Source organism: Ornithinimicrobium avium (assembly GCF_003351765.1).
Lineage (GTDB): Bacteria > Actinomycetota > Actinomycetes > Actinomycetales > Dermatophilaceae > Ornithinicoccus > Ornithinicoccus avius.
In genome coordinates this window covers 793446-850080 of sequence record NZ_CP031229.1, presented here as the reverse complement: position 1 = coordinate 850080, position 56635 = coordinate 793446, and the positions used below count along the sequence as shown (strand labels likewise).

General features: G+C 73.4%; 51 protein-coding genes (2 of these 51 only partly in view). 28 read left to right on the top strand and 23 right to left on the bottom strand.

The window, feature by feature from the left end; translation table 11 throughout:
- The 7 genes from DV701_RS04015 to DV701_RS03985 form a co-directional block, all read right to left on the bottom strand.
- Positions 1–119, bottom strand: the beginning of a protein-coding gene (locus DV701_RS04015) for an aminopeptidase P family protein (protein ID WP_114927167.1). Its footprint begins 1126 nt before the window's first position; only the first 119 of its 1245 coding nucleotides appear in the window; it begins with the start codon at positions 117–119; the stop codon falls past the left edge of the window.
- A gap of 185 nt (positions 120–304) precedes the next feature.
- Positions 305–1336, bottom strand: a complete 1032-nt coding sequence (gene ctlX / locus DV701_RS04010; protein WP_114927166.1) for a citrulline utilization hydrolase CtlX — start codon at positions 1334–1336, stop codon at positions 305–307.
- Positions 1337–1405: 69 nt separating this feature from the next.
- Positions 1406–2692 carry a T3SS (YopN, CesT) and YbjN peptide-binding chaperone 1 gene (locus DV701_RS04005; RefSeq protein ID WP_114927165.1) on the bottom strand — a complete coding sequence of 429 codons (1287 nt, stop codon included), beginning with the start codon at positions 2690–2692 and terminating at the stop codon, positions 1406–1408.
- A gap of 90 nt (positions 2693–2782) precedes the next feature.
- Positions 2783–3718, bottom strand: a complete 936-nt coding sequence (locus DV701_RS04000; protein WP_114927164.1) for an aldo/keto reductase — start codon at positions 3716–3718, stop codon at positions 2783–2785.
- 75 nt (positions 3719–3793) lie between these two features.
- Positions 3794–5578: a DUF5671 domain-containing protein gene (locus tag DV701_RS18105; protein ID WP_162802776.1), complete on the bottom strand. Its 1785-nt coding sequence runs from the start codon at positions 5576–5578 to the stop codon at positions 3794–3796.
- Positions 5578–6069, bottom strand: coding sequence for an Rv0361 family membrane protein (locus tag DV701_RS03990; protein ID WP_162802775.1), 492 nt, complete (start codon positions 6067–6069; stop codon positions 5578–5580). The genes DV701_RS18105 and DV701_RS03990 overlap by 1 nt, the downstream gene beginning before the upstream one ends.
- A gap of 57 nt (positions 6070–6126) precedes the next feature.
- A complete protein-coding gene (locus DV701_RS03985) occupies positions 6127–8598 on the bottom strand; it encodes a DNA gyrase/topoisomerase IV subunit A (RefSeq protein ID WP_114927162.1) in 2472 nt (823 codons plus the stop codon).
- Positions 8599–8693: 95 nt separating this feature from the next.
- Here DV701_RS03985 and DV701_RS03980 point away from each other — a divergent pair, with 95 nt between their 5' ends.
- From DV701_RS03980 to DV701_RS03970, 3 genes are all read left to right on the top strand, one after another.
- Positions 8694–9251 (top strand): DUF1697 domain-containing protein, encoded by a 558-nt coding sequence (locus DV701_RS03980; RefSeq protein ID WP_114927161.1) that lies wholly within the window; start codon positions 8694–8696, stop codon positions 9249–9251.
- Between the two features lie 195 nt (positions 9252–9446).
- A complete protein-coding gene (locus tag DV701_RS03975) occupies positions 9447–9785 on the top strand; it encodes a PadR family transcriptional regulator (RefSeq protein ID WP_114927160.1) in 339 nt (112 codons plus the stop codon).
- Positions 9785–10429: a DUF1700 domain-containing protein gene (locus tag DV701_RS03970; protein WP_114927159.1), complete on the top strand. Its 645-nt coding sequence runs from the start codon at positions 9785–9787 to the stop codon at positions 10427–10429. Before DV701_RS03975 ends, DV701_RS03970 begins: the two co-directional genes overlap by 1 nt.
- 72 nt (positions 10430–10501) lie before the next feature.
- Here DV701_RS03970 and DV701_RS03965 read toward each other — a convergent pair whose 3' ends face one another.
- Positions 10502–12268: a cell wall-binding repeat-containing protein gene (locus DV701_RS03965; RefSeq protein ID WP_114927158.1), complete on the bottom strand. Its 1767-nt coding sequence runs from the start codon at positions 12266–12268 to the stop codon at positions 10502–10504.
- Between the two features lie 105 nt (positions 12269–12373).
- Between DV701_RS03965 and lhpI the strand changes: the two genes are divergently transcribed.
- Positions 12374–13315: a bifunctional Delta(1)-pyrroline-2-carboxylate/Delta(1)-piperideine-2-carboxylate reductase gene (lhpI, locus tag DV701_RS03960; RefSeq protein ID WP_114927157.1), complete on the top strand. Its 942-nt coding sequence runs from the start codon at positions 12374–12376 to the stop codon at positions 13313–13315.
- 4 nt (positions 13316–13319) lie between these two features.
- Positions 13320–15197: a helix-turn-helix domain-containing protein gene (locus DV701_RS03955; RefSeq protein WP_202863625.1), complete on the top strand. Its 1878-nt coding sequence runs from the start codon at positions 13320–13322 to the stop codon at positions 15195–15197.
- 55 nt (positions 15198–15252) lie between these two features.
- On the opposite strand, the gene DV701_RS03950 is transcribed toward DV701_RS03955, so the two are convergent.
- The 5 genes from DV701_RS03950 to DV701_RS03930 all read right to left on the bottom strand — a co-directional run bounded on the left by DV701_RS03950 (position 15253) and on the right by DV701_RS03930 (position 20085).
- The gene (locus tag DV701_RS03950) at positions 15253–16329 is read right to left on the bottom strand and encodes a branched-chain amino acid ABC transporter permease (RefSeq protein ID WP_114927156.1); all 1077 of its coding nucleotides are present in this window, start codon (positions 16327–16329) and stop codon (positions 15253–15255) included.
- Positions 16326–17195, bottom strand: coding sequence for a branched-chain amino acid ABC transporter permease (locus tag DV701_RS03945; protein WP_114927155.1), 870 nt, complete (start codon positions 17193–17195; stop codon positions 16326–16328). Before DV701_RS03945 ends, DV701_RS03950 begins: the two co-directional genes overlap by 4 nt.
- A gap of 83 nt (positions 17196–17278) precedes the next feature.
- Positions 17279–18526: an ABC transporter substrate-binding protein gene (locus DV701_RS03940; protein WP_114927154.1), complete on the bottom strand. Its 1248-nt coding sequence runs from the start codon at positions 18524–18526 to the stop codon at positions 17279–17281.
- 82 nt (positions 18527–18608) lie between these two features.
- Complete coding sequence (locus tag DV701_RS03935) at positions 18609–19304, bottom strand: ABC transporter ATP-binding protein (protein WP_114927153.1); 696 nt, start codon at positions 19302–19304, stop codon at positions 18609–18611.
- On the bottom strand, positions 19297–20085 hold the full coding sequence (locus DV701_RS03930; RefSeq protein WP_114927152.1) for an ABC transporter ATP-binding protein: 789 nt from the start codon (positions 20083–20085) through the stop codon (positions 19297–19299). Before DV701_RS03930 ends, DV701_RS03935 begins: the two co-directional genes overlap by 8 nt.
- A gap of 170 nt (positions 20086–20255) precedes the next feature.
- Between DV701_RS03930 and DV701_RS03925 the strand changes: the two genes are divergently transcribed.
- A complete protein-coding gene (locus DV701_RS03925) occupies positions 20256–20993 on the top strand; it encodes a 3-hydroxybutyrate dehydrogenase (RefSeq protein ID WP_114930730.1) in 738 nt (245 codons plus the stop codon).
- 22 nt (positions 20994–21015) lie between these two features.
- Here DV701_RS03925 and DV701_RS03920 read toward each other — a convergent pair whose 3' ends face one another.
- Positions 21016–22287, bottom strand: a complete 1272-nt coding sequence (locus tag DV701_RS03920; RefSeq protein WP_114927151.1) for an amidohydrolase — start codon at positions 22285–22287, stop codon at positions 21016–21018.
- A gap of 94 nt (positions 22288–22381) precedes the next feature.
- Between DV701_RS03920 and DV701_RS03915 the strand changes: the two genes are divergently transcribed.
- Both DV701_RS03915 and DV701_RS03910 read left to right on the top strand, forming a co-directional pair.
- Positions 22382–23335, top strand: a complete 954-nt coding sequence (locus DV701_RS03915) for a PfkB family carbohydrate kinase (protein WP_228255211.1) — start codon at positions 22382–22384, stop codon at positions 23333–23335.
- Between the two features lie 123 nt (positions 23336–23458).
- Entirely contained in the window at positions 23459–23698 is a 240-nt protein-coding gene (locus DV701_RS03910) for a hypothetical protein (RefSeq protein WP_228255210.1), read from the top strand.
- Here DV701_RS03910 and DV701_RS03905 read toward each other — a convergent pair.
- Entirely contained in the window at positions 23687–24322 is a 636-nt protein-coding gene (locus tag DV701_RS03905; protein WP_114930728.1) for a nitroreductase family protein, read from the bottom strand. The genes DV701_RS03910 and DV701_RS03905 overlap by 12 nt on opposite strands.
- Positions 24323–24400: 78 nt before the next feature.
- Here DV701_RS03905 and DV701_RS03900 point away from each other — a divergent pair, with 78 nt between their 5' ends.
- From DV701_RS03900 to DV701_RS03885, 4 genes are all read left to right on the top strand, one after another.
- On the top strand, positions 24401–27067 hold the full coding sequence (locus DV701_RS03900; RefSeq protein WP_114930725.1) for a bifunctional acetate--CoA ligase family protein/GNAT family N-acetyltransferase: 2667 nt from the start codon (positions 24401–24403) through the stop codon (positions 27065–27067).
- A 26-nt stretch (positions 27068–27093) separates the two neighbouring features.
- A complete protein-coding gene (locus tag DV701_RS03895) occupies positions 27094–27672 on the top strand; it encodes a DUF5998 family protein (RefSeq protein WP_114930723.1) in 579 nt (192 codons plus the stop codon).
- Between the two features lies 1 nt (position 27673).
- Positions 27674–28858, top strand: coding sequence for an alkaline phosphatase family protein (locus DV701_RS03890; protein ID WP_114927149.1), 1185 nt, complete (start codon positions 27674–27676; stop codon positions 28856–28858).
- An 84-nt stretch (positions 28859–28942) separates the two neighbouring features.
- Entirely contained in the window at positions 28943–29674 is a 732-nt protein-coding gene (locus DV701_RS03885; RefSeq protein WP_114927148.1) for a thymidine kinase, read from the top strand.
- Positions 29675–29706: 32 nt separating this feature from the next.
- Here the strand turns inward: DV701_RS03885 and sepH are convergent, their stop codons facing one another.
- On the bottom strand, positions 29707–31266 hold the full coding sequence (sepH, locus tag DV701_RS03880; protein ID WP_114927147.1) for a septation protein SepH: 1560 nt from the start codon (positions 31264–31266) through the stop codon (positions 29707–29709).
- Between the two features lie 88 nt (positions 31267–31354).
- On the opposite strand from sepH, the gene DV701_RS03875 reads away from it, so the two are divergent.
- The 11 genes from DV701_RS03875 (at position 31355) to DV701_RS03825 (ending at position 43303) form a co-directional block, all read left to right on the top strand.
- The gene (locus tag DV701_RS03875) at positions 31355–32026 is read left to right on the top strand and encodes a trimeric intracellular cation channel family protein (protein WP_114927146.1); all 672 of its coding nucleotides are present in this window, start codon (positions 31355–31357) and stop codon (positions 32024–32026) included.
- The gene (locus DV701_RS03870; RefSeq protein ID WP_324616616.1) at positions 32023–33276 is read left to right on the top strand and encodes a ferrochelatase; all 1254 of its coding nucleotides are present in this window, start codon (positions 32023–32025) and stop codon (positions 33274–33276) included. The genes DV701_RS03875 and DV701_RS03870 overlap by 4 nt, the downstream gene beginning before the upstream one ends.
- A gap of 59 nt (positions 33277–33335) precedes the next feature.
- Positions 33336–34196, top strand: coding sequence for an inositol monophosphatase family protein (locus tag DV701_RS03865; protein WP_114930720.1), 861 nt, complete (start codon positions 33336–33338; stop codon positions 34194–34196).
- 203 nt (positions 34197–34399) lie between these two features.
- Complete coding sequence (locus DV701_RS03860; protein ID WP_114927145.1) at positions 34400–34699, top strand: DUF4193 domain-containing protein; 300 nt, start codon at positions 34400–34402, stop codon at positions 34697–34699.
- A 76-nt stretch (positions 34700–34775) separates the two neighbouring features.
- Positions 34776–35273: a dUTP diphosphatase gene (gene dut, locus DV701_RS03855; protein WP_114927144.1), complete on the top strand. Its 498-nt coding sequence runs from the start codon at positions 34776–34778 to the stop codon at positions 35271–35273.
- Between the two features lie 7 nt (positions 35274–35280).
- Entirely contained in the window at positions 35281–36162 is an 882-nt protein-coding gene (locus DV701_RS03850; RefSeq protein WP_162802774.1) for a DUF3710 domain-containing protein, read from the top strand.
- The gene (locus tag DV701_RS03845; RefSeq protein WP_114927142.1) at positions 36159–36848 is read left to right on the top strand and encodes a DUF3159 domain-containing protein; all 690 of its coding nucleotides are present in this window, start codon (positions 36159–36161) and stop codon (positions 36846–36848) included. Before DV701_RS03850 ends, DV701_RS03845 begins: the two co-directional genes overlap by 4 nt.
- Positions 36841–38187, top strand: coding sequence for a class I SAM-dependent RNA methyltransferase (locus DV701_RS03840; RefSeq protein WP_114927141.1), 1347 nt, complete (start codon positions 36841–36843; stop codon positions 38185–38187). Before DV701_RS03845 ends, DV701_RS03840 begins: the two co-directional genes overlap by 8 nt.
- A gap of 193 nt (positions 38188–38380) precedes the next feature.
- Positions 38381–41203: an aconitate hydratase gene (locus tag DV701_RS03835; protein WP_114927140.1), complete on the top strand. Its 2823-nt coding sequence runs from the start codon at positions 38381–38383 to the stop codon at positions 41201–41203.
- 115 nt (positions 41204–41318) lie between these two features.
- On the top strand, positions 41319–42356 hold the full coding sequence (locus DV701_RS03830; protein ID WP_202863624.1) for a lactonase family protein: 1038 nt from the start codon (positions 41319–41321) through the stop codon (positions 42354–42356).
- Positions 42357–42421: 65 nt separating this feature from the next.
- The gene (locus DV701_RS03825; RefSeq protein WP_228255209.1) at positions 42422–43303 is read left to right on the top strand and encodes a VOC family protein; all 882 of its coding nucleotides are present in this window, start codon (positions 42422–42424) and stop codon (positions 43301–43303) included.
- Between the two features lie 41 nt (positions 43304–43344).
- Here DV701_RS03825 and DV701_RS03820 read toward each other — a convergent pair whose 3' ends face one another.
- The 5 genes from DV701_RS03820 to DV701_RS03800 are packed head-to-tail and all read right to left on the bottom strand — an operon-like array spanning position 43345 to position 47558.
- Positions 43345–43644 carry a DUF2218 domain-containing protein gene (locus DV701_RS03820; protein WP_114927138.1) on the bottom strand — a complete coding sequence of 100 codons (300 nt, stop codon included), beginning with the start codon at positions 43642–43644 and terminating at the stop codon, positions 43345–43347.
- Complete coding sequence (locus DV701_RS03815; protein ID WP_114927137.1) at positions 43641–44552, bottom strand: iron ABC transporter ATP-binding protein; 912 nt, start codon at positions 44550–44552, stop codon at positions 43641–43643. The genes DV701_RS03820 and DV701_RS03815 overlap by 4 nt, the downstream gene beginning before the upstream one ends.
- A complete protein-coding gene (locus DV701_RS03810) occupies positions 44549–45568 on the bottom strand; it encodes an iron chelate uptake ABC transporter family permease subunit (protein WP_114927136.1) in 1020 nt (339 codons plus the stop codon). The genes DV701_RS03815 and DV701_RS03810 overlap by 4 nt, the downstream gene beginning before the upstream one ends.
- Positions 45565–46596, bottom strand: a complete 1032-nt coding sequence (locus DV701_RS03805; protein WP_202863623.1) for an ABC transporter permease — start codon at positions 46594–46596, stop codon at positions 45565–45567. The genes DV701_RS03810 and DV701_RS03805 overlap by 4 nt, the downstream gene beginning before the upstream one ends.
- Positions 46593–47558 carry a siderophore ABC transporter substrate-binding protein gene (locus tag DV701_RS03800; RefSeq protein WP_162802773.1) on the bottom strand — a complete coding sequence of 322 codons (966 nt, stop codon included), beginning with the start codon at positions 47556–47558 and terminating at the stop codon, positions 46593–46595. The genes DV701_RS03805 and DV701_RS03800 overlap by 4 nt, the downstream gene beginning before the upstream one ends.
- Before the next feature lie 108 nt (positions 47559–47666).
- Here DV701_RS03800 and DV701_RS03795 point away from each other — a divergent pair, with 108 nt between their 5' ends.
- The 5 genes from DV701_RS03795 (at position 47667) to DV701_RS19200 (ending at position 54484) form a co-directional block, all read left to right on the top strand.
- On the top strand, positions 47667–49322 hold the full coding sequence (locus DV701_RS03795; protein WP_114927134.1) for an ABC1 kinase family protein: 1656 nt from the start codon (positions 47667–47669) through the stop codon (positions 49320–49322).
- 105 nt (positions 49323–49427) lie between these two features.
- Entirely contained in the window at positions 49428–49787 is a 360-nt protein-coding gene (locus tag DV701_RS03790) for a hypothetical protein (protein WP_114927133.1), read from the top strand.
- 91 nt (positions 49788–49878) lie between these two features.
- Positions 49879–51762, top strand: coding sequence for a 1-deoxy-D-xylulose-5-phosphate synthase (gene dxs / locus DV701_RS03785; RefSeq protein ID WP_114927132.1), 1884 nt, complete (start codon positions 49879–49881; stop codon positions 51760–51762).
- A gap of 10 nt (positions 51763–51772) precedes the next feature.
- Positions 51773–52699 carry a diacylglycerol/lipid kinase family protein gene (locus DV701_RS03780; protein WP_114927131.1) on the top strand — a complete coding sequence of 309 codons (927 nt, stop codon included), beginning with the start codon at positions 51773–51775 and terminating at the stop codon, positions 52697–52699.
- Positions 52700–52792: 93 nt separating this feature from the next.
- Complete coding sequence (locus DV701_RS19200) at positions 52793–54484, top strand: OsmC family peroxiredoxin (protein ID WP_324616614.1); 1692 nt, start codon at positions 52793–52795, stop codon at positions 54482–54484.
- 233 nt (positions 54485–54717) lie between these two features.
- Here the strand turns inward: DV701_RS19200 and DV701_RS19080 are convergent, their stop codons facing one another.
- Entirely contained in the window at positions 54718–56364 is a 1647-nt protein-coding gene (locus DV701_RS19080; protein ID WP_162802772.1) for an HNH endonuclease, read from the bottom strand.
- A gap of 170 nt (positions 56365–56534) precedes the next feature.
- Positions 56535–56635 carry the final stretch of a tripartite tricarboxylate transporter permease gene (locus DV701_RS03765; protein ID WP_114927129.1) on the bottom strand. It continues 1405 nt past the right edge of the window, so only the last 101 of its 1506 coding nucleotides appear in the window; the start codon falls outside the window, past its right edge — the gene reads right to left on this strand; it ends in the stop codon at positions 56535–56537.

Here is a 56635-nt window from a genome sequence, read left to right as displayed (position 1 = left end):
AGACCGGACAGGCGGCGCTCGAACTCGGCGTCGGAGAAGGTCAGCTGCTGCTTCTCGCCGTTGTGCAGGACCTTGAGGCGCTCGAGCTCGGTGACCGAGGAGACGGGGTTGGTGGTCATGGGAAGACCCTTTCGACGACGGTGGCGGAGTTGCTAAAAGGACAACTGCGTTGCAACCATAGCGACGACCCGCGCACCCGTCAAGGGTTCTGACCAGTTCCCTCCGAAACCGGTCGGTACCGGCCCCGGACGCAGCGCGCCGCCGTCCGCGCGGGTGCGCGGACGGCGGCGTGGTGCAGGTGGTGCTAGGCCGGGCGCTGGTCGGCCAGGTCCTGGCCGTCGGCGGTGCGCGGCGACTCGTCGATCGCCTCCGCGGTCGCCGTCGGCTCGGGGACGCGATCCGTCCGCGGGTCGAGGTGGATCCCCGCGATCATGCACCGCACCGACCCGCCGGCGAGCTCGATGGTGGGGATGTCGACCGCGACGATCTCGCAGGAGGCCTCGATGGCCTCCACCTGGTCCGGGCGCAGGCTGCGGCGGGCCCGTCCGGACATCGCCATGACGTAACGCTTGCGCCCCTCCGGGGTCCGTCCGCGCAGCTCGACGGCGTTGCCGGCGAACTCGCGCACCTGCTGCTCGGTCAGCTCCACCACCCTGCGGCCGTTGATCGAGAGCCGCTGGCGCACCTGCTCGCGGCGCGCCTCGTCCCGGATCAGCTCCAGAGCCACGAGGGCCACGTCGGTGCCGACGCAGGCCATGACGTTGGTGTGGTAGACGGGCACGCCCTCGGAGTCGACAGCCTCGAAGGCCATCGGCTCGTAGTTGAAGTCGGTGCAGAAGCGCTCGAGCACGTGCGTGTCGGCCCGGTGGCTCACGGCGGTGTACGCGACCCGCGAGACGTGGTCGAGGACCATCGCACCGGTGCCCTCCAGGAAGATGCCGTCCGGCTCCAGCCCGGAGTAGTCGACGATCGCCTGCACCCGGTAGGTGGACTTGAGCATCTCCAGGACGTCGGTGCGGCGCTCGTGCCGCCGGTTGGAGGCGTACATCGGATAGACCGCCACGTAGCCGCCCGCGTGCGTCGACAGCCAGTTGTTGGGGAAGACGCTGTCGGGGCGGGTGTGGTCGTCGTCGGCGAAGACGTGGACGGTGACGCCGACGTCGCGCAGCGCCTGGGCCACCGCGTCCATCTCCGCCAGCGCCCGCTGCGAGGTGTCCTGCACCGACTGCCCCTCCGGCACCTCGGACTGGAAGGCGTTGTCGGCTGCGGTGGCCGGGTTGGGGACGAAGCTCCGGGCACGGACCAGGATGACTCGGGACGGGGCCTGTGCACTCACGACTCGGAATCTAGGCCATCGCCCTCGCCGTCGCGCAACCGGGACGGGCCGGGCCTGCGGGCCCCTCCCTCAGCGGTCCTCTGCCCCGTCGCCACCCTCCTCGGGGCCGAAGGTGACCACGTGCCGCAGCGCGGCCCGCAGGTCGCGCACGGTCGAGCGCCAGGCGCGCATCTCCTGGGTGGCCGCACGGACCTCGTCGGGGTCGCCGGCGGTGCGTGCCGTGCCGACCGACGTGCGCCAGCTGATGGTCTGCTCCTCGGCGACCCGGATCAGCCGGAGCAGGAGGGCGGGGTCGTGGTGGCAGACCTCGGCGACGGCCGCCGGATCCAGCGGGGGCGCCCCGTCGGCGGACATGTCCAGCACCGTGCGCAGCTCGGGCGGCAGGTCGCCCTCCGTGCCCCGGGCTGACGTCGGGGGCCCGCCCTGGACGGCGGCCTCCAGCTCCTCCGTGCCGGGAGGCCGCAGCGACCCGGCGCCGGAGACGAGGTCGATCCAGCGTCGCCCGCCGACGCGCACCGCGAGGTCCTCGTCCAGCCGGTCGATGTCGCGGCCCATCATCTGCACCATGCCGAAGAGGTGCCGGGGCACGAACGGCAGGCAGGGGATGGAGACGCTCGCCACGACCTGGCGACCCACGAGGTGGAACTTGGCGAACACCGAAGAGCGGTTGAGGATGGCCACCTCCCGGCGCGCCGCGGTCAGGTCGCCGATGTCCTGGACCGGGATCGAGAAGATCGTCACCACCGGCTGGGCGTCGGCGGTGCGGACGTAGACGAGCGCGCTGCCGAAGAGGATCGGCACGTCGCCGTCCGCATCGTGCCGCGGCGGGTGGCCGAGGAGCACGTGCAGCGTGGTGTCGACCAGCTCGCGCAGCTGCTGCGGCGTGCGGACGGGGACCGCGGTGTCCACGTCCAGCTGGGGCACCGGGGTCGGCTCCTGCTCGTCCTCGGCCGGCGGCCGCGGGGTCAGCACGCCCGCGTCGAGGAACGCAGGGTGGGGCACGCCGACCACCTCGCGCAGGGTGTCGGTGACGATCGCGGCCAGCAGGTGGGCGTGCGAGCGCGGCATCTCCGTCACGTATGTGGTGCGCCCCGGGTCGACGGACCACCCCAGGGCGGTCATGTGCCGGGACCGGTCGTCCTCGGGCCAGGTCGACCCGTCGGCGGCCCGCAGCTCGGCGTGCAGGGTCTCGTCCTCGCCCGTGGGCGCCACCTCCAGGACCGGGGAGCTGGAGGGGTCACCGCCGAAGGGCATGACCGACAGCGGTTCGCGTGTCACGGCGAGGTGGTCGGCGAGCTGGCTCTGGAAACCGGCCCACCCGATCTCGGTCGCCCGGTCCAGGTCGAACTCCTCCATGCCGCCAACCTAGTACGCCCGCGCCTCTGCGTGCCGGTGCCGGCCCGGCCCACCCGGACGCCGCCTGCCGCTGCGGTCCCCGCGGCGTCCTCAGAAGCCCGCAGACACCTCGTCCAGCCGGGCCAGGTCCGCCCCGGCGAGCCGCAGGCCCGGCGCGGCCATCAGCGCGTCGAGCTGCTCCGGCCGCGACACCGACGCGATCGGGGCGGTGACGCCCCGGGCGAGCAACCAGGCGAGCGCGACGGTGGCCGGCTCCACGCCATACCCCTGGGCGACGTCCACGAGCGCGTCGACGACGCGCAGGCCCCCCGCCTCGAGGTAGCGGCGGGCGGCACCCCCGCGTGGGGCGCCCTCGAGGTCGGCCTCGGTACGGTACTTGCCGGTGAGGAAGCCGGACGCCAGGGCCGGGTAGCTGAAGACCATGGGCCCGAAGTCGGCGACGACCGGCTCGTAGTCGCGCTCGTAGCCCTCCCGCGAGACGAGGGTGTAGCGGGGCTGGATCGCGACGGGCACGGTCAGCCCCTCCCGGCGGGCGGTCTCGAACCACTCGCGCATCCGCTCCGGGGAGTAGTTGGACAGCCCGACCGAGCGTGCCCGGCCGCTGCGCACGAGCTCGTGGAAGGTGCGGACCTGGTCGAGGACCGGCACCTCCTCGTCGTCGTAGTGGGCGTAGTAGAGGTCGACGTGGTCGGTCCCGAGGCGATCGAGAGACTCGTCCAGCGCGGCGACCACGTTGTCGTGGGCCAGCCCCTCGCGGCCGGGTCTGCGGGCGACCTTGGTGGCCAGCAGCACCCTGTCGCGGGCGTCGCGCGAGGCCAGCCAGCGCCCGATGAGCCTCTCGGACTGCCCGCCCGTGCCGTCCACCCACGAGGCGTAGGAGTCGGCGGTGTCCACCAGCGTCCCGCCGAGCTCGACGAACCGGTCCAGCACCGCGGACGTCCCGTCCTCGTCGGCGGTCCAGCCGAAGGCGTTGCCACCGAGGTTGACCGGGAAGATCGGCAGGTCGCTGCCGGGCAGGGTGGGCATCGGGGTTCCTCTCCGGGTATGGGGTGCACCCGCGGTCGGGTGCGGACGCACCGCCCGAGGCTACGCGAGGGCGGGTCAGCGCTCGACCGGGACCACCTGCAGCCCCTGGGGGCCGTCGATCACGAGCAGGTCCCCGGGCGGGGCGGCCGCCACCGCGGCCTCCAGCTCCTCGACCGGCCTGGGCCCCGGCGTGACGTCGGTGCGGCGCACGAGCTGGACGGCGGTGCCGGTGCGGCGCCCGAGCTCGTCGGCGACCTGCGGGTCGGCGACCCCGACGAGCAGGAGCCAGCGCGCGGGCTGCTCCGGGCCGATGCCGGCGCGTGCCGGCAGCAGGGCGAGGCCGTCCTCGCGGTCGGCGCGGAAGACCGTCCAGTGGTAGGCCGACAGCAGCGAGGTGGTCGCCAGGATCCCGACGGGGAAGCGGATCCTGCGCATCGTCTCCAGGTCGATCCCGGTGCCCAGCGCGTCCTCGAGGAAGAGGTAGACGAGGACGAGCAGCGCGACGACCGCGGCCACGCCCATGACGCCGAAGAGGACGAGCAGGTAGGTGCGCCGGGTGGGCGAGGCCAGCTCCTCGACCGCGACGGCGGCCCGCTCGCGCTGCGCCTGGCGCCAGTGCCACCACCACACCGGCAGACCCACGGCCAGGAGCACGAGGGCGGCCAGGAGGGCGTTGAGGGCGCTGCCGCCGACGACGAGGTCGGATCCGGCCGCGACCGCCTCCACGAGGGTGACCAGGATCATGACCAGACCGGCGGCGGCAGCGAGCAGGCCGACGGCGGCGAGCAGGTACTCGTAGACGCGGCGCACCTCGGTGCGGGTGCGGCTCAGTCCGGCGGAGAGCACCTCGCGGTGGTGCCACCAGACCAGGAGGCCGACGAGCGTCGCCGCCAGCAGACCGGGGGCGGCCTGGAAGTGCTCCTGGAGCGTCGCGGCGCGGTGGTCGCCGACGAGCCGGACCAGCACGTCCCAGCCCAGGATGCTGGCTGCCACGACGGCCATGAGCAGGCCGCCGGCGACCCCCGCGAGCAGGACGAGCGCGAGCCAGCCGGTGCCGCGCGGGCCTCGGCGCGTGCCGAGCAGCCAGTAGGCGGTCCACGCCGCCGCCCCGACGACCAGGACGGCGGCGCCGTCGAGAAGGGCGTTGACGGTGGGGTCGACGAGCGAGCCGCCGGTGAGTCCGAGGATCTCGCGCAGGGACGCCGCGAGCACCAGGACGGCGCCGACGACGGAGGTGATCAGCCCGACGAGCGTTCCCAGCAGCCGCTCGGGTCGCAGGTGCCCGGCCGGCGTGAGGTCGTGGCGCCACCACCGGTGGCCCGCCCAGACCAGCGTCCAGACCAGCGCGGTGGCCAGCTGCCCGCCCCGGTAGTCCTGCGTGCCTGCAGCAGCACCCAGGGTCCCTCGCCAGGCGACCATCGCCACGACGAGCGAGACCAGCCCCACGAGCGTGAGGTAGACGGCCCAGCCGGGGGAGCCGGCCTCGCCGGGGTCCCGGCGCAGACGCCGGTCGGTCCACAGGGCGAGCGCGCCCCACAGCGGCAGGGCGATGAGGGTGAAGGTCAGCTGCAGCGCCAGCTGCGCGTCGTCGCGCACCATCGTGGAGCCCGGTTCGAGCAGCCGGCCGACGAGGCCCGAGACGCCTGCGGCGGCCGCTACGAGCAGGCCGAGGAGCAGCAGGTACTGGAAGAAGCGCCGGACCGCGTGCCCGGCCGTGGAGGCACCGGCGGGACGCCCCGCGCTCGTTCCCCCGGCCCCGCCGCCGCGGCGGACCAGCCGCACGAGCAGGAGAATGCCGCCGACCATCAAAGCTAGGACGACCAGGGGCAGGAGCAGCCAGAGCAGTCCGAGCCCGCCCATCAGCCCTCCTCGGGCGTGGAGGGGCAGACGTACATCGGCCACGGCTCGCCGGTGATCACCCAGCGGTCGCCGTCGCGCACCAGCTGGAAGCGCTCGTCGGACTCCCAGCCGTCCGCGCCGAAGGGCCCGTCGGTGTAGACGAAGGCGATGCGCACGCTGGCCCGGTCACCCTCGACGCGGCTGTCCCGCAGCACCATCCGCGCGCCCGGGTCCCCGTAGCCCTGGTGCAGGTCCTCGACGGTGCACGCACCGGCCGGGTCGAGCAGCTCCGCGGCCGCCTCGAGGTCGCCGTCGTGCACCAGGCTCAGGTAGTCCTGCACGGTGGCCTCCGGCGACCCCGGGGGCAGGTCCGGCCCGGGCCGGGTCGCGGCCAGGACCCCGGCCACGACGGCGAGCACCACCAGCACGGCCACGGCGACCGCCAGGACGGTCCCCGCGCGTCCCACTCGTCGCTGACCCTGCTGCCCGGGCTCCCCCGCCTGTCCCATCATGACCACATGGTCCCACCCCGGGGACCCGGACCGCGGGACTGCGCCGTCCTTCGCGTGTCAGCCGACCGCCGCTATCGGCGCGGCCGCGGGCACCCCCGAGCCGTCGCGTTTGTCGTTGGTCTCCGGCAGGTCGACGGCGACCCCGTTGGCGGAGGCGGCCAGCGGGGGAGCGGCGCCGGCCCAGCCGAGGGTGAGGGTGTCCTCGCCGCGCAGGAAGCGGTGGCAGCGCACGCCGCCGGTGGCCCGTCCCTTCGCGGGATAGGCCCACATGTCCGTGACCTTCACCGACCCGGTCCCGGTGCCGGGCAGCGCCCCGGCCGGGCCGGCGACCGTGACCACCACGTTCTCGGCGGCGGGGTCGAATGCCTGGAAGCCCACCACCCGGGCACCGGCGCCGAGCCTGATGCCGGTCATGCCGCCGCCGGAGCGGCCCTGCGGCCGGACCAGGGAGGCGGAGAAGTGCAGCAGCTGGGCGTCCGAGGTGATGAAGACGAGCGACTCCTCGGCGCTGCCCAGCTCGACCGCGCCGACCACGCTGTCCCCGTCCTTGAGGGCGATCACCTCGAAGGAGTCCCTGTTGCCCGGGTAGTCCGGGTTGACCCGCTTGACCACGCCGTGCCGGGTGCCCAGCGCCAGCCCCGGGCCCTCGCCGGAGAGCGAGCACAGCGCCAGCACGGTCTCGTCCGGGGGCAGGTCGACGAAGACCGACAGCGGCGCCCCGCCGGACAGGGACGGCGCGCCCGCGGTCGGCGGCAGGCTCGGCAGCTCGACGACGGAGAGCCGGACCACGCGCCCGGCCGAGGTGACCAGACCCACCTGCCCCCGTGTCGTGGCGCGCACCCGCGACACGACCACGTCGTGCTTGGCGCGCCGGCCCCCGGCCTCCAGCGGCTCGTCGGTGCCGGTGCGTGCGAGCAGCCCGGTCGAGGACAGCAGCACCCAGCAGGGGTCGTCCGGCACCTCCAGGACCGGGGCGGCCCCCGGTCCCGTGCCCGCGGTGGCGGCGGACGACATACCCGAGGCGCCGTCGGACTCGAGCAGCACGGTGCGCCGGGGCGTCCCGTGCTCCCTGGCGACCTCGGCGAGCTCGTCGGAGACGAGGCGCAGCAGCAGCTGCGGGTCGTCGAGCAGCGCCTGGAGGCTCTCGATCGCGCGCTGGAGCTCGTCGCGCTCGGACTCCAGCTCGATCCGGGAGAACTTCGTCAGCCGGCGCAGCTGCAGCTCCAGGATGTAGTCGGCCTGCACCTCGGAGAGGTCGAACACCTGGATCAGCCGCTGCCTGGCCGTCTTTGTGTCCTCAGAGGAGCGGATCAGCTGGATGACCTCGTCGATGTCGAGGATCGCGACCAGCATGCCCTCGACCAGGTGCAGCCGGTCCTTGCGCCTGCCCAGCCGGTGCTCGGTGCGCCGCCGCACGACCTCGGTGCGGAAGTCGACGAAGACCTGCAGCAGCTCCTTGAGGCCCAGCGTGCGCGGCTGGCCCTCGACAAGCGCGACGTTGTTGATCGAGAAGGACTCCTCCAGCGGCGTCAGCTTGTAGAGCTGCTCGAGCACCGCCTCGGGGTTGAAGCCGGTCTTGACCTCGATGACCAGGTGCAGCCCCTTGGTCCGGTCGGTCAGGTCGATGATGTCGGAGATGCCCTGCAGCTTCTTGGCCTGGACGAGCGTCTTGACCTTCTCGATGACCTTCTCCGGCCCGACCAGGTAGGGCAGGTCGGTCACCACGATGCCCTTCCTGCGGGGCGTGACGTTCTCGATCCGCGCGGTGGCGCGGGTGCGGAAGCTGCCGCGCCCGGTCTCGTAGGCCTCGCGCACCCCGTCCAGCCCGACGATCCGCCCGCCGAGCGGCAGGTCCGGACCGGGCACGAAGCGCATGAGGGCGTCGAGATCGGCCTCGGGGGCGGCGATGAGGTGGCGGGCGGCTCCGATCACCTCGACCAGGTTGTGCGGGGCCATGTTGGTCGCCATGCCGACCGCGATGCCGGAGGCGCCGTTGACCAGCAGGTTGGGGAAGGCAGCGGGCAGCACGCCGGGCTGCATGAGCTGGTCGTCGTAGTTGGGGACGAAGTCGACCGTGTCCTCGTCCAGGCTGGTCGTCATCAGCAGCGCCGCGGGCGCCATCCGCGCCTCGGTGTAGCGGCTCGCGGCGGGACCGTCGTCCAGCGAGCCGAAGTTGCCGTGCCCGTCGACCAGCGGCAGGCGCATGGTGAAGGGCTGCGCCATCCGGACCATCGCGTCGTAGATCGCGGTGTCGCCGTGCGGGTGGTACTTGCCCATGACCTCGCCGACCACGCGGGAGCACTTGACGTGCGCCCGGTCCGGCCGCAGACCCAGCTCGTCCATCCCGAAGAGGATCCGTCGCTGCACCGGCTTGAGCCCGTCGCGCGCGTCCGGCAGGGCGCGGGAGTAGATGACCGAGTAGGCGTACTCGAGGAAGGCTCCCTCCATCTCCTCCTGGACGTCGACCTCGACGATCTTCTCCTCGACGTCGAAGAGGTCCTCGCTCTGCGGCGGCTTGCGTCGGGCCATGGGTCGGTGGCGCTCCTGTCCGGGATCTCGGGGTCGGTTCAGGGTATGCGGTGCACCCGCCCTCCCTGCGGAGGCTCCGCCGGTAGGTTCGGGTCATGACCAGGTATGCCGCGCTCCTCCGGGGCATCATGCCCAGCAACCCGAGCATGCGCAACGAGCGCCTGCGGGAGGTCTTCGAGGGCCTCGGGCTGGAGCAGGTCGGCTCGGTGCTGGCCAGCGGCAACATCGTCTTCACCGCCGAGGAGCAGCCGGCGTCGGCGCTGGAGGACCGGATCCAGGCGGGCCTGAAGGACGGGCTCGGCATCGCCGGCGGGACCATCGTGCGGGAGCTGGCCGAGCTGCGCGCGCTGCTGGACAGCGACCCGTTCCCCGGGCTGACGCACGGCCGCGGGACCTACCTGACCGCGACCTTCCTCAAGGACGGCGCCCTGGGTGAGGGGGCCGAGCCGCCACGGCCGCCGGAGCAGCCCGACCCGCTGGCCCGCGTCGTCGGCTACGACGCGCAGGCCCGCGCCTTCCTGGCCGTCGTCGACAACAGCGTCCCGGGCCGCACGCCCGACCTCATGACCTGGCTGGAGCGCAGCTACGGCACGGACATCACGACCCGGACCTGGCTGACCGTGCAGCGCATCGTCAAGAAGCTCGAGGCCTGAGGCACCGGCTGCCCACGCGGGCGAGTGCCCCGGTTTGGTCGGCGGGAGGCGCTGTTCGTCGACGTGGCGGGGGCGAGTGCCCCGGTTTGGTCGGCGGGCCGCGCTGTTCGTCGACGTGGCGGGGGCGAGTGCCCCGGTTTGGTCGGCGGGCCCGCATCCTTGCGCCGCAAGGTATCTAAAGGTATCTTGTGACGCATGGCAGTGGTCCAGGGTCTCGCGCAGCTGCGACGCGGAGTGCTGGAGCACTGTGTCCTCGCGCTGCTCCAGCACGAGGAGCGCTACGGCTACGACCTCGTCACCGAGCTCGCCGAGGAGGGACTGCTGGCCAGCGAGGGGACGATCTACCCCCTGCTGAGCCGGCTGCGCAAGGAGGAGCTCGTCACCACCTCGTGGCGGGAGTCGCCGAGCGGCCCGCCGCGGCGCTACTACTCGTTGACGCCACGGGGGCGCGTCGCCCTGGCGGACTTCGCCCTCTCCTGGACCGACCTGAAGGACTCCGTCGACCGCATACTGACCCGGAAGGGGCCGCAATGATGACCACGCTCGACCACCCGCTGGTGGTGGACTACCTGCGCCGGCTGCACGAGGAGACCGCCCGGCTGCGCGTGCACGAGGCGCGCGAGCTGGAGGCGCAGATCCGCGAGCACCTCACCGAGGCCCTCGGCGGCGACCCCACGGAGGTCGAGGTCCGGGAGGTCCTGGACCGTCTCGGCGAGCCCGCCGCCGTGGTCGACGAGGCCGGCGGCGCTGCGGCCCCCGGCACCGGAGCTGCGCAGGCCCAGCGGTCCGACGCGTGGCGGGAGGCGGGCGCCCTCGTCCTGCTCGTGGGCTCGGCGCTGCTCTTCTGGCTCTGGCCGGTGGCCGTGCCCATGTGGATCGCCGGGATGGTCCTGCTCGTCGTCGCCCGCCGGTGGAGCGTGGGCGAGAAGGTCTGGGGCGGGATCGTGCTGGGCGCCACCTGGCTGCTCCCGGTGCTGGCCGGCCTCATGGCCTTCGCCGTGGACGTGCAGTCGTGCGTGACCGACGCGGCGGGCAACCAGACGTGCGAGGGCGGTGGTGGTGAGGGACTCTCGACCCTCAACGTCGTCGCGATCGGTGTGCTCGTGGTGTGGCTGGCGGTCTACGTGTGGACCGTCGTGCACCTGGCGCGCTCCGCACGGCGGACCGCCGCCGGGTAGCCGCCGGCGCACGTCACTGTCAGGCCTTCCCGGGGTCCTGGCCCCGGGAACGCCTGACGTTCTTGGGCCCGGTCAGCCGTCACGCATGTCCGACACGGTCGTCATGGTGTAGCCGTTGGCCCGCAGCACGTCGATGATCTGGGGCAGCGCCTCCGGCGTGCGGTAGCCGCCGAGGTGCGACAGCACGATGGACCCGGACGCCGGCAGCGGGCTGGTCGTCCGGGCCACGATCTGCGCGGTGGTGGTGGCCGGGTCCCAGTCGATGGTGTCGCGGGCCCAGTAGACGGTCTTGGGGTAGCCCACGGCCGCGGCCTGGTCACGGACGAACGTGTTGTAGGAACCGTAGGGCGGGCGCCAGTAGGGCTTGGTCGACAGGCCGGTCTGGGCCCTGAGCGCGGCCTCGGCGTCGGTGAGCTCCTGGCGGATGAAGCTGGCGGTCATCTCGCGCTGGCACGGCGCGCCGCTGGGGGAGCCGCCGCCACCGTTGACGAAGTCACAGTGGTGGACGGTGTGGTTGCCGATCTCGAACAGCTCGGGGTGCGCGGCGATCTTGGCCATGACCCGGCGCCCCTGCGCGGTGTCGGCCATCAGGCTGGTCGGGAAGAAGGTCGTGCAGACCTGCCGGTCGACGAGGATGTCCACGATCTCCTCGGCCCCCTCCAGACGGCCGCCCATGTCGAGGGTGTAGGCGATCTTGCGGCTCGTCGTGCCGCTCACCGTGGACAGGACCTGCTGGCCGCCGCCGGAGTAGTCCGGACCCGACCAGCACACGCCACGCTCGCGCTGGGCCGCCTTGGGGACCTCGATCGACAGGCTCGACGTCCCGCCCAGCACGTATGCCGTGCCCGGCGTCAACCGGTCCAGCTCGCCCGCGTGCGGGAGGCTGTCGCGGCGCGCCAGCATGATCGGGCCACGGGTGGAGGCGGCGGCGGGCACCCCGGCCAGGGCGTCGGGGAAGTTCAGGCCGCTGGCGATCGTGACACCGGGCCGGTCCGGGCCGAACACGCGCCGGGAGAGGGCCAGCGCGGTGGCGTAGCGGTCGTCACCGGCCACCCGCTCGGTCGTGGCGACGGTGCGCAGCTCGGCGGCGACGGCGTCGGAGACCGCGGTGGTGCCGCCGACCAGCATGATGCGCGAGGGAGCGAGCCGCTCCAGCTCGGCGAGCACCTCCTCGGGCAGCGAGCCGTGCCGGGTGAGCAGGACGGGAGCCTCCTGCACCACCGCCGCGGCGCCGCCGGAGAGCGCGTCGGGCCAGGTCTGGCCGCTGGCGACGTAGGCGACGTCCGCCCCGCCGGGGAAGGCCGCGCTGCTCACGGCCACCGAGGTGCCGTAGCGGTCCGGACCGGCCAGCCGGGTGACCGTCCCGGTCGTGTAGGCGCGCAGCGCGCCCTGGACGGAATCGCTGATCACGGTGGTGCCGCCGACCACGACGATCCGTCCCGGGCGCAGCCGGCTCAGCTCCTCCGCGGTCGCGGTGGGGATGCCGGTGGAGGTCACGAAGAGGACCGGTCCGGCGGTCCGCGAGGCGGCCGGCCCCGCGCTGAGAGCGTCGGCGTAGGCCCGCCCCGTGGCCACGTAGACCACCGGGGTGCCCACCTCGGAGAAGCGCCGGCTCACCGCCACCGCGGTGGTGTAGCGGGTGCCGCCGGCCAGCCGCTCGACGGTGAAACCCAGGTCGCCGTCCTGCAGCGTGGGGGCGGCGGGCACCGCGATGCCGGCCGTGGGCAGGGCCGTCGCCGCGGTGCCGTCGACCAGGGTCGCGGCGGACGTGCCGACGGCGGATGTGGCGACCAGGGCGACGGCGGCCGCGGCGGAGGTGAGGAGGTGGTGGAGAGTCATGGCCTTCCCCTAGCTCGTGCGGTGCCCCGGACGCGAGCACCGTCACCCTGATGTCGCGCCGGGCGACCGGATGGTTCATCCCGTCCGCATGGCAGTCTGAGCGGTATGGAGCTTCTCGACGCCGCCCGGATACGTGCGGTCCTGCAGCCGGGCGCCCTCGTGGAGGCCCTGCGCACCGCCTTCGCCCACCAGGACGACGTCGTGGTGCCCGACCGCGGCCACCACCGGGTGGACGAGGATCGGCAGGCCACCCTGCTCGTCATGCCGGCCTGGGAGAGCGGCCGGTGGATCGGGGTCAAGGTCGTGGCCCACTTCCCGCACAACGGCGAGCGCGGGCTGCCGGCGATCCAGGGCTCCTACCTGCTCACCGACGGGACCGACGGCCGACCGGTCGCGGTCCTCGACGGCGCCGAGCTCACCCGCTGGCGCACCGCCGCTGCCTCGGCGCTGGCGGCCGACAGCCTCGCCCCCCGCGAGGTCGGCGAGCACCTGCTCATCGGCGCCGGCAACGTCGCCGCCGCGCTGCCGCACTGCTACGCCGCGGTCCGGGAGGTCGGCCTCACCCGCGTCTGGGCCCGCTCCGCGCGGCGCGCCGCCGAGCTGGTCGAGCGCCTCCGCCAGGAGGGTCTGGCGGCCGAGGTGGCCGAGGACCTGCGCGAGGGCGTCCGCCGGGCCGACGTGGTCAGCGCCGCGACCTCCTCCACCTCCCCGCTCGTCCTGGCGCAGGACGTGCGGCCGGGCACGCACGTAGACCTCATCGGCGCCTTCACCCCGGCGATGCATGAGGCGGACGAGGCGCTCATCACCTCGGCCAGCCTGTTCGTCGACGTCGAGGCCGCCCTGCACGAGCCGGGCGAGATCGTCGACGCGCTGGAGCGCGGCACCCTGACCCGGGCGGACGTCCGGGGGACCCTGTCCGACCTGGCGGCGCGACGGCATACCGGGCGGTCGTCGTCGCAGGAGGTCACCGTCTTCGAGTCGGTCGGGACCGCCCTGGAGGACCTCGTCGCGGCCGCCCTGGTCTGGCAGGCGCACTCTAGAGTGTGACCCCGTGGAGCCGTCGTCGTTCGGGGAGCGCTACCTGATGCTGCTGGCCGAGGACCGGTCCGCGGAGCAGTTCGAGGCGCTCCTGGCGCAGGGGCGGGGCGAGGACGCCGTTGCGCCCGAGGACGTGCGGCGGCTGCACGCCCTGGCCCTGCGGGTCCTACGGCTGCGCGACCTCGGTCGGCGCCGGGAGAGCGAGCTGTCCGCGCTCTTCGACACCGTCGCCGACCTCGCGGCGCTCAAGGACCTCGACGACGTCCTCGAGGCGATCGTGCGCCGGGCGCGCACGCTGCTGGCCTGCGACGTGTCCTACCTCTCGCTCAACGACGACGAGGCGGGCGAGACCTACATGCGGATCACCCAGGGGATCCACACCGAGGAGTTCCGGCACGTGCGGCTCGGGTTCGGGGAGGGGCTGGGCGGCCTGGTCGCGCAGACGGCCAGGCCCTACGCGACGGCCGACTACTTCGCCGACGAGCGGTTCGACCACACCCGGTCCATCGACAGCGCGGTGCGCGGCGAGGAGCTGCGCGCCATCCTCGGGGTGCCGCTGCTGCTGGGGCGCACCGTCATCGGGGTGCTCTACGCGGCCAACCACGACGCCCGGCCGTTCTCCAGGGAGGACGTGGACCTGCTCACCAGCTTCGCCGCCCACGCCGCCGTCGCCCTGGACAACGCGCGCCGCAGCGACCAGATGCAGGCGGCCGTGACCGAGCTGGAGGAGACCGGGGCGCTGCTGCGCAGCAACGTGCAGAGCGTCGAACGGGCCGCAGACGCGCACGACCGGCTGGCCGGGGTGGTGCTGCGCGGTGGCACCCTGCACGACGTGGCCGGCGAGCTGCAGGACGTGCTCCAGGCGGCGGTGGCGGTCGTCGACGACCAGGGCGCGACGCTGGCCACGAGCGAGCCGGGCGCCCCGCCCACCGCGGCGGAGCTGGTCCTGGTCACGCAGGTCCTGGCGGACAACTGCACGCACGTGGGCGACGGGCTCAGCGTCGCCCCCGTGTGGGCCGACGGCGCACCGATCACCGCCGTCCTGCTCCGCGCCGAGGTGGACGAGTCCTCCAGACGGATCCTGGAGCGCGCCGCCCAGACGGCCGCGCTGCTCATGGTGGTCCAGCGCAGCGCCGAGGAGAGCCGCTCGCGGCTGCGCGGGGACCTGCTGCTCGACCTGGTCGTCGGCCGGGTCGGTGCCGGCTCCCTCACGGCACGGGCCACCCTGCTGGGCACCGACCTCGCCCGGGACCACGTCGTCCTCGTGGTCGACGGCGCGGACGGGCACGCGGGGCAGGTGGCCGACCAGCTGGCCGTCTCCGCCGGTGGCCTGTGCGCCCCCGTCGGCGAGCGGCTCGTCCTCGCGCTGCCGGGCGAGGACCCGCTGGCCGCCGGCCGACGCCTGGTCGGCAGGTTCGCCGGCTCCGGGGTCGGCGAACGACCCGTCGGCCGGGCGCGGCCGACGATCGGGGCGGCCGGGCCGGTGACCGGCGTGGACGGCGTCCGCACGGCCCACCGGGAGGCGGTCCGCTGCCTGGAGGCGCTGCTGGCGATGGGCCGGCGCGGGGACGTGGCCGACCCGGCGTCCCTGGGGTTCGTCGGTCTCCTGCTCGGGCGGGGGGACCCCGCCGAGCACGTGCGGACCCAGCTGGGCCCGGTGCTGGACTACGACGACCGGCGGGGGACGGCGCTGGTCGAGACGCTCGAGGCGTGGCTGGCCGAGGACCGGCACCTGGCGCGCACCGGGGAGCGGCTGCTCGTGCACCCCAACACCGTCACCCAGCGCCTGGAGCGGGTCACCAGCCTGCTCGGCGAGGGGTGGCAGGAGCCGGGCCGGCTCCTCGAGGTCGCCCTCGCGCTCCGGCTGCTGGCGATCCTGCCCGCCCGCTGAGGCGCCGGAGCCGCAGGTCGCAGGGTCGCTGCGCGACCTGCGTCCGGTGACGCTCCTAGCGCGACCCCTGCTCGCCGTCGGCCGCGCCGATCGCGGCGTCGCCGTCCTCGTCGACGCGCGACGAGCCCTCCCGCGTGCGGCCGGTGCGCCGCGCGAGGAGCATCTGGAGGGTGCCCCAGACGCCCCGGCGGAAGAGGAGCACGACGATGATGAAGACCGAGCCGGTGATGATGCCGATGCCCTCGAAGCCGGAGGAGGCGAGCTGGTCCTCGAGCAGCACGATGACCACGGCTCCGACGATCGCGCCCCAGAGGGTGCCGATGCCGCCGAGCACGGTGATGAGCACGACCTTGCCGGAGGTCTGCCAGGCGACCTCCTGGAGGGAGACGAAGCCGTGGCTGATCGCGAACACGCCGCCGGCCAGGCCCGCCAGACCGGCCGACAGGACGAAGACGGTCACCCGGTAGCGCTCGACGTTGTAGCCCAGCGCCCTGGCCCGGTCGGGGTTGTCGCGGGTGGCGACCAGCACCCGGCCGAAGGGGGAGTGGACCACCCGCCAGGCGAACCACATACCGAGGATGATGATCGGTAGTGCCGCGTAGTAGAACCAGAAGCTGTCCGTCTCCACCGGCCCGACGCCGAAGAAGCTGGTGGGCACGCCCTGCACGCCGTTCTCCCCGTGCGTCAGGTCGCGCCACTGGTTGGCGATGAAGAAGATCATCTGGGCGAAGGCGAGCGTCACCATCGCGAAGTAGATGCCGCTGCTGCGGACCGAGAGCAGCCCGATCGGCAGCGCCAGGAGCATCGCGAAGACCGCCCCGAGGAGCACCGCGAGCGGGAACGGCAGCCCCCAGTGCAGCGCGGTCAGGCCGGCGACGTAGGCGGACGCGCCCCAGAAGGCCGCGTGGCCGAAGGACAGCAGCCCGGCGTAGCCGAGCAGCAGGTCCAGCGCGACGGCGAACAGCGCCCAGGCGGCGATGTCCATCGCCACCGGCGGGTAGACGAACCAGGGCAGCGCGAGGGCGACCACCAGACCGCCGGCCAGCATCCACCAGCGGCGCGCCGATCGGCCCAGGAAGCCGGAGCTGCCGGCCTCCGCCGTGGCCACGGTCGTGTCGGTGCGGGTGGTCATGCGTTCTCCTCGCGTCCGAAGAGGCCGGAGGGCCGGATCAGGATGACGACGGCCATCAGGACGAAGATGACGATCTGGGACAGGGTCGGGGCGTAGGCCTGCCCGAAGGCCTCGACCAGCCCGACGAGGAACCCGGCGACGACCGCGCCGACGATCGAACCCAGCCCGCCGATGACGACGACGGCGAACAGGATGATGATGAAGCTGGAGCCCATGTCGGCGGTGATCGCCCGGAACGGGGCGGCCAGGACGCCGGCCAGACCGGCCAGCGCGATCCCGAAGCCGAAGACCGGCGTGACCCAGCGGTTGACGTCGACGCCGAGGGCGCGGGTCAGGTCGGCCTTCTCGGTGGAGGCGCGCACGATCATGCCGACGCGGGTGCGGGTCATGACCAGCCACACCAGCGCGCACACCAGCAGCGAGAAGAGGAAGACGAAGACCTGGTAGGTCGGCAGCCGGACGCCGCCGACGTCGATGACGCCGGAGAGGATCTCGGGGCGGGTGTAGGGCAGGCCGGAGACGCCGTAGCGCCGCTTGACCAGGTCGACCAGCAGCAACGACAGGCCGAAGGTCAGCAGGAAGTTGTACAGCGGGTCCAGCGCGATCAGGTGGCGCACCAGCAGCCGCTCCAGCAGGACGCCGAAGACGAACATCAGGACCGGCACCACGAGCAGGGCCAGCCAGAAGTTCAGGCCGACCAGGTCCAGCAGGACCGCGGACGTGACCGCGCCGAGCATGTAGCAGGCGCCGTGCGCGAAGTTCACCACACCGAGCACGCCGAAGATGACCGCCAGGCCCAGGGCGGCCAGCGCGTAGAAGCTACCGGCGGCCAGGCCCTGCACGGTGTACTGCAGGATCTCGTTCATGCCTCTCCTTCGGCGGGGGTGAGGCCGGGCGCCCCCCCTCACGGGGGACCGGGGGCGCCCGGCCTCGGTCACGGGTGGTGGGCTCAGCCCATCTCGCAGGTGCTCTGGTCCAGCGGCATGAAGGCGTCCGCGGCCGGGATCGTGGCCAGGATGTTCTCGTAGTCCCAGTCCTCGCTGACCTCGTCGGGCGTCTTGACCTGGGCCAGGTACACGTCGTGGATGACACGGTGGTCCTCGGCGCGGACCTCGCCGTTCTTGAGGAAGACGTCGTTGATCTTCTTGCCCTCCAAGCTGCCCACGATGGTGTCGGCGTCGTCGGTGCCCTCGGCCTGGACCGCCTCGAGGTACTGCAGCGCGGCGGAGTAGTTGGCCGCGTGCGCGAAGCTCGGCCGGGTGCCCGTCCGGTCCATGAACTTGTCGGCCCAGGCGCGGTTGTCGTCGTCGAAGTTCCAGTACCAGGCCTCGGCGAACTGCACGCCCTGGAAGGCCTCGACACCGAGGGAGTGGATGTCGGTGATGAACATCAGGCCGACCGCCAGGTCGATGCCCTCCTGGGCGTAGCCGCCCTCGTTGAACTGCTTGACCAGGTTGATCAGGTCGCCGCCGGCCTGCATGGTGCCGATCACGTCCGGCTTGTCCGCCGCCGCCTTGGTCAGGAAGGTGGTGAAGTTGTCGTTCGGGAACGGCGTGGCGATGTGGTCGCCGACCGTGCCGCCCGCCTTCTCGATGGCCTCGGTGAAGGACTTGTCCATGTCCTGGCCGAAGGCGTAGTCCGGGTAGATGATCTCCCAGTTCTTGTCACCGGCGTCGGTGATCGCCGTGCCGGTGGTGTTGGCCAGCTGGTAGGTGTCGTAGGCCCAGTGGAAGGTGTACTTGTTGCACTGGGCGTTCGTCAGCTCGGTGGTGCCGGCGCCGATGTCGACGAACAGCTTCTTCTTCTCCTTGGCCTGCGTCGCCACGGCCAGCGCCGCCGAGGAGGTCGGGACGTCCAGGATGATGTCCGCCTTCTCCCGGTCGTAGAGCTCCTGGGCCTTGGTGTTGGCGATGTCCGGCTTGTTCTGGTGGTCGGCCGAGACGACCTCGATGTCGTCGACGACGGCGTCGTCGCCGTACTTCTCCTGGTAGTAGGCCACCGCCATCTTCACGGCCTCGACGCTGTTCGGGCCGGAGAGGTCCTTGTAGACACCGCTCTGGTCGTTGAGGACGGCGAGGACGACCTTGTCGTCGGTGAAGTCCCCGCCGCCGGCGGAGGGTCCCCCGCCGCCGCAGGCGGACAGGATGAGGGCTGTGGCGCTCACGGCCGCGGTCGCGACCAGCTTCTTGGTGCTCATGTGGTGTTCTCTTTCTTCGAGAGGTGGTCCTGGGACCGGTGGGGCGTGGAAGAGGGATCGGGGTATGGGGTGCCGCCGCGGCTCACATGCCGAGGTACTCGAGCAGCTCGTCCTGCCGGGCGGTGAACTCGGCGTTGTCCAGGTCGGTGGCCACCGCGCCCTGCGCCAGCACGTAGTGCCGGTCGGCGACGCTCGCGGCGAACTTGACGTTCTGCTCCACGAGCAGCACGGTGGTGCCCTGCGCCTTGATCTTCAGCAGGATGTCGCGGATGAGCTGGACGATCACCGGGGCCAGGCCCTCGCTGGGCTCGTCGAGGAGCAGCAGCCGGGCGCCGGTGCGCAGCACCCTGGCCATCGCGAGCATCTGCTGCTCGCCGCCCGACAGGGTGGTGCCGGCCGCGCGGCGGCGGTCGGCCAGCACCGGGAAGGCCTGGTAGACCTGCTCGGTCGACCAGGCCTTGGCCGGGTCGGTGACCGGGGGCAGGGTGAGGTTCTCCTCGACGCTGAGGGAGGCGTAGATGCCACGGTCGTCCTGGACCCAGCCCAGGCCGCGGCGGGCGCGGTGCTGCGGCGGCATCGCGGTGATGTCCTCGCCGTCGAAGGTGATCGTGCCGCGCACGTCGTGGTGCAGCCCCATCACGGCGCGCAGCAGGGTCGTCTTGCCGGCGCCGTTGCGACCGACGAGCGTGACGACCTCGCCCTCGCCGACCCGCAGGTCGACCCCGTGCAGCGCCTGGGCGTCGCCGTAGAAGGCGTCCAGCCCCGCGATCTCAAGCATGGCTCTCCTCCCCGAGGTAGGCGGTGATGACCCGTCGGTCGGCGCGGACCTGCTCGTAGGTGCCGCTGGCCAGGACCTCGCCGGACATCATCACGGTGACGTGGTCGGCGAGGCTGCCGACCACGTGCATGTTGTGGTCGACGAAGACGACCGTGCGGCCCTGCGCGATCCGCCGCACCAGGGCGATCGTGCGTTCGACGTCCTCCCGGCCCATGCCGGCGGTCGGCTCGTCCAGCAGCATCACGGTCGGGTCGAGGGCCAGCACGAGGGCCATCTCCAGCGCCCGCTTCTGCCCGTAGGCCAGCTCGCCGGCCGGCCGCGCGGCAAGGTCGGCCAGGCCGACCTGCTCGATCAGCTCGTCGGCCCGGCCGCGGTAGCCGCGCAGCAGGTTGGCCGAGCGCCAGAAGCGCAGGCCGCCGCCGTCGCGTCCCTGCAGCGCGAGCTCCAGGTGCTCGCGGGGGGTGAGGTTGTCGAAGAGGCTGGTGATCTGGAAGGAGCGGGCCACGCCCTCGCGGGCGATCTCCTCCGGCTCCTTGCCGGTCAGGTCCTTGCCGTGCACGGTGATCGTCCCGGAGGTCGGCCTGATGAAACCGGTCAGCAGGTTGAACAGCGTGGTCTTGCCGGCCCCGTTCGGGCCGACCAGCGCATGCACCTGGCCGTCGACGACGTCCAGGTCGACGCCCTTGACCGCGCGGAACCCGCGGAAGTCCTTGGTCAGCCCGCGGGCGGACAGGGCGACGGTCCCCGGACGCACGGCGGTCCCGTCCTCTGCTTGGCTCATGAGCAGTCACGCTAGGCGGCGCACAGACCCGCTGCTATGTCTGACCGCCACACAATCTGCGTCTGATAGGTGGGATCCTCAGACATGGACATGAATCCACCCTCACCTCCACGATGGAGGCCTACGGGCGCCCCGACGCGGGCCGCGCCACCATCGCAGGAGGAGTGACCATGACGACACGCACGGTGCTGGTGACGGGCGGCGGGAGCGGGATCGGGGAGGCGGTCGCGCGCCGCAGCGCCCGGGACGGGCACCGGGTGGTCGTGGCCGACCGGGACGCGGCGGCGGCCGAGCGCGTCGCCGGGGAGGTCGGCGGGGAGGCGTGGGTGGTGGACCTGGCGGACACGGCGGGGCTGGAGGACCTGCGCCTGGAGTGCGACGTGCTGGTCAACAACGCCGGCGTGCAGCGGGTGGCGCCGATCCACGAGTTCGACCCGCAGGACTTCCGCCTCATCCAGCGGCTGATGCTGGAGTCGCCGTTCCTGCTGGTCCGGGCGGCGCTGCCGCACATGTACGAGCGGGGCTGGGGCCGGGTGGTGAACATCTCCTCGGCGCACGGGTTGCGCGCCTCGGAGTTCAAGGTGGCCTACGTGGCGGCCAAGCACGGGATGGAGGGTCTGTCCAAGGTGACCGCCCTGGAGGGGGCCCCGCACGGGGTGACGTCGAACTGCATCAACCCGGGCTACGTGCGCACCCCGCTGGTGGAGAAGCAGGTCGCCGACCAGGCGCGCACGCACGGCATACCCGAGGACGAGGTGGTGGAGAGGATCATGCTCACCCGCGCGGCGGTCAAGCGACTCATCGAGCCGGCCGAGGTCGCCGCCCTGGCGGCCTTCCTCATGTCCGACGACGCGGCGATGGTGACCGGGGCGTCCTACACGATGGACGGCGGCTGGACCGCCCAGTAGCGGCAGGGCCGGGGCGCCGCCCTCAGGGTGCCAGCCAGGCCAGGGCCGCCGCGACCATCGCGCGCACCCCGGTGTCCAGCGTCGGCTGGATCACCGGCGCGAAGCGCGGCGAGTGGTTGGACGGGAGGTCTGCGGTGCTGCCCTCGGCCTCCGCCCGGGCCCACTCCTGCCCGTCGAAGGCACCGAAGCCCCAGTAGGTGTAGGGCACGCCCCAGGCGTCGGGCAGCACGGAGAAGTCCTCCGACCCGCCCTCCGGCTCGAAGACGAGGACCTGCTCCTCCCCGAGCTCGGCGGCCAGCGCCTCCCGTGCCCGGGCGGTCACCTCGGGGTCGTTGTCGGTCACCGGCAGGTGGTCGAAGGTCTCCATCTCCGGCTCCGGCGCACCCCACGCCGCGGCCTCGGCACGGGCCGTCTGCTCGATCGCCGCCAGACACGTGGCGGCCACCCCCGTGTCGTAGGTGCGCACCGTGCCCTCGATCTCGGCGAGGGCGGGGATGATGTTGGTCTTGGTGCCCGCGCTGATCCGGCCGACCGTGACGACGGCGGTCTGGGTCGGGTCCACGCGCCTGGCCACGATCGTCTGCAGGCGCATCACCAGCGAGGCGGCCATGACGACGGGGTCGATCGTCTGGTGCGGCGCGGACGCGTGCCCGCCCCGCCCGTGCAGGGTGATGCGGAAGTCGTCGCAGCTGGCCATGATCGGCCCGGCCGCCACCTGCACCGAGCCCGACGGGCCGGGCAGCACGTGCTGGGACAGGCCGACGTCCGGGCGCGGGAGCCGCTCGACCAGCCCGTCCTCGACCATGGCCTCGGCCCCGTTGTACTGCTCCTCGGCCGGCTGGAAGACGGCCAGCACCGTGCCGGACCAGGCCTGCTTCTGCTCCAGCAGGAGCCGGAGCGAGGCGAGCAGGGTGGCCACGTGCGTGTCGTGCCCGCAGGCGTGCATGACCGGCACCGTCTCGCCCTGGCGGTTCTGCGCGAAGACGGTGGAGGCGTAGTCCAGACCGGTGTCCTCCTGGACCGGCAGCCCGTCCATGTCGGCGCGCAGCAGCACGGTCGGCCCCTCGCCGTTGGGGACCACGACCGCCACCCCGGTGCCCCCGATCCCGGTGACGACCTCGAGCTCCGTGCCGCCCGCCATACCCCGCACCTCGCGGACCACGCGGTCGGCGGTGCGGTGCTCGGCCGTCGACAGCTCCGGGTGGGCGTGCAGGTCGCGGTAGAGGTCCTCCAGCCAGGGTCGGGCCCGGTCCAGCCCGGAGAGCACCGTCGCGGCAGGGGTCGGCTCGCTCATCGCGCTCCTCGTGGGTCGGGGCGGCGCCGCGGACCGGGCGCCGACGTCGGGACCGACCCTACGCCAGCGGTGCGGGCATGGCAGGGTATGCCGTGTGAGCTCAAGGGTGATCCACACCGGTCAGGCACTGGTCGACGTCGTGCTCGAGGTGCCCGACCTGCCGTGCCGCGGCGGCAACGTCAACGCCACCAGCTTCGCGCGCTACGCGGGCGGCGCCGTCAGCATCCTCGTCGCGGCCGCGCGCGCGGGCGCGCAGTCGGTCCTCGCCGGTGCCCACGGCACCGGCCCCAACGCCGACCTGGTCCGGCGGGTGCTGGCGGAGGAGGGCGTGCGGGTCACTGCAGACCCGGTGCCCGGCACGGACACCGGCATCTGCGTGGTCATGGTCGAGCCCACCGCCGAGCGGACCTTCCTGACCACCTACGGCGCCGAGCGGGCGATCAGCGTCGGCTCGCTGGCCAGCAGCGGGCCCCGGGCCGGGGACCTGGTGTGCGTCACCGGCTACAGCCTCTACCCCCCGACCCGCGACCCGCTGCTGGAGTGGTTGCCGGAGCTGCCGGCCGGGGTGGAGGTCGTCCTCGACCCCGGCGCCGCGCTGGCCGACCTGCCGGTCGCGGTGGGGGAGCAGGTGCTGGCCCTCACCGACGTGTGGACCTCCAACGCCCAGGAGGCGCGCGAGCTCACCGGCGTCGGCGACGTGGCCTCCTCGTGCGCCGCCGTGGCCGACCGGCTGGGTGCCGGGGCGGTCGTGGTCGTGCGCGACGGGGCGGAGGGCTGCTTCGTGCGGGTGGACGGGGAGACCACGTACGTCCCGGGGCACCCGCAGGTGCCGGTCGACACCAACGGTGCCGGCGACGCGCACACCGGCGTGCTGTGCGCCGAGCGCGCCCTCGGTGCGTCCTGGGTGCAGGCGGCCGCCCGGGCCAACGCGGCCGGGGCGATCAAGGTCACCCGCAAGGGACCGGCGACCGCCCCCACCCGTGCCGAGGTGGACGCCTTCCTCGCCGCGCAGGTCCGCGAGGGCGTCACGGCCACCACCGCCCGATAGCCGGGGCGCGAGGTCCTCGGCCACCCGCTCCCGGCATCGAGGGTGACCGCGTGCTCGTGCCGCGCCGCGCGCATCATGAAGAGCCGCCGGCCGACGCGGTGCACGGGTCAGGAGATGGGGGCTGTGGTGCGGGTCGAACTGTTCTACTTCGACGGCTGTCCGCACTGGACCCTCGCCGACGAGCGGCTCTCGGAAGCCTTGTCCCGGCTGGGGCGTGACGACGTCGAGGTCGAGCTGCGCAAGGTCGAGACCGCTGAGGACGCCGAACGGGTCGGTTTCACCGGATCACCCACGATCCGCGGCGCTCTCGTGAGACACGTCCTCGCCTTGCTCGCGGGGGAGGGGCGGGCGTCAGTCGCCTGACCGCCACGGCACGCCGAACCGGTCCCGGTGCGCGACCTCGCGCACAGGGCGCCGCCGGCGGGTCCGGGCCGAGCCCTTCGCCTCCGTCGAGGGGCCCGGGGCCGGATAGCCGAGGGCGACCACACCGACGACGCGCCGGTCCTGCGGGATCGCGAAGGCGTCCTTGACCGCGTCCTGCTGCTCCGGCGGCACGCCGAAGTAGAGCGCGCCCAGCCCCTCGTCGACGGCGGTGAGCAGGATGAGCATCGCCGCCATCCCGTTGTCGACGTCCCAGTAGGGGACCGGCCAACGCGCGGGGTCGCGGTCGGTCCAGCCCTTGTCCCCCTCGGCGTAGCGCGCCAGATAGGTGTGCGGGTCCGAGCAGCACAGCACGAGCACCGGCGCGGTCGACACGCCGCGCAACCACCTGTCCGGCTCCGCGCCCGGGTCGGTCGTGGCCGCCCAGAAGCGGTCCCGGGCCTGCGCCGACTCCAGGACGAGGAAGTCCCAGCCCTGGGAGAAGCCGGCGCTGGGCGCACGGACGGCGTGCTGCAGCACCCGGTCCAGCACCTCCTGCGGGACCTCGCGGTCCGCGTCGTAGGCCCGCACCATCCGACGCTTCCTGATCACCTCGCGCAGCTCCATGGGCACCGATGGTCCCACGTGCTCCGCGCTGCCCACGTCCGTCGTCGGCTCCCGGTGCACTGGTGCATCATGGTGCGCATGGACGAGCAGGATGGACTGCCCCCCGGCTACCCGCAGGAGTGGGAGGCGGACGTGGTGCTGGCCGACGGCATGGTGGCCCACGTCAGGCCGATCCGTCCCGACGACGTCGAGGCGCTCCACGAGTTCCACGCGGCCCAGTCCGAGGAGTCCATCTACCTGCGCTTCTTCGCGCCGATCAAGCGGCTCTCCGACAAGGACGTCCACCGCTTCACCCACGTCGACTACTCCGACCGCGTCGCGCTGGTGGTGATGATCCGGGGCAAGATCGCCGGCATCGGGCGCTACGACCGGCTCAAGCCCGGCGGCCCGGAGGCCGAGGTCGCCTTCAACGTCTCCGACGACCACCAGGGCCGGGGCATCGGCTCGGTCCTGCTCGAGCACCTGGCCGACATCGCCCGCGAGGCCGGGGTCCGCCGCTTCGTCGCCGACGTGCTGCCCCAGAACCGCAAGATGATCGGCGTCTTCCGCGACGCCGGCTACGACGCCTCGCACGAGTTCGACGACGGCGTCATCGCCGTCACCTTCGACATCGAGCCCACCGACGAGTCGCGCGCGGTGCGGATGTCCCGGGAGCACCGCTCGGAGTCCCGCTCGGTGCGCCGCCTCCTGCACCCCGCCTCGGTCGCCGTCATCGGCGCCAGCCGGCGCGAGGCCACCGTCGGGCGGGCCTTCCTCGACCACATCGCGGAGCGTGGGTTCGCCGGGGACCTGTATGCCGTCAACAACCGCGCCGAGCCCGGCACCGACATCGGGGGACTGCCGTCCTACCGCTCGGTGCGCGACATCGAGGGCGGCGTCGAGCTGGCCGTCGTCGCGGTCCCCGCCGCCGACGTGCTGGCCACCGTCGACGAGTGCGCCGACGCCGGGGTGCGGGCGCTGGTCGTGCCCTCGGAAGGGTTCGCCGAGGCCGGCCCGGAGGGGGAGCACCGGCAGCGACAGCTGCTGATGCTGGCCCGCGGCTACGGCATGCGGGTCCTGGGCCCGAACAGCTTCGGTATCATCAACAACGACCCGCAGGTCCGCCTCGACGCCTCGCTGGCCGAACCGGCCCACCTGCCGCCGCACGGCAGCCTGGGCCTGTTCGCGCAGTCCGGCGCCCTCGGCATCGCGGTGCTGGCCTCCGCCCAGCGCCGTGGTCTGGGCATCTCCACCTTCGCCTCCGCCGGCAACCGGGTGGACGTCTCGGGTAACGACCTCATGCAGTACTGGCTCGACGACGACGCCACGACCGCGGTCGGGCTGCACCTGGAGTCGATGGGCAACCCGCGCAAGTTCTCCCGCATCGCCCGCAAGCTCTCCTCGGTCAAGCCGGTGATCGTGGTCAAGTCCGGCGTGGGCGGACGCTTCGGCACCCCTCGCGGGCACCGGGTGCGTACCACCCAGGAGCGGCCGGAGGCCTTCACCCAGATGCTCAAGCAGGCCGGCGTGATCCGCGCGGAGAACACCCACCAGCTCTTCGACGTCGCCCAGCTGGTCATCAACCAACCGCTGCCGGCCGGCCACCGGGTGGGCGTGGTGACCAACAGCGACGCGCTCGGCTCGCTCGCCGCGGACGCCGCCCAGTCCTGGGGCCTTGACGTCACCCACGGCCCCGTCGCCGTCGCCGCGGAGGCGGGGGTCGCGGAGTTCCGGCGGGTGGTGGAGGAGGCTCTCGCCGACGACCATGTGGACTCCCTCATCGCCTGCTTCATCCCGCCGGTGGCCTTCATCGACCCCGAGGTGGTGCAGGCGGTCGGCGAGGCGGTCGCCGGCTCGGAGAAGCCCTGCGTGGCCACCTTCCTGGGGATGCGCGGCGTCACCCCGGGCAGCCGGCTGCCGACCTACACCACGCCCGAGGACGGGGTGCGGGCGCTCGCCGCGGCCACGAGGTATGCCGAGTGGTTGCGCAGCGACCGCGGCACCCGGGTGCGCCCGGACGGGATCAACCGGGGCGCCGTCAACGACGTCGTCGCGGCCGTCCTCGCCCGGTCCCCGCGCGGGGCGGACCTGTCCCAGGAGGAGACCACCGCGGTGCTCGCGGCCTACGGGATCGAGGTCTGGCCCTCGGTGACGGTCTCCTCCGACGAGGAGGCGGTCGAGGTCTACCGCCAGCTGCGCGGCACCGTCGTGCTCAAGGCGACCTCGCCGCTGCTCTCCCACCAGCCCGGCCAGGGCTGGATCCGCACCGGGCTGCGCCACCCCAAGGCGGTCGGTGCGGCCTACCGCGACCTCGCCCGGATGCTGGAGCCGCTCGGTGCCGACGGGATCGCGGTGCAGCGGATGGCGGCTCCCGGTGGGGTGGCGGTGGAGGTGCACAGCAGCGAGGACGCGCTCTTCGGGCCGGTCGTCGGCTTCGGCGTGGCCGGTCTGCCGATCGACCTGCTCGGCGACATGACCAGCCGCTTCCCGCCGCTGACCGACGTCGACATCGTCGACATGGTCACCTCGATCAGGGCCGCGCCGATGCTCGACGGCTACCGGGGGGTGATGCCGGTGGACCACGCGGCCCTCTACGACCTCATCGCGCGCGTCTCGGTGCTGGCCGACGACCACCCCGAGCTGGCCCACCTGCGCCTCAACCCGGTCATGGCCCACCAGGACGGCGTCGACGTGCTCGGCGCCAGCCTGCACGTGGCGCCGGCGCCCACCCGCACCGACGCCGAACGACGGGCGATGTCGTCATGAGCGGGCCAGGTGGCACCATGGGGCGCATGGTCCGTCGTCTGAGGTCACCCCTGCCCGACTCCCTCGTGGCCGACATCGAGAGCGCCGGCTACCTGCCGGCGGTCGTCCACGACGTGGTCCTCACCGCGGTCGGGCGCGACCAGGTGGTCGGCCACCTCGTCCATGCCGAGACGACCTTCGACGAGCAGGCGGTGCGCAACCACCTGACCGTCCTCGTCCTCACCGACCGCCGGCTCGTCATCGCGCACGCCGACGACCACGAGGGCCCGGAGCGGCAGCGGATGGCGACCGCGACCAGCGAGACGGTGCCCCTGCGCGCCGTGCGCGGGGTGATGCTCACCCACGTGGTCCCCGACCCGGAGAACTTCGACGGCAGCCTCGCCGGCCGCGCGGTCACCCTGACCCTGGGATGGGGCGCGGTCTCGCGGGTCGACCTGCTGCCGGCCATGTGCGAGGACCCGCAGTGCGAGGGCGACCACGGCTACGAGGGCACCGTGGCCAGCGACGACATCTCGCTGCGGGTGGCGGCGGACGCCGACGGCGTGGACCAGCTCGAGCGAGCGCTCGCCTTCGCCCAGGAGCTGTCCTCGCGCCTCGGGCGCTGACATGAGCGCGCAGGAGGGGGCCCCGGAGCCGGTCGCCGCGGCGGTGGCCCGGTACGCCCCGCCGGGGCCGGGGGAGGGGTTGCCCTCGGTCCTGCCCGCCGTCCTGACCGCCCTGGGCGTCGGCACGCCGCACGACATCCCCGTCCCGGCGTGGAGCCTGGAACCCACCCGCCGGGTGGTGGTCGTCCTCGTCGACGGGCTGGGGGCCCGGCAGCTCGAGCGGGTCAGCGGGCACGCCCCGTTCCTGCACACCCTGGACTCTCCGGTCACCGACTTCCGCTGCGGGTTCCCCTCCACCACCGCCACCAGCCTGACCAGCCTGGGCACCGGTCGCCGCGCCGGCGACCACGGGATCATCGGCTGGCAGACCGGCCTGCGCGACGGTGAGCGGCTGTTCAACCACCTCGGCTGGCGCGACGGGCCGGACCCCCTCACCCACCAGCCGCTGCGCACGATGCTGCAGGAGGCGGGGAGGCGGGACGTGAACGCCACGACCGTCTCCCGGGGCATGTTCGAGTCGTCCGGCTTCACCCGTGCGGCGCAGCGGGGCGGCGCCTTCATCCCCGCCGAGGAGCCGCAGGAGCGCACCGCCGGCGTGCTGCACGCGCTGAGCCGGGCCGGTCGCAGGGGACGGGCGCTCGTCTACGCCTACTGGGACGAGGTGGACAAGGCCGGCCACGTCCACGGTCCCGGCAGCCTGGAGTGGGGGGAGGCGGTCGAGGGCGTCGACTCCTTCGTCGCCGGGCTCGCCGAGCAGGCTCCGGAGGGGACGACGATCGTGGTGACCGCCGACCACGGCATGATCGGGGCACCGCTGGAGCGACGCCGCGACGTGGCCTACGAGCAGACCCTGGGGGCCGGTGTCCGCCTGCTCGCCGGGGAGCCTCGCGCCCCCCAGGCCTGGTGCGAGCCGGGCGCCGTGGACGACGTCGTGGCGACCTGGCGCGAGGAGCTCGGTGAGGAGGCCGTGGTCCTCACGCGGGAGGAGGTCATCGACGCCGGCTGGTTCGGACCGGTGCGGGAGGGCTACGAGCGCCGGATCGGCGAGGTCGTCGTCGCGATGCTCGGCGAGTCCACGATGCTCGACTCACGGCTGCTGCGACCCAGCATCCTGCGGCTGCGCGGCCACCACGGCAGCATCACCGACGCCGAGACCGCGATCCCGCTGCTCGTTCACCAGGGATGAGCCGCCCCGGCGTCGAGCCGGCCCACGGCCCCGCTGCGCGCGGCGGGTGGCCGCGCACGCCATACCCTTTCGTAGACTGCGCGGGTGGCTGAGCTCGTCTTCTTCACCGGGACCATGGACTGCGGGAAGTCGACCCTCGCGCTGCAGATGGACCACACGCACGCCGCCCGGGGGCGTCAGGGGCTGCTGTTCACCAAGCACGACCGCTCCGGGGAGGCGGTGCTCTCCTCGCGGCTGGGCCTGACCAAGCCGGCGCTGGAGGTGAAGGACGACCTGGACCTGTGGGAGCTCGTCGTCGAGCAGGTCACCAACGGTCGACGCGTGGACTACCTGATCTGTGACGAGGCGCAGTTCTACACGCCGGTGCAGGTGGAGCAGCTGGCCCGGCTCGTCGACGAGATGGGCGTGGACGTGTTCGCCTTCGGCATCACCGCCGACTTCCGCACCGAGCTCTTCCCCGGGTCGCGCCGGCTCATCGAGCTGGCCGACCGCACCCAGCAGCTGCAGGTCCAGGCGCTGTGCTGGTGCGGGCGCACGGCCACGGTCAACGCTCGCGTCGTCGACGGGGTGATGGTGGTCGAGGGCGAGCAGGTGGTGGTCGGCGACGTGGCCGGACCGGACGACGTGCCGCCCACGGTGGAGTACGAGATGCTCTGCCGACGTCATTACATGCGCCGGATGAACGCCTCCGCGGCCCGGGCGCAGTCGCTCTCGCCCGAGGTCCTCCCCTTCGACCTCGACCTGTGCCCGGTCCCGTCACCGCGCCCACGGCCCGCGACGGTGGACAGTCCGGAGGAGGGTGTCCCGGGCGACTGACCCGCGAGGCTCCCGGGCGGTGACCGGCCGCGTCAGCGACGGCGACGGTCGCTGCCGCCGAACATGACGTCGTCCCAGCTCGGCACGCTGGTGCGTCCCTTGCGGCGGGGCGGCTCCGGCACCTGGGCGTCCGAGGTGTCCTGGTCGGCAGCGGTGTCCTGGTCGGCAGCGTCCGTCCCGGCCTTGTCGTCGCCCCGGTCCTCCTCGTCGACCACGTCGTCCTGCGCCGCGGAGCCGTCGGAGGTCTCGTCGGCGTCGGTCTCGTCGCGCTCGGCGTCGGGCACGCCGACCTCGTGGTCGGGCACGTCGACCTCGTGGTCGGGCACGTCGGCCTCGTGGTCGGGCACGTCGGCCCCACCGACGGCGCCCGCCGCGATCTGCTCCGTGGCGTCCACCGGCTCGTCCTGGCCCGGGTCGGCATCCGCGAGCGGGTCGTCCTCGGGGCCGAAGAACTCCTCGAAACTGACCTCCTGCGGGTCATGGGTGCGGGCGAAGGCGACCTCGTCGGCAGAACCGTCCTCGTCCTGCGGTGCGGGTTCTCCCACCGCCGGCGGCAGCCTGGGGATGCGGAGGCGACGCCGTTCGCGTCTGGCCCTCGCCTCGCGCTGGGAGCGGCTGCGGGCCGGCCGCGACCGGGGCTCGTCGTCCTCGCTCCCGGCCTGTGCCTCCTGCCCCGCGCCGCCGGCTTCACCCTCCGGCCCGTCCGGCTCCGGGGGACGGACCGGCGAGGGCGACTCCGGCGCCGAGCCGCGGGGGTGCGCGGCGGGCGGGAGCGACCCGTCGTGGTGCCCGGCGCCCTCGGCGCCGTGATCGGTGGGGGAGGGCAGGTTCTCCAGCGGCAGCACCTCGTCGGTGTGGCCCGCCCCCTCGCCGGGTCGCCCCTCCGTGGTCGGGCGACCCTCGGGCCGCCGCGTGCGTCGGCCCCTGGCCTGCCGGCGCTCGCGCATCGTGGCCATCAGGTCGGCCGTCTCGTCCTCGCTGTGGCTGCTGCCGAGGAGCGGGTGCCCGTCCAGCCCGCCGGGCAGGGCCTGCTCGTCCTCGCTGAGCCAGCGGGCCTCGTCGTCCAGCGCCTCGACGGAGCGGTCCTGCACGCCGTAGTGCCAGGCCGCCCTGCGCTCCCGGCCCCCGGCCGAGAAGATCACCAGGACCGTCCACGGTCCGTGGCTGTCGGTGCGCGCCGCGTCCCAGGAGATCGTGTCGGTGGGCACCCCGCGGGACTCAAGCCGCTCCAGGACCCGGCGGTCCAGGGTGTGCGTGCCGTCGGTGCGGCCCTGGGCGCGCACGTGCGCCGCCCTGGCCAGGCCCACGACGTGCTCGCGCTCGGCCAGCACCGGGCCCTCGAAGCGGCGCACCCGGTCGGCGTCCCAGCCGGTGGCCGCCGCCACCTCCTCGGCCGTCTGCCCGGCCCGGATCATCGCCTGCACCTCCTTGGGGCTGGCGGTCGGCTGCTGCCCGTCGACGGGGGCGGCGCGTCTGGGCCGGAGCGCGGCGCGCAGGTGGTCGTCGACGGGCACGGCGTAGCGCGTCCCGTCGTCGGCCACGACGACCAGGCGCCCGTCCTCGTCCAGCTCGGCGAAGTCCAGCTGCTGCATGGTTCACCACTGTGCCATCCGCGGGCGTCCCCGGCGCGCAAGGCACGCCGCCCGGGCGTGCGGACGGAGTGGTTACGCTGGTCCCGCCATGCTGACCGGACCTGACGACCTGCGGGTCGCCCTCGACGTCATCGGGATCTTCGCCTTCGCAGTATCCGGCGGTCTCGTGGGCGTGCGCGCGCGCCTGGACCTCTTCGGGGTCGCGGTGCTGGCATGGCTGACCGGTCTGGGCGGCGGTGTCGTCCGGGACGTCTTCCTCGGCGACGTGCCACCCGTCGGGATCAGCGACCCGCGCTCGATCATCACGGTGCTGGTGGCGGGCCTCGTCGTCGTGGGCGTCCGTCCGTGGATCCTGGACCTGACGCGCCGCAACCCCGACCTGCGGCTGGGCGGGATCGGCTCCGCCGTGCGCCACCTCGACGCGGTCGGCCTGGCGGTCTTCGCCGTGGCGGGGGCGCTCAAGGCCGTCGCGCTCGGCGCCCCACCGCTGGCCTGCGTCTTCGTCGGGGGCATCACCGCCGTCGGCGGCGGCGCCATCCGCGACGTGCTCGTCGGCCAGGTCCCCGAGGTCCTGCGCCGCGAGGTGTATGCCGTGCCCGCCGTCCTCGGCGCCGCTCTCGTCGTCGTCGCCGACCAGCTGGGCATGCTCACCACTGCCGTGATCTGGAGCACCGTCGTGCTCGTCTTCGTCATCCGCGTGGCCGCCATCCACCTCGACCTCAACATCCCCACCGCACCCCAGCAAGGAGCCCGACCGTGAGCCAGACCCCCGCCAGCCCGGCCGACCCCGTCCAGCCCTCCGGCCGCCCCGCGGACCTGCCCGGGACACCGGTGGACCCGGTGGGCGCGGCGGCCGAGGACGTCGTCCCCGAGCTCGAGGTGGGCATCGAGCTCGAGGACGACCACCGCCTGTTCCCCTACCAGGCGGTGGTCCTCACCTCCTTCGGCGGACCGGAGGCGCCCGAGGAGGTCATGCCCTTCCTGCGGCGGGTCACCGCCGGTCGCGGCGTCCCGGACGAGCGCCTGGAGGAGGTCGCCCAGCACTACCTGCACTTCGGCGGCCGCAGCCCGATCAACGAGCAGAACCGGGCGCTCGTCGCCGCGCTGGGCGAGGAGCTCGCCCGGCGCGGGCTGGCACTGCCGGTCCTGCTGGGCAACCGCAACTCCGAGCCCTACCTCGCCGACACGCTGCGCCATGCGCACGACGAGGGGATGACCCGGATCCTGGCGGTCACGACGAGCGCCTACTCCAGCTACTCCTCCTGCCGCCAGTACCGCGAGGACATCGCGGGCGCCATCGCCGCCCTGGCCGAGGACGGCCTGCAGGTGGCCGTGGACAAGGTGCGGCCCTACTGGAACCACCCGGGCTTCGCCCGGACGAACTCCCGCCTCGTCACCGAGGCGGTGCGCGGGCTCCTGGGTCGCGGGGCAGAGGACGGCGCCACGCCCTACCTCGTCCTGGTCACCCACTCGGTGCCCCGGGCGATGGACGACACGTCAGGGCCGGGCGACGGCGAGGGCAACCTCTACTCCCGCCAGCACGAGGAGCTGGCGGCGGCGATCGCCGCCGAGGCGGGCGCGACGTTGGGGGTGGAGCTCGAGCACGACCTGGTCTACTGCTCGCGCTCGGGCTCCCCGGCGACCCCCTGGCTGGAGCCGGACGTCAACGACCACCTGCGCGAGCTGGCCGGGCGCGGCGTGAGGCAGGTCGTCCTGGCGCCGATCGGCTTCGTCTCCGACCACATGGAGGTGGTCTTCGACCTGGACACCGAGGCGGTGGAGACCGCCACCGAGCTCGGCCTGGAGCTGGTGCGCGTGCCGACCGTGGGGACCGACCCCGAGTTCGTCGCCGGCCTGGTCGACCTCGTGATCGAGCGGGCCGCGGAGGCGCGCGGCGAGGAGCCCAGGCGTCCGGCCTGGCCGGGGGACGCGCCCCGCCCCTCCGTCTGCGCGCCCGGCTGCTGCCCGAACCTGCGGGTGGCGAAGCCGGCGGCGTGCGGAATGGACTGATGGCGAGCGGCGAGGGAGCGAGGCCGGGAGCGCCGAGGAGCGCGACCGAGCTCGTGCCGATGCTCGCCGAGGAGGAGCGGGCCGGGCTGGAGCGGCTGGCCGTCGAGCTCGCCGTGGAGGCGGGACGGCTGGTCCTGCACGAGCGGCCGGCGCGGGTCGGCGTGCACCGCACCAAGTCGAGCGACCTGGACGTGGTCACGGTGATGGACACGCGCTCGGAGGACCTGCTGCGCTCCCGGCTGTCCCGGGCGCGGCCCGACGACGCGGTGCTCGGCGAGGAGGGCGGGGGGATCGCGGGGACCTCCGGCCTGACCTGGGTGCTGGACCCGATCGACGGGACGGTCAACTACCTCTACGACCTCCCCGCGTATGCGGTCTCCGTGGCGGTGGTCGTGGGCGACCCCACGGCGCCCGGTGCCTGGGCGCCGGTGGCCGGCGCGGTCGCCTCCCCACGCACCCGCGAGGTGTTCCACGCCCGGGCCGGGGGTGGTGCGCGCCTGTCCCTGCTGGACGCCGACGGCGCCCTCGTGGCGTCGGCGCCCGCGGCCCTGGCCGTCACGGACGTGGACGACCTCGGGCAGTGCCTGGTCGCGACCGGCTTCGCCTACGACCGCGGGGTGCGGCGGGGCCAGGCGGCCGTGGTCGCCGACCTGCTGCCGCGCGTGCGCGACGTGCGTCGCCTGGGAGCCGCAGCGCTGGACCTGTGCCACGTGGCGGCGGGGCGGGTCGATGCCTACTACGAGCAGGGTGTGCAGCCGTGGGACTACGCGGCCGGTGTGCTCCTCGTCACCGAGGCCGGCGGCGAGGTCTCGGGGCTGCTGGCCGGCAGCCCGCCGTCGGGCGAGATGGTCCTCGCCGCGGGACCGGCGGCCCACCTCGCGGTGCGGGCCGAGCTGGAGCGTCTTGCTCCGGCTCGCTGACCTGCGAGAACGCTAGTCCGGTGAGCAGCCGGAGCGGACACCGTGGCGCCGGCGCGGCCCTGGTTGGCGCGGCGCGCCCGCATAGGGCACAATCCGCCCGACAGACCACGCGTGCAGCGGACGGGGACGACGGGCACAAATCCGGCGCCCGATGCGTTCTGCACGGCGAGACAGACATTGGGCCCATTCGAAGGAGGATGAGCATGGCGACCGACTACGACGCTCCGCGCAAGACAGACGACGAGCTGAACGAGGACTCGATCGAGGAGCTGAAGGCACGCCGCAACGACAAGGCGTCCGGCAGCGTGGACATCGACGAGACGGAGCAGGCCGAGGGCTTCGAGCTCCCGGGGGCGGACCTGTCCAACGAGGAGCTCTCGGTGCACGTGCTGCCGCGGCAGCAGGACGAGTTCACCTGCTCGCGGTGCTTCCTGGTGCACCACCGCAGCCAGCTGGCCAAGGAGGTCGGCGGGCTGCCGGTCTGCACGGAGTGCGCGGCCTGACCGGGCGTGCCGCGGCGCTGGCCCCCGGGCCGGTGCCGCACACCATGGTCAGGCCCCCGGCGTACCCTCGTTGACGATGCCGCCCGACGCCCCCGCCGCCCCCCGCACCGTCCCGGTCGCCCTGCGCCTCCTGGACGACGGGCTGCCCGTGCCGCGGCAGGCCCGTGCCCACGACGCCGGCGTGGACCTGCACGCCCGGGAGGGCCGCACCCTGGCCCCCGGGGAGCGTGCTCTCGTGCCTACCGGCATCGCGATCGCGCTGCCGCCCGGCTGGGCCGGGTTCGTCCACCCGCGCTCCGGTCTGGCCGCCCGGCACGGCATCTCGGTGGTCAACGCCCCAGGCACCGTGGACGCCGGCTACCGCGGCGAGATCCTCGTCAACCTGGTCAACACCGACCGCTCAGCGCCGTTCACGGTGCACCGCGGCGACCGGATCGCCCAGCTGGTCGTGCAGGAGGTGGGGGCCCCGCTGTTCGAGCTGGTCGATGAGCTGCCCCCCTCCGAGCGCGGCGCCGGCGGACACGGGCACACCGGCACCGGCACCCCGCACCCACACCCCGACCCGAAGGACTGACCCACCCGTGGCCCTCTTCCGCCGCAGCAAGAACGATGCCGCCGTCGATGCGGACGCCCTCGAGGACGTGGACGCCGTCGTGCGCCCCGAGCCCGCCGAGGGCCGCCCCGGCGTGGACCGGGACTGGGACCGCGCCGGAGACGGGCCCTACGACGCCAGCGAGTGGCCCGACCTGGACGGTCGCCTCGACCTGGGCGCCCTGCGGCTGCCCGTCGTGGCCGGCATGCAGATGCGCCTGGACGTCGAGCAGGGCACCGGCCGCGTCGTCGGCGCCACCCTCGGCTTCGGGGCCTCGCAGGCCCAGCTGCAGGCCTTCGCCGCGCCCCGCACGCTGGGGCTGTGGGACGAGCTGCGCCCCGACATCGTGCGCGGCCTGGTCGACTCCGGCGGCGCCGCCGAGGTCGTGGACGGGGTCCTGGGCAAGGAGATCCGGGCCCGGATGCCCGGGCGGGCGCAGGACGGCAGGGTGGCCTTCCAGCCGGCCCGTTTCATCGGCGTCGACGGCCCCCGCTGGTTCCTGCGGGTCGTGGTCAACGGCCCGGCAGCCTCGGACGACCAGCAGCTGGTGCCGGTCCTGGACTTCCTGCGCGGCGTGGTCGTCGACCGGGGCGAGGAGCCGCGCCCGCCCCGTGAGGTGCTCGAGCTGACCGCCCCCGCGGGCGTGGTCGAGGCGGCCGCCAAGCAGGCCCAGGCCCGTCGAGAGGCGGCCCGGCAGGCCGCGGCGAAGGAGGGGGCCCGGCCCACCCAGGTCCTGCGCACCGGGGACGCCACGGGCATCAGCGGCGTGAGCACCTCGCCCGGCGCCCAGGACGCAGCCGCCCGCGGTCGCCACCGCGAGCCGCAGCCCACCGAGGCACCCAAGGCACCGAACAACCCCGAGTTCACATGACCCTCGCGCCGGACGCGGAAGCCACCGTCGAGCAGGTCATCCGCCGACGGATCAGCGACGCGCTCGGCGGCTGGTACGGCTCCCTCGAGACGGCGCTGCCGACCGTCGCCTTCGTCGTCACCTGGTTGCTCGTCGACAGCGTGCGCACCGCGGTGGTGGCCGCCGCCGCCCTGCTCGTCGTGCTCGCGGTGGCCCGCCAGCTGGTCGGCGGCTCCTGGCGCTTCCTCGGCTCGGCCGTGGTCGCCACCGCGCTGGCCGCGTTCTTCGCCCTCCGGTCCGGGCAGGCGCAGGACGCCTTCCTGCCCGGGATCCTCACCAGCGGCCTGTATGCCGTGGGAGCCGTCGCCTCGATCCTCCTGCGCTGGCCGCTGCTGGGCTTCGTGGTGGCGATCGGCGACCCCGACTACGCCGAACGGCCGACCGGGTGGCGGCGCGACCGGGGGCTGGTGGCGGTGTGCAGCCGGCTCACCTGGGTCCTCGTCGCACTCTTCGTCGTGCGGGTCGCGATCATGCTGCCCCTCTACCTGGCCGGCGAGGTCGCCTGGCTGGGCGTGTCGAAGATCGCCCTGGGGTGGCCGGCCTACCTGCTCGCCGTCGTGGTGATGGGCGCGATGCTGGCGACCGGGCACACGGCGCAGAGCGACGAGGGCGAGGACGACGTGACCGGGCGGATGGCCGGTGCCTGACCCGGCCACCGGGCACGGCGCGGGACTGGCCGTCGGCGACGCGGTCGTGGTCGAGGTGGGCGCCGTCGCGCACGGCGGACACTGCGTGGCCCGGCACGAGGGCCAGGTGCTCTTCGTCCGGCACGCGCTGCCGGGGGAGCAGGTCCGTGCGGCGGTGACCGAGGTCGGCTCCGGCAGCCGGTTCGTGCGGGCCGACGCGGTCGAGGTGCTCGTCGCCTCGGCGGACCGCGTCGTCGCGCCGTGCCCGTGGGCCGGCCCCGGGCTCTGCGGCGGTTGCGACTGGCAGCACGCCTCGCTGGACGCGCAGCGCCGGCTCAAGGCGCAGGTCGTCGCCGAGCAGCTGCGCCGGCTCGGCGGACTCGACGACGGCGAGGTCGCCGCCCTGGTCACAGGCTGCGAGCCGGTCCCCGGTGACCGGGAGGGGCTGCGCTGGCGCACCCGCGTCGAGCTGGCGGTCACCACTGCCGAGGAGGGACGCGTGCCCGGGCTGCGCGTCCACCGCTCGCACGAGGTCCTGCCCCTGGACGACTGCCTCATCGCCGCCGACGGTGTGGTGGCCACCGGCGTCCTCGGCCACCCGGTCCCCGACGGCGTCGCGGCCCTGGACGTGGTCGCTCCCGGCACCGGCGGTCCCGTCGTGGTGCCGCTGGGCCGTCCCCGGGACCGGCACGTCGGGCGCCGAGGCCGGGCAGCGCGCGACAGGCGGCAGCACGGGCGCGGCCGCCGCCCCGGCCCGGTGCCGCTCGGTCCGGTGCCGACGGTGGCAGAACGGGTCGACGGGCACGAGTTCACCCTCTCCGCGCGCGGGTTCTGGCAGGTGCACCCGGGTGCCGCCGGCACGTTCACCGACCAGGTGCTGGCCTGGCTCGACCCGCAGCCGGGCGAGCGGGCGCTCGATCTCTACGCCGGCGTCGGCCTCTTCGCCGTCCCGATGGCCGAGCGCGTCGGCCCGACCGGCACCGTCGTCGCGGTGGAGGCCGACGCGGAGGCGGCGACGGCCGCGGGGCGGCACCTCACCCCATACCCCTGGGCGCGGGCGGTGGCCGCACCCACCGAGCGTGCGCTGGCCGACCTGGCCGCAGCGGGGGAGCGCGCCGACGTCGTCGTCCTGGACCCGCCGCGCACCGGTGCCGGTCCCTCGGTCGTGACCCTGCTGGCCGCCCTGCACCCCCGGGCCGTCGTCTACGTCGCGTGCGACCCGGCCGCGCTCGCGCGTGACGTCGCCGCGGCCCGGGAGGCCGGGCTGGAGCTGGTGGAGCTGCGGGTGCTGGACGCCTTCCCGATGACCCACCACGTGGAGTGCCTCGCGCTGCTGCTGCCGGCGGACCGCGCCGGCTGAGCCCCACCCGTCGCTGCCCACCAGGCACAGGAGCCGGGGTGGCTGCGCACGAGCACCCCCGAGGCCGAGGGCGCCCCTGCGCCCCTGCCGGGTATGGGGCAGGATGGACGGGAGCGCGTGTCGGATTTGGCCGGGCTGCTCGCCCGGGATATCTTGACGTCGAGATAAATAGTCGCCGAGCGAAGGAGCAGACGTGAGCACGAACCCGAACAGCTTCGGTGCCAAGGGCACCCTGGAGGTAGGTGACCAGAGCTACGGCATCTACCGCCTCGGCGGGATCGAGGGAGCCGACGACCTGCCCTACTCGCTGAAGGTCCTCCTCGAGAACCTGCTGCGGACCGAGGACGGCGCCAACACGACCGCCGACCACATCCGCGCCCTGGCGCAGTGGGACGAGAACGCCCAGCCCTCCATCGAGATCCAGTTCACCCCGGCGCGCGTCCTCATGCAGGACTTCACCGGCGTGCCGTGCGTGGTCGACCTCGCCGCCATGCGCGAGGCGATGTCCGAGCTGGGCGGCGACCCGACCAAGATCAACCCCCTGGCGCCGGCCGAGCTGGTCATCGACCACTCCGTCATCATCGACGTGTTCGGCCGCGCGGACGCCTTCGAGCGCAACGTGGAGATCGAGTACCAGCGCAACGGCGAGCGCTACCAGTTCCTGCGCTGGGGACAGACCGCCTTCGAGGACTTCAAGGTCGTCCCCCCGGGCACCGGCATCGTCCACCAGGTCAACCTGGAGCACCTGGCCCGCACCGTGATGACCCGGGAGGTCGGCGGGGAGCTGCTCGCCTACCCGGACACCTGCGTCGGCACGGACTCCCACACCCCGATGGTCAACGGCCTGGGCGTGCTCGCGTGGGGCGTCGGCGGCATCGAGGCCGAGGCGGCCATGCTCGGCCAGCCGGTGTCCATGCTCATCCCGCGCGTCGTCGGCTTCAAGCTCACCGGCCAGATCCCGGCCGGGGCGACCGCGACCGACGTGGTGCTGACGATCACCGAGCTGCTGCGCGAGCACGGTGTCGTCGGCAAGTTCGTAGAGTTCTACGGCGAGGGTGTCGCCGCGGTGCCGCTGGCCAACCGGGCCACGATCGGCAACATGAGCCCGGAGTTCGGCTCCACCGCCTCGATGTTCCCGATCGACGAGGTCACCCTGGACTACCTGCGGCTCACCGGCCGGCCCGAGGAGCAGGTGGCCCTCGTGGAGGCCTACGCCAAGGAGCAGGGCATGTGGGCCGACCCGAGCAGGCAGGCCCGCTACAGCGAGTACATCGAGCTGGACCTGTCCACGGTCGTGCCCTCGATCGCCGGCCCCAAGCGCCCGCAGGACCGCATCGAGCTGTCCAACGCCAAGGCCCAGTTCGGCGCCGACCTGCAGAACTACGTCGTCGACGGCAACGGCATCCAGAAGAGCTCGGTCGACCAGGAGCTGGCCGACACCTTCCCCGCCTCCGACTCGCCCTCGCACGACGCGCTCGAGCAGTCCGAGCGCGCCGGGTACCCCGAGCACTCGGTCATCAGCAACGGCGACCGCGTGTCGAACCCGGTCGACATCACGATCGACGGGCAGGCCGTGACCGTCGACCACGGGCACGTGGCGATCGCCTCGATCACCTCGTGCACCAACACCTCCAACCCCTCGGTGATGATGGCCGCGGCGATGCTGGCCAAGAACGCCGTCGAGAAGGGCCTGACGGTGCCGCCGTGGGTCAAGACCTCGATGGCGCCCGGCTCCAAGGTGGTCACCGGCTACTTCGAGAAGGCCGGCATGTGGCCCTACCTGCAGGAGCTGGGCTACCACCTGGTCGGCTACGGCTGCACCACCTGCATCGGCAACTCCGGCCCGATCATCGAGGAGGTCTCCGAGGCGGTCAACGCGGAGGACCTGGCGGTGGTCTCGGTGCTCTCCGGCAACCGCAACTTCGAGGGCCGGATCAACCCGGACACGAAGATGAACTACCTGGCCTCCCCGCCGCTGGTCATCGCCTACGCGCTGGCCGGGACGATGGACTTCGACTTCGAGCGCCAGCCGCTCGGTCAGGACAAGGAGGGCGCGGACGTCTACCTCAAGGACATCTGGCCGGCCCCCGAGGACGTCGAGGCCACGATCGCGACCTCGATCAGCCGGGACATGTTCACCGAGGACTACGCCGACGTCTTCGCCGGCGACGAGCGCTGGCAGTCGCTGCCCACGCCCGAGGGCGACAGCTTCGACTGGGCCGAGGACTCGACCTACGTGCGCCGTCCCCCGTACTTCGAGGGCATGCAGGCGCAGCCGGCACCCGTGGAGGACATCGCCGGCGCCCGCGTGCTGGCCAAGCTGGGCGACTCGGTCACGACCGACCACATCAGCCCGGCCGGCTCGATCAAGGGCGACAGCCCGGCCGGCCGCTACCTGTCCGACCACGGCATCGAGCGCAAGGACTTCAACTCCTACGGCTCGCGCCGCGGCAACCACGAGGTGATGATCCGCGGCACCTTCGCCAACATCCGGCTGAAGAACCAGCTGCTGGACGGCGTCGAGGGCGGTTTCACCCGCGACTTCACCCAGGACGGCCAGGAGTCCTCGATCTTCGACGCCTCGCAGAACTACCAGGCCGCCGGCATCCCGCTGGTCATCCTGGCCGGCAAGGAGTACGGCTCCGGGTCCTCGCGCGACTGGGCGGCCAAGGGCACCCGGCTGCTGGGCGTCAAGGCGGTCATCGCCGAGTCCTACGAGCGCATCCACCGCTCGAACCTGATCGGCATGGGCGTGCTGCCGCTCCAGTTCCCCGAGGGGCAGAACGCCGACTCCCTCGGCCTGGACGGCACCGAGACCTTCGCGATCAGCGGCGTCACCGCGATAAACGAGGGCACCACCCCCGACACGGTCAAGGTCAGCGCCACCCCGCAGGGCGCCTCCGAGCCGTCCGTGGAGTTCGACGCTGTCGTGCGCATCGACACCCCCGGCGAGGCGGCGTACTACCGCCACGACGGCATCCTGCAGTACGTCTTGCGCTCGCTGATCGACGCCTGACGCACCACGCGGCGCCCGACCTGGGCGCACGGCATACCCCGCGCGCCCCGTCGACCACCACGGTCGGCGGGGCGTCGGGCTGTCCCGGCACGAGGTCTGCCATAGGGTGGCGAGGATGAGCGGACTGGTCCTGATCGCCAACGCCGGGGACGGCTCCATCAGCGCGCTGCGCCTGCACCACGGCGACGCGCCACGGCTGGAGGTGCTCGCCACGACCGGGGGCCTGGAGGGGTGCGGCACCTTCGCCGTGGACCCGGCGCGCGACCTCGTCCACGCAGCCTTCAAGGGCGAGCAGCCGGGGGTCGCGACCCTGCGGCTGGACCGGGAGTCCGGCACGCTGACCGAGGTGGCCCGCCGGGAGGTCGAGGACTCGCAGACGTACCTCTCCCTGGCCCACGGTGGCACCGTGCTCCTCGGGGCCTCCTACGGCGGGGGCTCCGGGCGCACCTGGCCGGTGGTGCACGAGGGGGACCGGGTCCGGCTCGGCGACCCCGTCGCGCAGGTCAGCTTCGCCAACCTGCACTGCGTCGTGCCGGCCGGGGAGGGCGGCGGCACCGTGGCCTACTTCGTCTCCCTCGGAGACGACCTCGTGGCCCAGTACCACCTGGCCCGCGACGGCGCGCTGACCCCGCTCGACCCGCCGACGGTCGCCGCGCCGGACGGCGCCGGGCCGCGGCACCTGGTCGTCGACGGCGCCCACGCCTACGTGATGACCGAGTTCTCCGGGGAGGTCCTGGTCCTCGACCGGGCGGCGGACGGTGCGCTGTCCGCCGCCGGGGAGGTCGGCGCCGTCGACCCGCGGCACGGGCTGCGGCACAGCCGCTACGGCGCCGACCCCACCGAGGAGCACCTGATCTGGGGCGCGGACCTGCACCGCGCCGGAGCGTGGCTCATCACCTCCGAGCGCAGCTCCTCCGAGCTGGCCTCGCTCCCGGTGGACGGTGAGGGCGGCCTGGGCGAGCCGGCGCACTTCACACCGACGCAGCCGCAGCCCCGCGGCTTCGCCGTCACCCCGGACGGCCGGCTCGTGGTGAGCGTGGGGGAGCGGTCCACCCGGGCCGAGCTGCTCCGCGTCGAGGGCGACGGGTCCCTGACCTCGCTGGGGACCGCCGAGACCGGCCACGGCCCCAACTGGGTACGGATCCTCGACTGATGGTGGGAATGAACCACGAGACGCGTGCGCTACGCTAGGTGACACGTCATACATCTAGGAGACCCATGACCTCGCAGACCGTCCGCCCCGACCGCCTCGCCGCCGACACCGCGATGGGCCCGGTGACCCTCGACGTCGCCGACCTCGCCGGGATGATGGCCTTCTACCGCGACGCCGTCACCCTGCAGGTCCTCTCCGAGGAGGGCCCCGTGGTCACGATGGGGCGCGGCACGACGCCTGTGGTCGTCCTGCGGCACAGCCCGCAGCTGGGGCACGCGGCGCCCGGGTCCGCCGGGCTGTTCCACACCGCCATCCTCTTCCCGACCCAGACCGACCTGGCCGCGGCCGTGGCCTCGATGGCGCAGCGTGCGCCGCGCAGCTTCACCGGCAGCGCCGACCACCTGGTCAGCCAGGCGTTCTACTTCGACGACCCCGAGGGCAACGGGATCGAGCTCTACTGGGACCGCGACCGCACGCAGTGGAGCTGGGTGCACGGCCAGGTCGAGATGGCCACGCTGTACCTCGACCCCAACGACTTCCTGCGCGAGCACCTCACCCCGCAGGTGCTGGAGGTGCCGGACGCCAGCGACGCGGTGGTCGGCCACGTCCACCTCTCGGTCGGCGACACGCGCAGCGCCAAGGAGTTCTACGTCGACCGGCTCGGGTTCGACACCACGGCCGAGCTGGGCCACCAGGCGCTCTTCGTGAGCGCGGGCGGCTACCACCACCACATGGCGATGAACGTCTGGAACAGCCGTGGTGCGGGCCGGCGCTTCCCGGCCCTGGGCCTGGGTCAGATCGACATCGAGCTGCCGGACACCGACGCCGTGGGCGAGCTGAGCGAGCGGATGCGGCACTTCGGCGTCCAGGCCGCCGACGACGGCCGCACGGTCTCCTTCGAGGACCCGTGGGCCAACCGGATCAGGGTCGCCGTCTCCGGGTCCTGACGCCGGCGGGCCGGTAGGGTCGCGCCGCCGGGCACGGCCGGTCAGGCGGTCCAGCTCACCCGGAGCTCGGCCTTGGCGCCGAACCGCTCCAGGTGCGAGCCGACGACCTGCGCCATCCGCTCCAGAGCGGCCTCGCTGTCGGACGCCGCGCGCATCCGCAGCGTGCCGTTTGCGGTGGTGTCCAGCTGGCAGCTGGCGACCTGACCGTCGAAGTCCATCGTCAGGCGCGGCCCCTGCGCGGTCTCCTCGACGGTCATCTTGCGGCCGAGGTGGGAGGCGAGCTGCTTGGCGTAGCGCGCGGGTGCGTCGGTGCTGACAAGGGCGGTGCGGGTCTGGGTCATCGGAGATCTCCTGCGGTCACGGTGTCGGGCTGGGTGGTGGTCCGGGTATGGGGTGCGCCGCCCTGCGGGGGCCTCCCCGGGTGGTCCTCGGTCACCGCGTCGAGCAGGTCGCGCAGGTCGACGGCCGAGGGAGGCGGCACGGGGGCGCCGGGGGTCCAGAAGATGCCCAGGCGCATGCCGTTGAGGTCCTGGACGTGGATGTCCATGTCGAAGACGTCCTGGAGCACCTCGCGGCGCATGATCTGCCCGGGCGGGCCTGCCGCCACGACCGCGCCGTCGCGCATCGCCACGATGTGGTCGGAGTAGGCCGAGGCGAAGTTGATGTCGTGCATGACGACCACGACGGTCTTGCCGAGCTCGTCCACGGCGCGGCGCACCAGCGACATCATCGCGGCCGAGTGCTTCATGTCCAGGTTGTTCAGCGGCTCGTCCAGGAGCAGGTAGTCGGTGTCCTGGGCCAGCACCATCGCGATGAAGGCCCGCTGGCGCTGGCCGCCGGAGAGCTGGTCGAGGTAGCGGTCGCGCAGCGGCTCCATCTCCAGCCAGTCCATGGCCTCCTCGACCTTGGCGTGGCACCGCGCGGTGAGCCGCCCGCCGGAGTGCGGGAAGCGGCCGAAGCGGACCAGGTCGAGCACGGTCAGCCGGGCCGCGACCTGGTTGTCCTGGCGCAGCACGGCCAGCCGCCGGGCGACCTCGCCGTCGCGCGCGGACAGCACCTCCAGGCCGTCGACGGTGACGCTGCCGGCGGTGGGGCGCAGCAGGCGCGAGATCACCGAGAAGAGCGTGGACTTGCCGGCACCGTTCGGCCCGATGACCGAGGTGAGGCGGCCGGCGGGCAGCGCGAGGCTGACGTCGTCGAGCACCGTGGTGGTGCCGTAGCGGTGGGTGACGCGGTCGATGGTGATCACAGCAGGACCGTCCTCATCAGCAGGCGCAGGAAGTAGAGACCGCCGACCAGGTTGACGACGACGCTCAGGGTGGTGGTCAGGTCGAAGACGTGCACGACGACGAGCTGGCCGGCCACGCAGGTCAGCACCCCGACCAGGATCGCGACCGGGACGAGCACGGCGTGCCGGTGGGTGGGGACGAGCTGGCGGGCCAGGTTGGCCACGACCAGCCCGAGGAAGAGCATCGGCCCCACCAGCGCGGTCGCCGCCGCGACGAGCATGGTCGTCACCGCCAGGGTGATGCGCACCGTGCGGTGGAAGGGGACGCCGAGGGTGACCGCGGGGTCGTGCCCGAGCGCGACGACGTCGAGCCGGCGGCCGAGGGGCACCAGCGCGGCGATGCCGAGCACGGTGACGACCCCGGCGGTCCAGAGCAGCCCGGGGTCGGCCGTGCTGAAGCTGGCGAACATGACGTCCTGGAGGGTCAGGAAGTCGTCGGGGGAGAGCAGCCGGGAGGACAGCGAGGTCAACGAGGCGAAGAAGGAGCCCAGCACGACGCCGACGAGGACGAGCATGAGCAGGTTGCGGCTGGACCGCCGGAACAGCCAGGTGAACAGGAGCCACCCGAAGACGGTCAGCAGGACGGCGTCGAGGAGGAAGTGCTGGCCCGGGGTGAGCGCCAGGAAGGCTGCCGAGCCCAGCGCGTAGACGATCACCGTCTGGATCAGCATGTAGAGCGCGTCGAAGCCCATCACGCTGGGGGTGAGGATCCGGCTGCCCGCCACGGTCTGGAAGACCAGGCTCGAGGCGCCCACCGCCGCGCCCGTGATCAGCAGCGCGGCCAGCTGCCGGGTCCGCAGGTCCATCGCGTAGGACCAGGAGCCGCGCACGTCGTAGAGCAGGTATGCGGTGCACGCGGCGGCCACGAGGAGGGCCAGGGCGACGACGACCGTCCTGGTGCGGGAGACCCGCTGGTCCTCGGTGGCGGGGGTGTCCGGCGAGGAGCGGCGGGAGGGCGCGGGGGCGATGGTGGTCATGTGCCGGACGCCTTCCCGGCGCGCAGGATGAGCACCACGAAGACCGCCGCGCCGACCGCCCCGGCGATCGTCGCGACCGGGAGCTCGTAGGGGTAGTGGACGGTGCGTGCGACGACGTCGCACAGCAGCACGAAGCCGGCACCGGCCAGCGCGGTGGCCGGGAGCACGCGGCGCAGGTTGTCGCCGAGGAGCAGGGTCACGACGTTGGGCACGATGAGGCCGAGGAAGGGGATCGCACCCACGACCACGACCACGACCGCCGCCATCACCGAGACGACGACCAGACCGACATACATGGTCCGTCGGTAGTGCAGGCCCAGGTTGGTCGCCATCGAGCGGCCCATGCCGACGACGGTGAAGCGGTCGGCCCACAGGTAGCCCAGGACCCCCACCGCGAGGACGACGTAGATCGGCTCGTAGCGCCCCTGGAGGATCCCCGAGAACGACCCGGTGGTCCAGATGTCGAGGTACTGCACCAGGTCGCGCTGGTAGGCGATGAAGGTGGTGACCGCGCCGATGACGGCGCCGTACATGAGGCCGACGAGCGCCACGACGATCGGGTCCTGGTGGCGGATCCGCTCGAGCAGCTGCAGGAAGACGAGGGTGCCGGCCACCGCGGTGAGGATGGCGACGAGCATCTTGACCAGGAGCGAGGCGTCGCCGAAGAGCAGGGTGGCCACGAGGATGCCGAGCACGGCGGCCTCGACGGTCCCCGAGGTGGAGGGGGAGACGAAGCGGTTCTGGGTGATCCGCTGCATGATCAGGCCCGCCACCGAGAGCGCGGCGCCGGCCAGCAGCACCGCTGCGGTGCGCGGGATGCGGGAGACGGTGAGGATCTGCCACTGCTCGGCGCTCGGGCTGAGCAGGTCAGCGACGCCGACGTCGGCCACGCCGATGCCCAGGGAGAGGTAGGCGGCGACGAGCAGGGCACCGGTGGCGGCCAGGAGCGGCAGCCGCGAGGCTGGCTCCCGCCCCCCGGCCGGTGCGGGTGCCGGGGGGCGGGAGGGTGCCTCGACCGTGCTGCTCACAGGGCCTTCTGGACGTCCTCGACCATCTGGGCCAGCGAGGCGGGGGCGGCGTTGGCGATGTACCAGGAGAAGCCGTCGACCTGGACGATCCGCCCGTCGGCGGCCGCCCTGGTCGTGTCGACCAGGCCGTTGTCCAGCACCTCGAGGGCGGACTGGGCCTCCTCGCCGATGGCCTGGGAACGGTCCAGGACATAGATGACGTCCGGGTCGTACTGGGTGAAGAACTCCTGGCTGATCTCCTGGCCGTGCTCGTTCTCCGAGTCGACCGGGGCGCCGGTGTCGGCGAAGCCGAAGTCCTCGTGGACAACGCCGAAGCGCGAGCCGGGGCCGTAGGCGCTGACCGTGCCGCCAGAGACCTGGACGAACATGGCCGTGTCGCCCGCCGCGACCACCTGCTCGCGGACGGCCCCGACGCCCGCGGTGACCTCGTCCATCTGGGCCTGGGCCTCGTCCTGGAGCCCGAAGATGCGGCCGAGGTCGACGACGCGGTCCTCGATGGTGACGAGCTGGTCGGCCGGGTCCTCCCAGCGCGCCGACATGTCGACGACGTTGGGCGTGATCTTCTTCATCTCCGCGACGATCTCGGGGGTGCCGGACCGGCTGGCGACGATGACGAGGTCGGGCTCGAGGGCGCTGATCGCCTCGAAGTCGGGCTCGCGGACGCTCCCTACCGTGGCGACGTCGGCCAGCCCGGACATGTCGTCGGGCAGGCCGGCGGTCGCGGCGGGCACGCCGTCGAGCTCGACGCCGAGCCCGTCGAGGGTCCGGGCGACGCTCCAGTCCGTGGTGACGACGACCTCGGGGTCGAGCGGGACCTCGACCTCGGCACCGGAGGCGTCGGTGACGGTGACGGTCGCGCCCGTCCCGTCCGAGCCGGTGGTGGGGGAGCCGGCAGCGCAGGCGGTGAGCAGCAGGGCGGCGGCCCCGCCGGAGGCGGCGAGCAGCGGAAAGGTGAGTCTCATGTGCTCCATCCAGGGTTAGGAGAGGCAAGCCTAACCATGAGTCCCGCAGTTGGACAAAAGAGGCGCGCCGCCAGGTGGCACGGCACCGGCGCCGGGTAACGTGCAGTCATGGCTGGGCACCTGCAGCGGTACCGGGAGATCACCGGCGTCCTGGCCCGGTACGGCCTGCACGCGACGGCCGTCCAGGCAGGCCTGGCCCGCTGGCTGCCGTACCGCGCCGACCAGGTCGACGCCGGCACGGACGTGGACGTCCGGCCCGAGCTCCTGGTCCGGACCTTCGAGGAGCTCGGCACCACGTTCATCAAGCTGGGTCAGCTGGTCTCCTCCCGGCCGGACGTCTTCCCCGAGGCCTACTGCACCGCGTTCGCCAAGCTGACCGACGCCGCTGTCCCGGTGCCCTTCGATGCGGTGCGAGCGGCGGTGCACGAGGACTTCGGCGCCGGCGTGGACGAGCTCTACGCCTGGTTCGACCCGGTGCCGCTGGCCACCGCCTCGATCGGCCAGGCCCACCGGGCGCGGCTGCACGACGGGCGCTCGGTGGTGGTCAAGGTGCGCAAGCCCGGCGTGGTCGACCAGGTTCGGACCGACCTGGAGATCCTGCGCAACCTGGCCGGCCACCTGTCCCGCAACTCCCAGCTGTTCTCCGACCTGGACCTCGTCGGCCTGGTCGAGGAGTTCTCCCGGTCGCTGCGCGCGGAGCTGGACTACCTCACCGAGGCACGGGCCTGCGAGGAGTTCGCGGAGAACCTCCGCGGCAACCCGGGCGTGCACGTCCCGTGGGTGGACTGGTCGACCACGACGTCGCGCGTGCTGACGATGGAGGAGCTGTCCGGGATCCGGATCGACGACGTGCCCGCCCTGGACGTGGCGGGTATCGACCGGCCCGACCTCGCCCACCGGGCGGTCGCGGTGCTGATGCGGATGGTCTTCGAGGACGGGGTCTTCCACGCCGACCCGCACGCGGGCAACCTCTTCGTCGAGCAAGACGGCACCATCGGCGTCATCGACTTCGGCATGGTGGGCCGGGTCAGCCCGGCGATGCGCCGCGACTTCGCCAGGATGATCGTCTCCCTCTTCCGGCAGGACGCCGACGGGCTGGTGAGCGCGCTCCTGCAGGTCGCCCCGCCGCGCGGCGCCCTGGACCGGAGCCGGCTGCGCAGGGACGTGGCCCGGCTGACCGGGTGGCTGGACGGCAGGGCGCTGGCCGCCATCCAGGTGGACGCGGTCGCCGACCAGATCTTCACGCTGGTCCGCCACCACCGTCTCGCGCTCCCGCCGGAGGTCGTGCAGATCTTCCGGATGCTGATCATCGCCGACGGGCTGGGCCGCCGGCTCCACCCGGGATTCGACCTGACCGACGCCCTCTACCCCTTCGCGCAGCGCCTGATCGAGGAGCGGCTCAGCCCCCGGCAGGTGGCCGGTCGGCTGGGCAGCGCCACGATGGCCGCCGCCGAGCTGGGTCTGGACCTGCCGGCCTACGCGCGGACGCTGATCGAGCGCATCGACTCCGGCGGGGTGGACGTCAACATCCGGGCCGGCGAGCTCGAGCCCCTCGTGGAGCGGATGGAGCGCACCGGCGACCGGGTGGTGGCGGCGCTGGTCGTGGCGGCCATGATCACCGGCGGCACCAACGTGCTGGTCGCCTACAAGGACCGCCTGGGCCGGTTCGCGGGACCGCTGGTCGCCGGGGGCGGAGCGGCCCTGACCGCCGGCAGCGCCTACTTGGCGTGGACCGGTCGGCCCCGCCGGATCAGACCCCGTTGACAGACCTGGCTGAGGGTCCCGGCGCACGAGCGGCGGTGCGGCCGTGCGGCGGTGCAGGTTCTCGAGGGCTGGGGCATGTCGGCGCAAGGTCGTACACTTGTTCGCATGACGAGCGGACCCCCTGGCTGGCCGGACCGGGTGCCCCCCGCCGGCGTCCCCGGGTGGGAGCAGGCGGCGGTGTCCTGGCTGCTGGACCAGTGTCCGGCGGACTACCGCGCCTACCAGGCGTGGCGCCGCCACCCGGCGGCGCTGGCGTGGGTGGCGACGAGGCACCTGGAGGCCCAGCTCGAGGCGATGCGGGGCGCGTGGCGCGACGTGCGCCCCGACCTCGGTCCGGTGCTGCCCGCCGGGAGCCTGGGGGAGGTGCTCGACTCCCTCGCCCGCGAAGGGCTGCGCCTGCGGGCGGCCCACCGCGCGGCCGGTCTGCTGCTGGAGGCGCTGCGGCTGCGGGCCCCGCTGCGGTGAGCCACAGCGACTCCCCAGCGGCATCGACCTAGACTGTGCAGATTCATCGCGGACGCGGTCGAGACGACGATGCCGAGGTAAGGACGCCCCTGTGGGACTCATGCGCACGATCACCGGCCCGAGCGACCTCAAGCGGCTCTCCGCGCACCAGGTCGACCTGCTCGCCCAGGAGATCCGCGACTACCTCATCGACTCGGTCTCGCGCACCGGCGGGCACCTGGGCCCCAACCTCGGGGTGGTGGAGCTGACCATCGCGCTGCACCGGGTCTTCGACTCCCCGCGCGACACGCTCCTGTTCGACACCGGGCACATCGGCTACGTGCACAAGCTGCTCACCGGCCGCCACGACTTCTCCGGGCTGCGCAAGGAGGGCGGCCTGTCCGGCTACCCGAGCCGCTCGGAGTCCGACCACGACGTCATCGAGAACTCGCACGCCTCGACCTCGCTGTCGTGGGCGATCGGCATCGCCAGCGGGCGCAAGCTGCGCGGCGAGACCGACCGGCACACCGTCGCAGTCATCGGCGACGGCGCGCTCACCGGCGGGATGGCCTGGGAGGCCCTCAACAACATCGCCGAGCAGCGGGACCTGCCCCTGGTCATCGTGATCAACGACAACGAGCGCTCCTACGCGGCCACCCGCGGCGGGATGGCGGACTACCTCGCCTCCCTGCGCGCCACCCCCGAGTACGAGAACGTGCTCTCCTGGGGCAAGCGTCAGCTCCACCGGACCCCGGTCGTGGGCCGCCAGGTCTACGAGACGCTGCACGGGATGAAGAAGGGCCTGAAGGACATCGTCAGCCCGCAGGGGATGTTCGAGGACCTCGGGCTGAAGTATCTCGGCCCGGTCGACGGCCACGACGTGGAGGCGATGGAGACCGCGCTGCGCCGCGCCCACGACTTCGGCGGCGTGGTCCTGGTGCACGCCATCACCGAGAAGGGGCACGGCTACGACCCGGCCACCGCCGACGAGGCGGACCGCTTCCACGCGGTCGGCAAGATCAACCCCGAGACCGGGCTGCCGCTGGAGCTGTCGGGCCGCAGCTGGACCGACGAGGCCAGCGACGAGCTGGTACGCCTGGCGCGCGAGCGGGACGACATCGTGGCGCTGACCGCCTCGATGCTGATCCCGGTGGGCCTGCAGCCCTTCGCCGAGCGCTTCCCCGACCGGGTCTTCGACGTGGGCATCGCCGAGCAGCACGCGGTGACGATGGCCGCCGGACTGTCCTACGCGGGGCTGCACCCCGTGGTGTGCGTCTACGCGACCTTCCTCAACCGTGCCTTCGACCAGCTCCTCATGGACTGCGCGCTGCACCGCCAGGGCGTTACCCTCATGCTCGACCGGGCCGGGGTGACCGGCACCGACGGGGCCAGCCACAACGGCATGTGGGACCTGCGCCTGCTCGCCCTCGTCCCGGGGGTGCGGGTGGCCGCGCCGCGCGACGCCGAGCAGGTGGCCCGTGCGCTGCGCGAGGCGGTGGCCGTCGAGGACGGGCCCACCGTGCTGCGCTTCCCCAAGGGCACGGTCGCCGCGCCGATCGAGGCGGTCCGCACCTTCGGCGAGGTCGACGTCCTGCGGGACCTGCCGGCGGATCCGCAGAGCCCCGACGACCGCTTCGACCTGCTCCTCGTGGGCCTCGGGCCGATGGCCGCGACCGCCCTGGAGGTGGCGGACAAACTCTGGGCGGAGGGTCGTCGCGTGATGGTGGTCGACCCGCGCTGGGTGCTGCCGGTCAGCCCCGACCTGGTCGACCTGGCGCGAGGGGCGCGTGCCGTCGCGGTGGTCGAGGACGGCCTGACCGGCGGGATCGCCGACCGGGTGGCCCAGGCGCTCGACGAGGCCGGGCTCGACGTGCCCGTGCACGCCTACGGGCTGCCGCACTCCTTCCTGGCCCACGGCTCGCGCGAGCAGGTGCTCGAGCGGGTCGGTCTCACCGCCGGCTCCGTCGCGACCTCCCTGGCCGCCCACCTGGTCTGACCGGCCGCCGATGACGCCTCGCGACGGAGGCCCGCCGCGGGTCGCGGTCGTGGTCAACCCGGTCTCCCGCGCGGCCGCCGACGCCGTGCGCGCCGTCCGTGCGGCCTGCGGCTCGGCCCACGCCTCGGACCCGCTCGTCCTGGAGACCACGGTCGAGGAGCCCGGCGGCCCGCAGACCGGGTGTGCGGTGAGCCGCGGCGTCGACCGCGTCGTCGTCGCCGGGGGAGACGGGACCGTGCGTGAGGTGGCCGGCGCCCTTGCCGGTGCGGAGGCCGCGCTCGGTGTGGTGCCGGCAGGCACCGCGAACCTCTTCGCCCGCAGCGCACTGCTCCCGCTGCGCGACCCGGGCCGGGCGGCGCGCCTCGCGGTGTCCGCGGAGCCCCGGCCCACCGACCTGGGTGAGGCGGTGCTCACCAGTCCGGACGGCACGACGTCGCACCTGCCCTTCCTCGTCGTGGCCGGGCTCGGTCACGACGCGGCGACCCTGGCCGCGGTGCGCCCGCAGGCCAAGGCCCGGCTGCGGTGGCTGGCGTACTTCGCTCCAGGGCTGGGCAGGCTCGGCAGCCCCGGGCACGCGCTCGGCGTCCGGCTCGACGACGAGGAGCTGGAGACCGGCCCGCTGTGGAGCGTCCTGGCGGTCAACGCCGCCCGCCTGCCGGCGGGCGCGCGGGTGGTCCCGGGCGCACGGCTCGACGACGGTCTGCTCCACGTCGTCCTCGTCTCGCCCCGTGGACCGCGCGACTGGGTCAGGATCGCGCGGGCCGGCCTGGGACGGACCGCTCCCGGGGACCATCCCTCGCTGCGCTACCGCAGCGGCACACTCCTCGAGGTGACCGCCCCCGCACCCGTCCTGGCCCAGGTGGACGGCGACGTCGTGCCCGGCGTGACGGGCGCGCGCCTGGTCGTCCGGCCGGGCGTCCTGCTGGTCGCGCGCTGACCGGAGGGTCGCGACCGGAGGGTCGCGCAGGGCGCGGTGAGGGAGCACGGCATACCCTCGTCCGAGCGTCGTCCGACCGACCCCAGGAGCCCCATGGACCCCCTAGCCCAGCAGATCGTCGACCTGACCGCCGGCTGGCGGACCGGCGCCCCGGCGGAGGCCGAGGTGCTGCGCATCCTGCGGGAGGTGCCGGACGCCGAGCTGGACGCGGTGCTGGCCGACCTCGACGTCGACAAGGTCGTCGGCGACGTGGACGACCACGCCTGGGGGCCCGACCACCGCACCGAGCTGCTGGACCTGCTGCTGCGCGAGCGCGTCGACGAGCTCTCGCCCTCGACCCTGGCCGGCGTCATCTCCGCGCTGCACTCCGGCCCGACGCCGCGCTCGCACCAGGAGGCGATCGTGGACGTGCTCGTGTCCCGCAGCGGCGCGTCGTTCCACGACCTGAAGTACCGCCTCAACGCCACCGGCGACTACCACGACCTCGAGCACCTGGTCTTCCAGGACATCGACGAGGACCTGCGCGGACGGCTCCTGGAGCACTTCGCCGCCCAGGCGGGCGTCGACCCGACGTCCGACCTGCGGGTGCTGTGCGACATCGACGACACCGTCAGGTGCGCGATCCACGACGACCGCTACCCGCGGGGGACGGTCTACCCCGGTGTGGTCGAGCTGCTGCAGGCGCTCGACGACGGTGCGGCCGAGGAGCCTGGTCGTGCCGGCGACCTCACCTTCGTGACGGCACGGCCGAGCGGTCCGCGCGGGCTGGTGGAGCAGTACACCCGCAACGGGCTGGCCGTGCTGGGGCTGCCGCCGCACGCCGTGCTGGGCGGGTCGCTGCTCAACCTGCACACCAAGGCGGCGATCGCCGAGCGCAAGGTGCAGAACATGGAGCGAGACCACCTGCTCTTCCCCGAGTGCCGGATGGTCTTCGTCGGCGACAGCGGTCAGGCCGACGGACAGGTGGGTGCGCAGATGCACCGGACCGCGCCCGGGCACGTCGTCGGCACGCTGCTGCACAACGTCACGGACCTGACCGCGCAGGAGAGGGCGGACTGGGCCCGGCAGGGGGTGCACGTCTTCGACACCTACGCGGGAGCCGCCGCCCACGCGCTCCGGCTCGGGCTGGTCAGCGGGGAGCAGGCGAGGGCGGTCGCCGCGGCGACCCGTGAGGGGCTGGTCGCGCTCGACCTCGAGCCGGAAGAGCGGCAACGGTTGGAGCGTGACCTCGCCGTGGACGAGGCGGCGGTCGAGGAGCTGGTCGGGCGCCCCGCCCGTCAGGGCCCCCGACCCATGGGCGAGGATGGAAGAAGCCCGGTCGGGGCCGCCGGCCGGCGACGACAGGAGGATCAGATGGCACTCACCAGCACAGCCAGCGCCACGTGGAAGGGCAACCTCTTCCAGGGCTCCGGGGTGACCCGGATGGACAGCTCGGGCCTCGGCACCTTCGACCTGAACTGGAAGGCGCGCACCGAGGAGGGCCAGGCCGCCACCAACCCCGAGGAGCTTCTCGGCGCGGCCCACGCAGGCTGCTTCTCGATGGCCTTCTCCAACGCCCTCGACCAGAACGGCACCCCGCCGACCCAGCTGGACACGCAGGCCGAGGTGACCTTCGACACCAGCGACGGCCCGACCATCACCGGCGTGCACCTGACCGTGCGCGGACAGGTCGAGGGCATCTCGGCCGAGGACTTCCAGCGGATCGCCGAGGAGGCCAAGGCCGGCTGCCCCGTCTCCAAGGCGTTGGCCGGCACCAGCATCACGCTCACGGCCGAGCTGGCCTGACGGTCGCGGCGGCCGGGTCCGACGGGTGACAGACCTCTCGGACCCGGCCCGTGGGGGCGTCGTCCCACATCGCCCGGGCCACCGCCTGCGCGAAGAGTCCGTCCGCGTCCGTCTCGTGACCGCGGGCCACGAACCAGCGGCTCCCGGGCACGGGCGGGTATGCCGTGCGCTCTCGTCACGGGATGCGTCCACCCTCCGTGGGTGCGCACGGTGTTGCCGGCCGGCGCCGCCGCTCAGGCGGCGTCGGGTTGCTCGCTCCCGGGGGCCGGGGGCGCCGGGCCGCGGCCGGTGAGGGTGAACATCGCCGGTGGTGGTGGTCGGTAGCTCTCCGGCGGCGGGTCCTGGAACCGGTCCCGTTCGCGAGCCAGGTTGCAGCGGCGGCACAGTCCACGGCCGTTGTCCTCGGTGGCCGGGCCGCCGTCGCGGCGGCGGAGCACGTGGTCGACGTCCCGGACGGGGGCGCCGCACCAGGAGTTCCGGCAGGTGCGGTCCCGGGCGACCAGGAAGGAGCGGAGCGAGCCGGTGAAGTCCCGGCGCCGCGGGTCCCGGACGGTGAGGACGCCGGTGACGGGGTCGGAGTAGAGACGTCGGAGCCAGACCTTGGCCGCACGGACACCCGCGCTGTCGTCGCCGTCAGCGGTGGGGTCGCTCGTGCCGGGGGTGTTCGCGGCGCTGCAGGATCCGCCTGCGGGCGCCTTTGTGTCCGGAGTGGTCGGTGAGGCCGTCGCGGTCGCTCCCGTCGGCTGCGAGCTCTGCCCCGGTTGCGGGAACCCGTGGAAGAGGCTGCAGTCCCAGGAGACACAGCGCGGTCCGTCCGGGCAGACCTCCGGCTCCCCGACGTGCTCGCTGGCGACCCCGTCGTCGGTGCCCTGGTCGGTCTCGTCGGTGCCCTGGTCGGTCTCGTCGGTGCCCTGGTCGGCCTCGTCGCCGTCGGAGCTGGCTCCACCGTCGGCCGCCGGCCCTCCGAGCAGGTCCCGGGCGGTCTGCGCGGGGATCGGCCCGTAGCCCTCGAGGTCCGCCGCGTCGCTCCCGCCACCGAAGAGCGCCTCGTCGGTGATGAGCAGGCCTACCTCGACGTCGATGCCGTCGACCACCGATCGGCCGGTGAGACGCTCGACGAGAGCGTCGGCCATGAGCTGGTTGAGGGTCCGCGGGTCGCCGGACGCCTTGGCCGTGACCGCGTGCTCACGCAGGGCCTTGTAGCAGGTGGCCGCCTGGGCCGCGGGCAGGCGGGCGGACAGCACGGCCATCACGTCCGGCGCCGGCCGGCTTGAGACGCCGCGGTCCTTGGCGGCCTTCCGGGCCCGGGCGACGAAGCCGGCGGGATCCACCTCGTAGACCAGGGCCCGGACGGCGCTGGCGATCTCGGCGTTGGAGGCGCCCGCCAGGGAGCCGGCCAGCCGCTCGTCCACCTCGGCCCGGTCGCCAGGCTCCAGGCAGGTCGTCGCCTCGGTGATGGTCCGGGCCTGGTAGGCGCTGATCGTGCCCGTCTCGAGCGCGGCCAGGGCCCTGGGCATCTCGGCCACGAGGGCGCGGGCGCTGGTCAGGTCGCGCGAGCCCCAGTAGGGGGACGTCTTGCGGGCCGCGGCCAGGTCGTCGGCGACGGCCAGCCCGCGTCGGCCGGCGGGCACCCCGGCGCGGGCCTGCCCGGCGACCTGCGAGTCGCGGAAGGTGACCTGGCAGCGCACCGAGAGGGCGGCGGCCGAACGGGTCAGGTCCTCCAGGGAGCGCAGCAGCTCGAGCCGGGAGGCGTCGTCGAGGGAGGTGGCCTCGACCGTGGCGAGAGTCAGGCGCATCCGCTCCACGCGACCGACGGCGTCCAGGACGGAGGCGGTGCCGTCGCCGCCACGGTGCCGTGCCTGGTCGGTGCTGGTGCCCATCCGCGCCACCCCCTTGGTGGTCCTCTCAGCTCCGGCCCCTCCGACCGGAACTCGTACACACATACTAGTCCAAACTCGTACACACATACTAGTCCACGAGGGTCATCAGATGGAACAGTTGTCCACAACCGGCGTGTCGGGAGGACCGCTCAGAGGGGGCTGCTGCCGGCTCAGACGTCCGCGCGGGTGCGGCGCACCACCTTGGTCCACACGGTGACCAGCAGGACGACGGCGAGGATGCCGTAGAGGATCCAGGTGATCCAGCTGCTCA

What these genes read in the sequence shown, in the direction of transcription:
- DV701_RS04005 (WP_114927165.1), bottom strand. Translation starts at nt 2,692, where the DNA reads ATGGAGGAGTTCGACCTGGACCGGGCGACCGAGATCGGGTGGGCCGGT.
- DV701_RS04000 (WP_114927164.1), bottom strand. Translation starts at nt 3,718, where the DNA reads ATGCCCACCCTGCCCGGCAGCGACCTGCCGATCTTCCCGGTCAACCTC.
- DV701_RS18105 (WP_162802776.1), bottom strand. Translation starts at nt 5,578, where the DNA reads ATGGGCGGGCTCGGACTGCTCTGGCTGCTCCTGCCCCTGGTCGTCCTA.
- DV701_RS03990 (WP_162802775.1), bottom strand. Translation starts at nt 6,069, where the DNA reads ATGATGGGACAGGCGGGGGAGCCCGGGCAGCAGGGTCAGCGACGAGTG.
- DV701_RS03985 (WP_114927162.1), bottom strand. Translation starts at nt 8,598, where the DNA reads ATGGCCCGACGCAAGCCGCCGCAGAGCGAGGACCTCTTCGACGTCGAG.
- DV701_RS03980 (WP_114927161.1), top strand. Translation starts at nt 8,694, where the DNA reads ATGACCAGGTATGCCGCGCTCCTCCGGGGCATCATGCCCAGCAACCCG.
- DV701_RS03975 (WP_114927160.1), top strand. Translation starts at nt 9,447, where the DNA reads ATGGCAGTGGTCCAGGGTCTCGCGCAGCTGCGACGCGGAGTGCTGGAG.
- DV701_RS03970 (WP_114927159.1), top strand. Translation starts at nt 9,785, where the DNA reads ATGACCACGCTCGACCACCCGCTGGTGGTGGACTACCTGCGCCGGCTG.
- DV701_RS03965 (WP_114927158.1), bottom strand. Translation starts at nt 12,268, where the DNA reads ATGACTCTCCACCACCTCCTCACCTCCGCCGCGGCCGCCGTCGCCCTG.
- lhpI (WP_114927157.1), top strand. Translation starts at nt 12,374, where the DNA reads ATGGAGCTTCTCGACGCCGCCCGGATACGTGCGGTCCTGCAGCCGGGC.
- DV701_RS03950 (WP_114927156.1), bottom strand. Translation starts at nt 16,329, where the DNA reads ATGACCACCCGCACCGACACGACCGTGGCCACGGCGGAGGCCGGCAGC.
- DV701_RS03945 (WP_114927155.1), bottom strand. Translation starts at nt 17,195, where the DNA reads ATGAACGAGATCCTGCAGTACACCGTGCAGGGCCTGGCCGCCGGTAGC.
- DV701_RS03940 (WP_114927154.1), bottom strand. Translation starts at nt 18,526, where the DNA reads ATGAGCACCAAGAAGCTGGTCGCGACCGCGGCCGTGAGCGCCACAGCC.
- DV701_RS03935 (WP_114927153.1), bottom strand. Translation starts at nt 19,304, where the DNA reads ATGCTTGAGATCGCGGGGCTGGACGCCTTCTACGGCGACGCCCAGGCG.
- DV701_RS03930 (WP_114927152.1), bottom strand. Translation starts at nt 20,085, where the DNA reads ATGAGCCAAGCAGAGGACGGGACCGCCGTGCGTCCGGGGACCGTCGCC.
- DV701_RS03925 (WP_114930730.1), top strand. Translation starts at nt 20,256, where the DNA reads ATGACGACACGCACGGTGCTGGTGACGGGCGGCGGGAGCGGGATCGGG.
- DV701_RS03920 (WP_114927151.1), bottom strand. Translation starts at nt 22,287, where the DNA reads ATGAGCGAGCCGACCCCTGCCGCGACGGTGCTCTCCGGGCTGGACCGG.
- DV701_RS03905 (WP_114930728.1), bottom strand. Translation starts at nt 24,322, where the DNA reads ATGGAGCTGCGCGAGGTGATCAGGAAGCGTCGGATGGTGCGGGCCTAC.
- DV701_RS03900 (WP_114930725.1), top strand. Translation starts at nt 24,401, where the DNA reads ATGGACGAGCAGGATGGACTGCCCCCCGGCTACCCGCAGGAGTGGGAG.
- DV701_RS03895 (WP_114930723.1), top strand. Translation starts at nt 27,094, where the DNA reads ATGGTCCGTCGTCTGAGGTCACCCCTGCCCGACTCCCTCGTGGCCGAC.
- DV701_RS03890 (WP_114927149.1), top strand. Translation starts at nt 27,674, where the DNA reads ATGAGCGCGCAGGAGGGGGCCCCGGAGCCGGTCGCCGCGGCGGTGGCC.
- sepH (WP_114927147.1), bottom strand. Translation starts at nt 31,266, where the DNA reads ATGCAGCAGCTGGACTTCGCCGAGCTGGACGAGGACGGGCGCCTGGTC.
- DV701_RS03875 (WP_114927146.1), top strand. Translation starts at nt 31,355, where the DNA reads ATGCTGACCGGACCTGACGACCTGCGGGTCGCCCTCGACGTCATCGGG.
- DV701_RS03865 (WP_114930720.1), top strand. Translation starts at nt 33,336, where the DNA reads ATGCTCGCCGAGGAGGAGCGGGCCGGGCTGGAGCGGCTGGCCGTCGAG.
- DV701_RS03860 (WP_114927145.1), top strand. Translation starts at nt 34,400, where the DNA reads ATGGCGACCGACTACGACGCTCCGCGCAAGACAGACGACGAGCTGAAC.
- dut (WP_114927144.1), top strand. Translation starts at nt 34,776, where the DNA reads ATGCCGCCCGACGCCCCCGCCGCCCCCCGCACCGTCCCGGTCGCCCTG.
- DV701_RS03845 (WP_114927142.1), top strand. Translation starts at nt 36,159, where the DNA reads ATGACCCTCGCGCCGGACGCGGAAGCCACCGTCGAGCAGGTCATCCGC.
- DV701_RS03830 (WP_202863624.1), top strand. Translation starts at nt 41,319, where the DNA reads ATGAGCGGACTGGTCCTGATCGCCAACGCCGGGGACGGCTCCATCAGC.
- DV701_RS03825 (WP_228255209.1), top strand. Translation starts at nt 42,422, where the DNA reads ATGACCTCGCAGACCGTCCGCCCCGACCGCCTCGCCGCCGACACCGCG.
- DV701_RS03820 (WP_114927138.1), bottom strand. Translation starts at nt 43,644, where the DNA reads ATGACCCAGACCCGCACCGCCCTTGTCAGCACCGACGCACCCGCGCGC.
- DV701_RS03810 (WP_114927136.1), bottom strand. Translation starts at nt 45,568, where the DNA reads ATGACCACCATCGCCCCCGCGCCCTCCCGCCGCTCCTCGCCGGACACC.
- DV701_RS03800 (WP_162802773.1), bottom strand. Translation starts at nt 47,558, where the DNA reads ATGAGACTCACCTTTCCGCTGCTCGCCGCCTCCGGCGGGGCCGCCGCC.
- DV701_RS03795 (WP_114927134.1), top strand. Translation starts at nt 47,667, where the DNA reads ATGGCTGGGCACCTGCAGCGGTACCGGGAGATCACCGGCGTCCTGGCC.
- DV701_RS03790 (WP_114927133.1), top strand. Translation starts at nt 49,428, where the DNA reads ATGACGAGCGGACCCCCTGGCTGGCCGGACCGGGTGCCCCCCGCCGGC.
- DV701_RS03780 (WP_114927131.1), top strand. Translation starts at nt 51,773, where the DNA reads ATGACGCCTCGCGACGGAGGCCCGCCGCGGGTCGCGGTCGTGGTCAAC.
- DV701_RS19200 (WP_324616614.1), top strand. Translation starts at nt 52,793, where the DNA reads ATGGACCCCCTAGCCCAGCAGATCGTCGACCTGACCGCCGGCTGGCGG.
- DV701_RS19080 (WP_162802772.1), bottom strand. Translation starts at nt 56,364, where the DNA reads ATGGGCACCAGCACCGACCAGGCACGGCACCGTGGCGGCGACGGCACC.